The sequence below is a fragment of the Flavivirga algicola genome (assembly GCF_012910715.1).
GTDB lineage: Bacteria > Bacteroidota > Bacteroidia > Flavobacteriales > Flavobacteriaceae > Flavivirga > Flavivirga algicola.
Window position 1 is genome coordinate 1 of sequence record NZ_JABBHF010000012.1, and the last position, 57,671, is coordinate 57,671.

The following is a 57,671-nucleotide window of genomic DNA, read 5'->3' on the forward strand; positions in this document are numbered from 1 at the left end:
CCTTCCAGTTTTGAGGTCACTTCCTGCTCGATAACTTTGGCAGAAGCATCTCTCCAACTGTAATTTACATGTATTGACGGCAAGGTTTTAGTTGGAGCCAATTGTACACTAATTAGGGGAATAAGACAGGCTCCAACAATGGATAGACATATGAACGCAATAAGCGTAGAGAATGTAGAAAGCTTAAAGTTCATATAACCATTTGTATAAAATTATTATTTACTATGCTTTTTATAACGTTAATTTAATCAATTGACACTTTTAAATAAACGGTCCCACCTAAACCTGTCTTGATAATTTGAAAATAAAACACATTGTACCTTGCCTATAATATTTGACTCTGGTACAAAACCCCACCTGCGGGAATCTTCGCTACTTTTTCTGTTGTCTCCCATCATAAAATAATAATCCTGGTTAAAGGTATAACTCGTTGATTTTTTATTATTTATATAATACACCCCGTTAATCTCCTTAATTTTGGAATTTTCGGAACTATTTATTGCCCGTTCGTATAATGAAAACGTTTCTGGACTTAATTCTATTTTCATCCCTTTTTCGGGTACAACAAAAGGCCCCATATTATCAAATGTCCATTTTTTATCAGGTAATTTTGCAAATAGTTTTTTTTTAATATTAAAGGTGTCAATTTGTATTTCAACTGAGTCTATATAATTCTTTTTGACAAGATGTTCCAGATCCATTTTTGATAAATTAGCTTCTCCTCTTCCTTTTTTTAGTTTAAAATTCTTAATGGTTAAAGAATCCATTACTTTATACAATGCATTTTTATTTTTAATTGTGAATTCATAATTATTCTTAATACTGTTAGACTCCTTAGCTAACATCCTATTTGTATAAATTTCTGCTTCTCTTATTCTAAACGTATCTCCAGGTAAGGCCATACAGCGTTTAACTAAAATATATTCTTTTCGCCATGTAGAATTAAAAACACAAATATCATTTTGTTTAATCGTTGTTATACCTGAAAATCTTTTGTATGACCACCAATAATCATTTAAGCGCTTTTTCGCATTATTATTAAAGTAAAAAATAATATTCAATAAAGGAATATCAAAAGGAGAACGAGGCAATCTAGGCCCATATTTTAGTTTGTTTACAATAATGACATCATTAGTATAAAGAGCGTCTTTCATCGAGTCGCTTGGAATCTTATAAATACCAAGCACTAAAAGTTTAATACCAACAACTATTGAAAGCAAAAATAATATCTGAAATGATTTTTTGAGAATTTTTCTTAATCCCTTGTTTTTAATCAAAGCTATTATAATATGCGAAAGTAAATTGTATAATAATAAAAATAGAATTACACTTATACTTATCCATATTAACTTGAAAACCATAAATAAGAGCAGCAGCAGTATAATTAAAAATATTTTAACATGCTTCTTTGTTTTATTCCCTATTATCCCACTCATTTTTATCTCTATTTTTTACAAGGGTTGTGATCTATTTCCTTTTTCCAACAAAAAACTCAAAAGATCCTGTTCCCAAAAGACCTTCGGCACTTAGTCCCACTCCCTCAACAATACCGATGAATTTCGTATTTATATCGGAGCAATAAAAAATGATATCCGCCTCACCCTTTTCATTGGTTATAATGTCCGGTTTCCATAACAAGGTATTTCTATAATCTGGGAAACCATTGATTTGATCTTCCTTATCATAAACGGGTTCATAAAACTCCCGTTTTCCATAAAAGCCCTTTAGCATTTTTAAATTGAATTTTTTTAACAAATAGGACTCTGTTAACTCAGGATATTGGTATTTCAAATAACCAGATCCAGTAATAGTATATGCATTTCTTTTATCATTCCACTTAAAACCTTCCATGTAATAATACACTTTTCCTTCTATAGGTTTTTTACTTTTATCATTCGAGTGGGCTTGACAATTTAATGTTCCACAAGGTATTCCAACATAATCGCTATTCATTTCTAATTTAGCCAAACTGTCCAGTCTTCCTAAATACTTGTCCCTGAATACCTGTTTTTTATTTGTAGATAAAACAATCTCTTCCAGCTGGTTAAGTTCGTTTGATACGATAAAAGGCTCTGTTTCTTGTTCTCGGGCTTTATCTTTTAACTTTGATAGCGGATAACTTATGGGTGCTTTTTTTCTATTCGAACTTATAATATCGAACGAGGGATCCTTGATATCAATAACATATTTAGGCTTTTCTGGGGTCATGGGTTTTACGTATACATAGCCTTTTTCGCCCATTTTTAGATGTTTGTGGTTTATAATGAAAAAGCCTTTGGGATCTGTCATCATAATGTCCTTGTCCCTTAAAGAGTCCGAGGCAAATACCATTACAACTTGCTGTCCAGATATTTTGGGCCTTTTAGTCTTTTTTTCCAAGTGAATCACACCCGTAATGGAATCGGAAAGTAAGGGCTTAATTTGCTTGCTGCCCTCTTTTAAACTAGGTTCGCCCCTTATGTACCGTCTCCATCCCTGAGTGAGCAATAGCAGGTTCAAAGCGTCCTCCCTATTTTTGTTCGCTTCATTAAAGTAATATGTGGGGTTGTTAATATTTCCTTTTAGCTGGGCGGACAGATAATAGTGCGTCATTATATTCTTTGGATCCAGCTCGTTTTGGTATAGTTTATCGAAAACACCCAGCCCCAAATGGGCAATTACGGGCTTGTTGTTCTGGTCGGTTACTCTTAGTTTTAAAACGGCCTTGTCCCTGGCCTGGTATTCGCTTTTGTCCAATACTGCCCTAATGGTTAATTTCCTATGGGAATTCACATACATTAAACGTTCGGCCTGTGGTTTTATATTTTCATCAAAAAGTGTTACCCTGGCTATACCGCTCGGGATATCCTTTAGTGGAATTTTAATGATAAGATCTCTCTTTAATCTCCCAATGGCGACATTGTAAATAACCCCTCTGGTCTCTACTTTTAAATATATGGTTTCCTCTTTTAAATTGGCTGTTTGGCTGACCTTGAATACCGCCTGGTCTTTTGTCTTTTTTAACAACCGTAGTGTTTTTCCGCCAGGTAGAACCTGAGGCAAATCATAGGTCTTGTTACTTAGGGGATCGGTAAGCTGGATATGGTATCTGCTAAGCGAATTTGGGAGAAACAGAAAACTTCCCATACCATCGTGAGCGCTTTTAAACTTGACCAGGGGTACGTTATTCTCGTACAATACTCCCGAAACATCCACTGGCACCCCTTTTGAGTTCTCTGCTTTAAAGGCCAGTCTGCTTTGGATGCCAGAAACCAAATCTCCTCCTTCTGGAAATGTATTAAAGTTTAAGGTACTGTCATTTTTTACAGGCTCCCGTTTTTGTTTATGCTTTATGTTTTTAAGAATTTCCAATTTGCGTACCCCGTGGAACACATTTGTGCCTTCATAGAGTGAATGTGTACTGTATGCTGCCAGAGTATAGGAACCTGCTCTTAAGGAATCGTTTAGATACAGGTGGCCGTCTACAAAGCCTGCTTCTATCTCATATTTTTCTTCCCAAACAGACTTATCGGTCTTATCTTCTATTAATTGGACAAACAATGTCTTGCTCATTAAGGACGGAACGAGCAACTGTGAGTCCAAAACATAGCCCTTAAACCATACTGCTTCCTCGGTTTCATAGATTCCCTTGCTCGTTTGCAGATAGACTATTTCTTTCTGATGGTTAGCAGCATATTGTTCCAGATTTGACAGTACATGATCTGAAACACCAGTATCGTCTTGAGCATTGGCTTTAACCGAAAATAATACAAGTAGAAAATAAATGTAATTAGCCTTCATTTAGTATATATTATAAATTTTAGGTTTCGGATAAAGTAATTTATTAAACGTCTTATTTTGATACAAATACTTATCTAAATCAATCACTTATGCTTAGGTTTATATAATAATATTTTAAATATCTTCTACAGGATCGTATATTTATAAAAAGTCCTACATTCATCTAAATCTTCCAAACAACCATACTCCAAGTGAGGCTTTTTATTTAAATACAAATAGCCATCATCCAAAAATGAATTATAACCACTAATCTTAGATGAAACCTCATATTCCTTTAGTAAGTTTAATTCCTTATCGAAAACCAATAAAGATAAATCTAAAAAGTTGATTAAATATTTCTCTTCTTTGTCTATATGTTTGGGTAAGTGTTGGGCTAATCTATAGAAAACTTCATTATTCTCATCGTAGTGTATATAAGAATAAAAACCATTGGATAGATAATTATAATGCGCTTTATAGGAATTATTTGACTCTCCGCTTTTTAATGGTAGTGGATTAATTTTTGAACTCTTCGCAAATACTTTTTTAACAAGTTTCCCATCTAAATTATATACATATAAATAATCGGAACTACCAAAACTTACTATTATCCTCTTATCTAACAAAATAAATTTTGGTATTAAATATTCCCTCTTCCAAACTTTGTCTTTAAATTCATCTGGGTATTTAATTATTTTCTCTTGTTTTCCTGTAATTAAATCAATTTTTAAAAAAGCGTATGCATTATTAACCCCTGATGGCTTATCAAATCTAACAAAATCAACGCCTGGCAAATAAAAAACATAGTTTCTGAGAGCTGGTTTAAAATAAGAATGAAGATTAACTGAAAAATTTCCTCCTTGTATTTTAAATTTTTTATTAATTTCAAGTTTATTATTAAATAAATAAAACTCCTTTTCATGTCCATTAAAAACAAAAATGGAGTCTTCTGACACATAATGGAACCCATTGGCATTACCTATTCCATGTGGTCCATCTTCTTCAAATTTCAAGATGTCCCAATCATCGTTTTTTAGGTTATATTTTGATATTCTTTCAATTGGAAAATCTGAATTTAAAAAAAATGGTTCCTCCACTTTAGTCTTTGAAAAATTCCAATAAATATCTGATATATAAACGCCCTCTGGCACTTTAAACACTAGAGAATCTTTTAATTCTATGTCAATATTATTTCCTAAACGAGAAACATTAACATTTTTTTTACATGAAAAATTCAACATTAGTAAACATATTAATAACTGAAAAATGCGCATCATAGAAAATTTAGATTCTTTTATATTAAATTACTATTTAAGATTTAAATTGTTAAAATCCTATATTCACTTCGACTAAGCTCAGTGACCACTTAGGGATAAAATTTTCCCTCTGGGTATTTATTTGGGGTATTTCATAGGCTCATTTTTAATTAAACAATATTTTTAATATTAAATGCTCAGAGGTCTTTTTACATAAATTCATAAGTTTCATACTATATTACAAATCACATACATGACAGGGACAGATTTTGTCACTTTGCTATTCTTTTAAAATATATTTTTTTCCCTTTCTGCAATACTTAATAACATAGCCTTCGTCTCGTAAATTCGACAACATACGTTTTACTGTTCTTATGCTACAATTATAATCGTTCGCTACCTTTTTTAATGAAAAAAGTCTTTCTTGCTCTATTAGATATAATAGATGGTTTTCTTTTTGCTTTTTTTCTGTGTAGGTCATGATTAATCTTTTAATATGGTTTCAAAATCTTGTACTAAATGAGTGCCATCAATAAAATTATAAAGCGTTAATTGCTGCACTTTATAATACAATGTCCAATAATCCTGCAATGTCCGTATATAGTTTTCATTAGCAAGCTGCCATGCTTTTCTAGAAGATGTTAGGTTTAAATAGTCTACACGTCCCGATAAAAAACGTTTTTCTGTTAAATTGTACGACTCTTTTGAGATCTCACGGGTTTTTAAAGCTCCGAACACCAGCTCTTTTTGAAGGTTAAAATCTAAAACCTTTAATGTAATGTCCTGTTTGTAAGTGTCTTCATTTTGTTGTAATTCGATATCGATAACATCCTTATTCATCCTTGCGGTTTTTATTTTGCCTTTCCTTTCTCCCCAATCCAATATAGGTACATTAAGCTGTATGGCTACCATCTGTTGATCTAAAAACCTCCCATAGGCATCTACAAAGGTATTGGCTTGTTGATTTAAACCGTAACTGGCCGTTAAAGACAAGTCGAACCTATTATCTTTTATGGCCCGATCTAAGTCTCTTAAAGCTTCTACTTTTCTTATTTTTAAATCGAGTATATCTGGATTGTTTTGATAGGCAAATGCTATAGCTTTATTCAAATCTATGGTTAAATCAGATATCAGTTCTGGTAATTCGGGAATGGACTGCTGCGGTAATTCATCCCTTAAAAATAATTGCAGTTCGGCTTCTGTCTTTTGTAAGGCTTGCATGTTTTGTGTTAGATTGGTATTTGCATTATATACATCTAATTCTAGGTTTAAAAGATCATCACGTTCAATAGCAATTAAATCGTAACGTTTTTTACCAATATTGAACAGTTTTTCGGCCGAAGCCTTATTTTCCCTTGCGATTTCTACTTTTTTACTTGCCAAAGCCCATTTAAAAAACAAATCGACCGATTTTAGATTAATAGTTTGCAATGCATACAAAAAATCCTGTTTTGCTTTCTGAAATTCCAAGGGCGCCGTTTTTTGCTGCCATTTAAAAGTATTAAATGCCATGATAGGCTGCGACAGACCAATTCTAACCGGCGTTGCGCTGTAGGTTTCTATTTCTAAGTCCCCAAAATTTTCAAGCCTGTTAAAACTGGAATTAACAAACAACCGTGTTCCTGTGGCCCTAATATTTTGACTTATAGAAAGGTTTCCAAAACTATTGATGGTTTGCTGCTGTCTAAATACATCTATGTTTTGTTCGGAGTCGTAGCGCTCTATTAAAGCCCTGTTAAAAGTAAATGGTCGTGCTTCGAAATTTATTTTTGGGAGTAAACTGGATTTAAACGATCTAAACTGCCAGTAATTAACACCATATTTTCGTTTGGCCTTAAAAACATCTAGAGACTTTTTACTGGCAAGTTTCAGCACATCATCAAGGGTTATATTTCGCTGTATACTTCCAGACGACACGTTACTTTGTTGTGCGGTAGCTTTGGTACAGTTTAACACCACACCTATTACAATACATATTAGTTTTATCTGAATATATCTCATTTTATTTTCTTGGTAAATTGGTAATAACAAAGGGGTATAAAATAGAGACTAACCAAGGTTCCCAAAAGCATCCCTCCTATTAATGCTACTGCCAGAGGCGCCTGTAATTCTGCTCCAAGACCACTTGAAAACAGCAACGGGACTAAGGCTAGAATGGTTGTCAAGCTGGTCATAAGTATCGGTTTTAAACGCCGTTGCCCTGCAATTAATAAGGCTTTTATTAAAGAATATCCCTGACGTTGCAGTTGAATAATAGTATCTATCTTTAAAATGGAATCGTTTATTATAATGCCTCCCATAACCACAATGCCTATCATGGACATTAAATTAATACTCATACCAAAAAGCTTTAAAAACAAAAAAGCACCCGCCAAATCTATAGGGACTTCCAACAAAATAATAAGAGGCAACAAGAAAGACTCAAACTGAGAAGCCAAAATAAAATAGAGCAACACCAAAGAAATCAACAGCACAATTTTTAATTCGCCCATGAGTTCTTGATTAGAAAAAAAGCTTCCTGAAAAATTAACATCATACCATTTATTATTGCTTATCACTTGCTTTATATCGGTTATGGTACTCTCCATATCGCCTTCCTCAATATTAAACACCAAAGGATAGTATGCGCCCTCTTTCCCACCAGTAATACTCTTTAAATCTTCGGCCTTTACAACTTTAACGAAATCCTTGACCTGAAAAGTGGTATTCTCATTAGATTTCACTGTTGTTTTTGTAAGTATGTCATTTATATCTCCTGCATGAGCCCCTAAAACTATTGGAACAAAGTTTTGGTTATCGGCAATAGATAAAATATCCCGTTCATTAAAAGCACTTTTAAGTGTACTAAACAAATGGTTAGGCGTTATATTATATGTGATCAGTTTTTCTTGATCTGCAACGAGCGTCAGATGTTCCTGCCAGGCTATGGGCTTTAACGCAACATCCTTTAAGTTTTTCTGTATTTGATACCAGACATGTTTTAATTGGGTATTTTGATTGCTTCCCAAGTTTTCAACATGTCGTAACCTCGCAACTAATGGGGTTTCATTATTCGAAAAAATTAGGCTAAAAATGTTATCCACTTCTTTGTACTTGTAAATAATTCCAGCATATTTATTTGCTAAAAAATCATTTAATTGTGATTTTACATTTGATAAGGTTTTTTCACTTTTAGTTTGTAAATAGATAGTCGTTTCTGATGTTTTTGCTTCTGTATCTTTATCCAATAAAAACTGTTGCGTGCCAACTAAAGCCGTTTGGTTTATTAAGTTTTCCTGTATTGGTTTGAGTAGTTCTAATACACGACGTTTATTTTCTTCAACGTTTATTTGTTCATTCCAATCTATTTTTAACAAAGTTTCTGTGCTTGTTAAGGCTGGCATTTGCGACTTTGGTAAAACACTAAATAGGCCTATGGCAATAATTAAAAGCAAGACACTAATGCCCCAGGATACCCTTTGTTTTTTCATGACCCATTTAAAACCTTTTTCGTAAATAGCTGCGTAATCCAAAGTATTGGTTTTAGCCAAAAAATTACTTATCCAACTAATACGGGAATTATCTTTTAAGTGAAATAAGCGATATAGGACAGGTAATAATGTAATAGAAACCAATAACGAAACAAACAAACCGATACTAATTGCCATGGCCTGATCGTAAAATAAAGCCCCACTTATGCCACTTAAAAAAACCAAGGGCAAAAACACTGCACATGTTGTTAAAGCCGAGCTTAACAAGGGTTTTAAAACTTCGTTAGTTCCCAATACACAAGCTTTTGAAAGCTTATACCCTCTTTGTCTGTATTGTGTGATATTATCGATAACAATAATGGAGTTATCTATCATAAGTCCGATACCCAAAACCAATCCAGATAATGAAATAATGTTTATTGAAATATGTAGCAGGTGAAAAAACAGTAAACAAACGACTAGAGAAGTCGGGATAGTTATTCCTATCAATAAAGGTGATTTTACATTCTTCAAAAATAAAAACATAACCACAAAAGCAAGTAGCATACCCCATAACAAGCTCTGAAATAAATTAGAGATAGCATAATCCAATAATTTAGTTTGGTCTCTAGTTATTGAAAAATTAATATGAGAATAATCGTTTCTAAGGTTATGTAGCAAATTATTTAAGGCCTTTTTTAAATCACCCATTCTGGCATCACTTTGTTTTATAATAGCCATGGTGACCGCTTCATCATTATCAGAAAGTACCAAACCTGTTCTGTTCTGGGGATGTTCGACAACTTCTGCTAGCTCTTTTAACTGAAAAATACGGTGATTTTTATTTATGTAGATCGCTTCAATATCCTTTATATTATTAAGTGAAGTCCCTAAGCGCACATCATATTGATATTGGTTGTCTTTAATCAATAAGCTTCCAATATCTAAGTCGTTATTCTTTATGGCCAATTCCAAATCATTTAACCCTATACCAAGGGCATCTAATTTATTTTGGTCGGGTATAATCAAAATCTCTGAAGCCACCAAACCACTTACATCTACCATGGCCACTTCACTAACCTGTTCAATACGCCTACGAATTACTTGATCTGTAAAACGATTAAAATCAACAAATTCTTGAGATACGGGATAAAGCCTCTTGTTTTGAGATATAGGCTTTTTATGGGTTTTATCTATTTCTTTAAGCGTCATGCTTAAATAAAATACAGGAATATCTGTGGCACTGGCTTTTATAACTTTAGGTCGCTTAATAGTTTTGGGCAAACTTCCAATAATACGATCAATCTTCTCATTCACTTCAATAAAGGCATAATCTATATTACTGCCATGCGTAAAACTCAATCTAATAACTCCCGACTCGTTACTGGATTCACTTTTAATATCCTTTAAATGGCTCACTTGCAGTAAACGAGAACGTAACGGTTTTAAAACGGCGTCTTCCAATTGTCTTGCAGACATATTATCGGCCTGTACTTGCACGGTAATTTCTGGAATATCAATATCGGGCATTAATGACACAGGAATAAAACCAAAAGCATACACTCCTAAAATAAGAACACCCAATGTGGTCATTAAAACGGCTATGGGTTTATGTATTAAAAATTTCACCATGTTACATGAGTATAACCGTTAATTTTCGGGCTTTATTGATATCTCACTATCATGAGCCAAATTCAAATTATCTGAAACAATAATAGTATCCCCGGGTTTTAAAGATGCACTGCTTTTATCTGGGTCTGGAACAACCACATATTCCTTACTATTCTCAAGTGTTGTTTTTATATAATTCCAATAAGCTTTGCCTTGATTTACTTTAAACAAAACTTCTTGGTTATCTCTCAGCACTACAGCAGATTTAGGTACTATAAACTGATCGGGGATATCTTTTTTAATAAACACTTTTACATTCATCCCTTCTAATAAATCACCATCGTTTTTAACCTGTGCCCTTATTAAAATAGTACCGTCTTCTTCTACCTGGGGGTTTATGTTAGCAATATAACCTTCATAACTTCTATTAATAGCAAAAGGCTCTATGGTTATTTTATCCTTGGTCTTTATATCTTTTAATTCGGATTCTATGACGTAAAACTCTACTTCAAAAATAGCATCGTTAATAAGCGTTATAAATGCTTTTCCAGAGTTTACCTGTTCGTATTGTTTACTATTTATATTGGCTATTTTTCCACTAAAAGGGGCTACTAGCCTAGTAGACTTTAAATCGAAACGCGCATTTTCTAGCTGGTGCAGGGCATTTTTATAGCCCGATTTAATAGCCATCATATCGTATTCCTTTTGGGCAAGGCTATCTTTAGCATTAGCGCTAAAACCACGACGCACTTGTAAATCGTTAAACTCTAAAGTGGCTTCTTTTAAATCTATTTCGGCTTTATTTACTTTTTGTCTATATGTAAAGGCATCTAAGGTTGCTAATAATTGCCCTTTTTTTACATAGTCACCATTCTTTACATAGATCTTATGTAGTTTTTCACTAACATTAAATTTAAGTTCGCTTTTTTCTAAAGCTACGAGGCGTCCATTACTAACCAATTCTTTTTTAAAGGTATCTTTCTTCAATATGATGATATTCACCTCATTTTTGTTTGGGAGGTATTCCTTTTTGTTTATAACCTCACCCTCTTTATTTTGTTTTTCTTTATTACAATTAGACAAAGTAATAATGCTAATTATTAAAAAAATCCATTTTACTATTTTTTGGTACCTCATAGTTGTTTTTTAATTATAGCCCTTTTATTATATTTTTCATTTCTTCTTTCATTTCTTTTATAGCAGTAGACGGTATTTTTACCTCTTTATTCAAAATAATTTTTGCCATCGTAATCGCTTTCTCTTTTTCTCCGCTCGATTCATATAATTTTGCCAATAAATAAAGTGGGTAGAACCTGGCAGGAATCATATCAGCAGCATGTTTATAAGCTTTTTCTGATTTTTTATATTGTTCTAAACTTTTATACGCATCCCCTAAAGCTGTCTCAATAATAGTTGTGTTGAGGTGTTTTTTAGCCTCTTTTAAAACTTGAACCGCTTTTTTATCCTGTTTATAAATAGATAAAGCTTTACCATAATTCATTAAAAATTCACCATTATTTTTAAATTTCGGGTAAGCTGTCTCGTATACTTTTAGAGCACCCTCATAATCTCCATACTGGTAACTATTTAAGGCCAATTCCCACGATTTAAAACTTTTATCTAAACTATTTATGTACTTAATACTTATTGTTATAACTATTAAGATTCCTGCGGTCAAAAAAGTTTTTAACGCAAGTAGCCTACTTTTTTTTTGTACCTGTAAAATATTTACTTTATGGCTATCAAGTGTTGCCATAATAGCTAATAAAATAACCAGAATAAGCTTGGTTGGTAAGATTTCCATAGGGTATGAAAAGCATGAAAATACACCAATTGCAAGCAAGCCTATTTTTATAATAAAACTTAAATTTTTATATTTTTTTATTGAAGCTATTTTAAATATAAAATACAGAGTAACAATCAGTAATACAAAACCTACAACGCCGTTCTCAACTATAAATTGTACAAACTCATTAAAGGCATAATAGCTATTGTCGGCAACCAAAGCATCTTGGGTTTCCTCACGTTCGACAAAATGGTTGGCTTGATAATTCATGTAATGTGCCTTGAAACGGTCGAAACCAACTCCAAAAGCAGGCTTATCTTCTATAATTTCTGTTGATACTTTCCAAATAAACAAACGCCCATCAGAAGACCCTTTTTTAAAATGGTAAATACCGAATAAACTTACACTTATAATTATTAAAGTACAAATAACTATAATCGTCTTTTTAATAATATTCAACTTAAGGAACAATCTTTTTATAATACCGTACTTTAATTCCAATAAAACCATACTACTCAATAATACCGCTAACCAGGATGCTCTGGATTGCGCAGCAGGTAACACTAGAACTATACTTATAATCCCTGATAATGGAACATATTCAAAAACATATTTGGTTATGTAATTAAAAAGAAAATGTTCCCCCTCTGTATTATTTGTAATATACTCGACTATGCTTTCCTTGAATAGATAAACACCTAAGGCTATTGGAAAAACAGCAGCAAGAAACCCAGCATAAGGTCCTGGATTAAAAAAACTTCCTGTTAATTTAAACCCCGAATGATTGGACGGGCAATACCCCAATAATTGTAAATTGCCATATACAGCTTGAATAATTCCTGAGATAATAACCAGCAACAATAGCCAATAGATATTTTTTTTATTAAAACTTCTAATTAAAATATATAGCACACTTAAACCTAACAACTCCATATAACGAATAGAAAAACCATAGGTTGTTTGCAGTAAGTATCTATTTATTGTTATGTAAACAACCAGTATAAATAAAGCCATATCTAATTTAGATAATGATATATTAGATTGCTTAGAAGTAATAAGTGATGCAGCAGAAAGACCTAAAAGCACTATACAGGCATAGGAAAAAACAATAAATTTACTTGTTACGGTCGGTTGCGGGTAACCATTAATATCAATATGAGGCAAAACAACTATGACTAGACATACCAAAAATGTAAGTAAAAATGAATAGCTCTTATTATTTCTAATAAAAATAGTATAAAAATAAGAATACATTCTGCTCATTAATATTCGATTAATTCGTAAAAAAAGTTATAGTCAATTCGCTATTTTCCATGATTCATTAAAATATCCTTGTCCAAGAACTCTATTATTATAAGCAACATCCTCAACTTCATAATCATAATAACCATCTACTGCCATATTTCCTTTTCGCTTATATACACAATGGTTGTTATTACCACCCAATAAAACGATATACTTATCGGGGTTTAATGGGTTTGGATACACTATGCAATAGCCTAGTTTATTTCCTTTATAACTTTGGCTATCTAACTTTAATCCATTTGTATTAATCTTTAGAGGTAACTCCTTGTATATTTTTTTGAACCATAAATTGGTATGCTGATTGCCTATTATTATTAAATTACTATGAACTAAATCTGCTTTGTCAACATCTTTATCATACTTCACTGGTGGATAAGCATAATACGCCTTATGCCAAGAATCTATGAATGAATTTGCTATTGAGTCATTATAAACTTTATCCAATCGGCTTCCTAAACTACCCTTTACAACTATAAAATGACCACCAAATACATCTACAAGTGGTCCCTCTGTAAATTCGTTTTTGGATAGTCCTACTTCCTTGCTATTTTTATTAAAATTAAATGTGATCGCTTTGTCATAGGGATAACTATATGTATAATTCTCATTATTTATATGTATTAACAAATCATTTTTACTTTCTATAGGCACCTGATTAGGATGTATAATCAGTTTTTTTGCATTTTTAACAACCACATTTATTTTGTTTCCAGTTACGCTAGCTTTAACATTTGCTTTTTCACCAGATTTCATTGGAAATAATTGCAACCAATACGCTTTATTGTATCGATGACGGTATGTAGAAAAATCTACCTCTTTCTTTGCTTTTTGGGCTTTGCCATTAAAAAAATCAAACATTTTATTATGGTAAAATAACTCAGGGTTTCCTTTATTAAATGTTTTAGCTAATTTTTCAAATTGCACACCAGCTTCCAATTGGTTAGCTTCATCTATAAAGTGTGCCATATATTTAATATCTGTATGGAAATTGTATTCGTTATGAAAGGCATAAATAGGGTTATTCTTTAAATTCTCCATTATGGCATATGGTCCATCTGTTTGAGAATAGCTATTAGTGGGCGTACTAACTGTCCCGCCTCCTATGCTTAATGCAGCAATTTTATCTGGATAGCGTTCGGTTAAACAAAGGCTTAAACCAGTAGCACCACATTTTGAATACAAATAAATACGACTTGTATCTATGGGATGGTTTTTTGAAACCTCCTCTATTAAGGAAAAGAAATCCGATTCAGCTATTGGTGAAATTAGCGAATTTGTATGTGTTCTTAAACCTGGAGCAGCAACATAACAATTATACCTTTCTGCTAATATTTTATAAAATTCTATATTGGTATTATTAGCAACTCTGGTACTTTTTAAATAATTCAAATGATTTGCCTCTGTTACTGGCATTACAACTACTAAAGGTTTTTTTATAGGCTTTTTTTCTTCAATCGGTTTATGGAAAGTATAATATTGAGGTACACTATCAACTTTTGAAACAAAAGAATTTATTATAATTTCTTCACTTCTAAAAGGCTTCTTTAGCTTGGTTAGATCATATAATTCTCTGTACAACAAAATTTTACTTTTTTCAAAGTTTACAGACCAGTTACTTTGATTAGTCGATATAGCCATATAATTAGGTCGCTCTTTATCAAATTCAAAAAAAACAGGTGTATTTTCCAAACTAGGTCTCCAAAATTCTTTTAAGTTCCCATCTGACATAATTTTAGATACTGCACTATCACTTACACGTACAGGCCTAATCTCAGAATGTGTATTGTCTTGTTTGTAAAATCTAATTTCTGATATCGGGCGGTTTTGTTTTTGGGACAAAGAAAACTTTATCTTTTTTGGAGCTTTTAAATTGACCCATCTAGAAGGAAAATTCAAAAAATTAAAAATTGTATCCGCGGTATTTGCTTTACTAAACTGCTCTAATATTATTCCATTTCTTTTATAAAAATGGTCATTTATTAGACTATCTCTCTTAATTAAAGCTTTTAGTGTATTTTTTAATTTAAAAGATTGGCATGTATCAATAATCTTTTGGGCTGCTGATACTTTTTTAGATAATTCATTATCTATATCTCCATAAAAAAAAGATTGATGAAACAAATTTGAATCTGAAATTAAATCGGCTTCATATAGCCCAATCTTAAAATCATTAGGTAATTTAATTTCTGATACTCCTTGTTTATCCTCTTTTGTATAAACTAACTTCTCATTTATATCATAAATATTTACCTTGTTTATTAATCGAGATTTATGGAATATATCCTTCAATTCCAAAGGAAAAAATTTAGGCAAAACACAAGATTTGAAGTAATTGGTTTGATTTTTAAGATAAAAACTATAATACCTATCTAAGGACGCCAAATTACAGGAAAAACGCCATTCTTGTTGTTTCCCCACCTTGGTTGGTTTAATACATACATTACCTAATTTGATGAGCAAAAAATTGTTTCCTTTTTTCAAATGTCCAAAAACTCTAGTTTTTGGACCTGAATAGTTTCTTGTATCTGCAAACTCATGAATTACCTTCCCATTAAGGGAAATGATGCAGCTATCATCGCTCCCAAAGAGGATGCATACATCTTTTTCCTTATCACTAAAAATGTTACAGGATAAGTAAATGACACTTGTCTTTTCTATATCGAAGTAATTCTTAAAATTGATATACCCTTGACTTTGAGAATATTTAGAATTCGTGAATTCATTTACGTAAAAAAGGGTATCTGAGTAATTATTTTTTTCTACTGAATTCAATATTTTGGGAGTAACTCTTGATGCATTAATTGCATTATAATGTTGTAGAACAGGATAATTTATTAAATCCTTAGCCTGAAACAAGCTATCCGCATAAAAAGGCCCCGTAATTTTCCAGTTTTCTAAAAAGATATCATTATTACCTTCCTTGTTAGCAATAAAATTTGTTTCAGATTTTGAAATGTAGTTGCACGAACCAAATAATGGCAAAACCACAATTAATAAAATTAAAACTTTATGCTTTATCACAGTGTATTTTGGTTCAGAAAATAAACAAAAACTCATTCTTGATAAAGGTATTTTCTTACCACCACACCAGTGGTTCCATATTGTTCAAAAGCGTAGACAAATTGTTCTAATGATAAGAAAATTGCATACACGTTTTAAGTTATAACAATTTTAGCATAATCAGCTTAAATTGTAACTAAATTATAAGAAAATGAATATCGATTTTTTAAGCTAAACCTTAATTACTAAGACAACTCCCTAATATTCCGAATCATCCCTTCCAACCCATTTATTTTTATTTCATAAACCTGAGCTAGCATGTCTCCTAATTTTCCTTTTGGAAAGCCTTTATTGTGATACCATGTGAGGTAATATTCTGGTAAATCGATTAAATAGCGGTCTTTATATTTACCAAATGGCATTTTGGTATGGGCTAAATCTATAAGAAATTGTTTATCTGGAAGCATATTTAATCTACCGATTTGTATTTGGAAAGTTTCTTAAGCTCATTCGCTATATATATGTCCCATTTAGCTTGCGCTTCAACATTTCTGGAATAATTAGTTTCAGAGTCATATCTGCTTTGCATCTGCGAAAGTTCTTTATTAATGATATTATGAAGTGTTTTTAATTCATTCCGAACACTATTGGATACCTTAACCTGACTGATTCGCTGCCTAAATTTACGGGCATGCAACTCGGTGATATCAAAATGTAACTGCTCATGACCTAAAACATGAATATCGGCCTGTTCTTTTTTATACCATGATTTTTCTGGGTAAAAATGTGCATACACTTCCGAGGTAAAGCTTACTACGCAATTATCTGAAGTTCTTACCGAAAAACCAAATGTAATGCCCGATGCTGTAATAGCAACAGCACTTGTGCTTTTATCAGGCGTATCTTTAAAATCACTCCAGGAAAGTTTATAAGATGCGTTCCAGGACATAGCGGGTTCGTCTTGTTGAACACAAAGAAAACAGGAAAGAACAAGGAAAGCTTTAATCATAGCGTTTAGTAAAGTTTAACTAGTTAAAAAGATATTCTTTTCAAGCAACTAACAGATTGCCACGTCGCTCAAATAGCTCCTCGCAATGATAATAAATACATCATTACAGGTTGCCACAGTCGTTTGTCTTCGACTAACGCTCAGACTGACACCTCTTTGCAATGAACTAATCTGATATGAAAACGTAGCCTATCTATATTTATTTTACCTCAACAATGGCTAAATCATCATACTTTACCAAATACACTGTATTGTTATAATAACCACCAAAAAGTTTCTTTTTGTAAGCAAATTTATTTTCTACATACTCAGTAAGTGGTGCTTTATTAACAGATGTGTATAGGTTTTCTGAGGACACTAAACGTAATATTACGTCCATCGTTAAATCAAAACCTTTAACGGCTCTGTTATTGGGCGTAACATTATAAATTCGACTGTATTCTTTTACAAAAGCATTGTCATCGTTTTCATTATATGATCTTGACATGGTAGCAAAGTGAAATTGTAATTCTGATAAATGGGTGTTATCTACCTCATCATCTTTAAAAGCATTATTAACATTAGTGGTTACCAATACAATCTCAATCCCTTGTTTTCTTTCTTGTATATTTTCTTCTTGAATTAAAGCAGCCAAAATACTGGTTACATTCGAAACGAATCCAGCATCCTGAGTTTCTAAAAACACAATGTTTTTCCCTACTTTTAATACTCCTTGGATATCTCCTTTACTCACAAAGTATTTATCTTCTCCTTTTTTATCCTTTCTGGAAAGAATTTGCTTGGCACGATTAAACTCGCGCTTAATATCATCTGAAACTTCTTTGTTTTTAGTATCTGAAATAACCACAATATTACTGGTTAAAGTATCTGATTTTACGAAATTTACAATCTTCTTCTTCAACAGATCATTTGAAGGTCTGGATTGAAATACATTATCGTATAATTTTAAATTTGTTCCAATTGGAGATATAATAGGGGTATTATATTTTCTTAATTCTGAAGCCGCTGCTTCAAAATTGCTAGGTGTTAACGGACCAATAACAGCATCAACATTTTCAAAGTCGTTGTCATCAATAATACGTTTTACTTCTCCCAATTCATATTTAGTATCATATACGTCTACTTTAAGAGAAACTCCTAGTTTTTTTAAGGAATCTAAAGCCATGAGGACACCTGAATGAAAATCTAACGATGCATCTAGATAAGGATCTTTAGTAATACTTTTTTTGATATCCGATTCAGAATCAAAATCCACTCGATTAAGTCTAAAAGGCAACATAATGGCAATATGCTTTGTATTAAAATCGGTAATACTATCTGCCAAATTAACTCTATTATCTAACTCCACGATACCATCAGATAAATTGGAATAAGGTATCTTTAAAATCATACCTGCTTTTAACCCTCCTAGTTTTAAGACTGGATTTAAAGCTTCTAATTCTGCTTGTTCTAGACCTAATTTAAGTTTGAGTCTGTAAAACCCTTCTTTTGGCAGTACTTTATAATAACTATACTGTTCGTCTACTTCCTTTTCTTCATCATTACCGATGTTGGGTACGTTTAAAATCTGACCTTCTTGCAAAACCGCTCCTATATCTGGATTAAGCTCTTCAAGTTCTTTTACTGTGATTCCAAATTTATATGCAATACGCCATTTACCTTCCTTAGGGAGTACTGTATACTTTTTAGTAAGTTCATTCACTTCTTCAACCTCAATGACTTTAAATATCGGTATTTGAAGTTTATCCCCTTTTCGCAAGGGCTCAGCATATAAAAACTTATTGTGCTTTTTAATTTCCTCTATAGAGACATTATACTTTTGCGATAAATTATAAAGTGTTTCTCTTTTTTTAGTTCTATGCTTTTTAAAACCGTCTAATTCTCTAACCGTTACTACTTTAGGAATATTTGATTCTTTCGCCTTAGGAATAATTAAAACAGAATTAACTCTTAATTCCTTTTTAGCATCAGGGTTTAGACTATAGATATCTGAAGGTGTTACAAAATATTTTTTTGCAATACTTTCAATAGTTTCTCCTTGCTTAACTTTATGAGTACTATAATTTTGAGCTTGAGCAGTACTAAAACTAAATAATAGTACCAAGCATAAAACGAAAAAGAATTTATTCATGTAATCTGTTTTTAAATTGCGCTAAAGGGGCTATTCCCGCGATTTTACTCAAGATAAGCGACCCTTTCTTTTTAATAATACATATAATATGCCAAAAAATGAAAGAAGAAAAGGCTTAACCTGATCATATTTTTGAATTCACCTAAGTATATACGCTTATTTATAATAATTAAGATGATTTCAAAAAATAAATATAGTTTATAAATACTATAACGTCCAACTTAATCATAGTATTTTGACTCATTTATTCTATACTAAATATTGACATAAACAACCTAAGTATGTATTACTCCCACTCTATAGTGGCTGGTGGCTTCGAGCTAATATCATAAACTACTCTATTAACGCCTTTTACCTTGTTTATTATATCGTTTGATGTTTTTTGTAAAAATTCGTAAGGTAAATTTACCCAATCTGCCGTCATACCATCTGTACTTTCTACAGCTCTAAGCGCCACACACTTTTCATATGTACGCTCATCTCCCATTACTCCAACACTATTAACGGGAAGTAGCATAGCACCTGCTTGCCAAACTTTATCATACAGCCCCCATTCCTTTAAACCGTTTATAAAAATAGCATCAACTTCTTGTAAAATTCTTACTTTCTCTGCTGTGATATCTCCTAAAATACGAATTCCCAGACCTGGACCAGGAAATGGGTGACGCCCCAATAATTCTGGATCAATTCCCAGAGTGGCTCCTACCCTCCTAACCTCATCTTTAAAAATAGCTCTTAACGGCTCTACTATTTTAAGTTTCATAAAGTCTGGCAAACCGCCAACATTATGATGGCTTTTTATAGTTGCCGAAGGTCCCCCTGTAGCAGAAACACTTTCTATAACATCTGGGTAAATAGTCCCTTGTGCCAGCCATTTAACATCTTCAAGTTTATGAGCTTCATCATCAAAAACCTCAATGAATGCATTTCCTATGGCTTTACGTTTTTTCTCTGGGTCTTCAATGCCAGCCAAGGCATCTAAAAAACGTTGTGAAGCGTCAACACCTTTCACATTAAGCCCCATACCCTTGTATTGATTTAAAACACTTTGGAATTCATTCTTACGAAGCAAACCATTGTTAACAAATATGCAATACAAATTCTCTCCAATAGCTTTGTTAAGCAAAACTGCCGCTACTGTAGAATCTACACCACCTGAAAGACCAAGAACCACCTTATCGTTACCTACTTTTTCCTGAATGGCTTCAACTGTTTCCTCTACAAAAGAATCTGGAGTCCAATCTTGATGAAGCCCTGAAATATTCACCAAAAAGTTTTCTAATATTTGCTTCCCATCTGTTGAATGATATACTTCTGGATGAAATTGAATCGCATAGGTTAGCTCTCCCTCAATTTTATATGCAGCATTTTTAACATCATGCGTACTTGCTATTAAAACACTCCCTGTTGGCAACTCCTTAATCGTATCACTATGGCTCATCCAAACCTGACTTCCCTGACCAACATTTTCAAAAAATGGCTCGTCATCTTTTATAAACGATAAATTAGCTCGACCATATTCTCTGGTATTTGAAGGTGCTACTTCGCCTCCTGAGAAATGCGCTAAATACTGTGCGCCATAGCATACTCCTAAAAGCGGTTTTTTTGCACGTATTTGAGATAAATCTGGATGTAAAGCTTCTTCGCCCCTAACAGAATAAGGACTACCAGAAAGTATCACGGCTTTATAGTCTTCTAAATTTGCTGGAATTTTATTAAATGGATGTATTTCGGAGTATATGTTGAGTTCCCTAACTCGACGGGCAATAAGCTGTGTGTATTGCGATCCGAAGTCTAAAATTAGTACCTTATCATGTTGCATGCGCAAAAGTAATAATTGATTTTAGAATGACGAATTAGGAACCATAGTTTTTTAAACAAATTGTTGTGAATAACTGTATGAAGATTTCAAATCTTTCTTTTATTTTTTGTAATAAAAACACTTCATTTAATAACAAGGAGACTCAATCACCAGTATTTATTTGAATTTCAGATATTTAATATATATTTTTATCCAAACAACACAATCTGACCTAACAAATGAAACGCCTCTCACTTTACCTGTACCTTGTACTTATTCCCTGTTTTTTATCCTCTCAGAACGATAAGAAAATTGATAGTCTTTTAAAGACTCTTAATAACCTACCTGATGGTATTGAAAAAGTAAATACCATAAGTGCACTTTATAATGCTTATCTATATAAAGATATTAATGTGGCTAAAAAGTATGCTAATGATGAATTAGCCTTATCAAAAAGAATAAATTTTGAAAAAGGAACAGCTACTAGTTTATATCATCTGGGTGTTTATTATAATAATATTGATGAAGTAGATTCTTCCAAAGCTTACTATACTAAATCCTTAAAAATATTTGAAAAAATAAATGACAATGCAGCAAAAGCAAATGTAAATCACGGTTTTGCAATTTTAGAATATTCACAGGGAAACTTTAAACAAGCTCTTGAAATACTTAAAGAAAATATAGCTCTTTACTCTAAAACACCTGTAGACTCATCGGGATTAGCTGTCACCTATGTATTACGCTCTGGTATTTATAGACAACAAGGTAAATACAATATAGCTTTAAAAGAATCGCTTTCTGCTGTAAGAATATATGAAGGTTTAGATGAGGCCATAAGAAAAGCTGATGCTTTAGGGGCTCTTGCAGCTATTGAATTTAATCTGGAAAACTTTTCTGAAAGTATAAAATATAACCGTCGGGCTCTTGATATTTACCAAGAACATAACGATCAAATGTACTCTGCACAAGCCATGAACGATATTGGGAATACTTATTATTATCTTGAACAATATGATGATGCTTTAAAGTATCTTGAAATGAGTTTATCCCTATCAAAAAAAGTAAACTCAAAAGATCTGACAGCCACTGCATTGGGAAATATGGGAAAGGTATATACCAAACTAGATAAACCAGAGCAGGCGATATTCAACTTCAATAATAGTATAGATTTAACTAAAAAAAGTGGCAATCAATATAAAACGATCGAGAGTCTTAATGATTTGGGAATCGTATATAATAAAATAAACAAACCCAAAAAGGCCATTCCATTATTTGATGAAGCCATAACATTAGGAAAAAACATTGAGGCAAATCAAAATTTGAGAATCAGTCATTTTAATAAATCTAAATCGTACTCTAAACTTAATAAATATAAACTAGCATTTGATGAATACAAAAAATTCGCTGCAGTTAGTGATTCTATTTTTAATACATCTAAATCTAAACAAATTGAAGAATTACGAACTATTTACGAAACCGAAAAAAAAGAGCAGCAAATTTTACTTCAACAAAATGAAATCAGTCTTTTAAAACAAAAAGGTGAAATTAATAATCTTTACAAAATTCTATTTGGGATTGGTTTCCTATTATCGTTAATCGGGTTTTATGCTGTTCGGCAAAAACTAAAACATAGCAGAGTTGAAAAAGAGAAATTAGATCTTGAATTAGACTTTAAAAAGAAAGAATTAACCACCCACGCTTTACACCTTGCCAAAAAGAATGAAGTCTTAGAAGGCTTAAAACAACAGGCCAAATCGTTTAAAGCTTCGGAAAGTGGACTAAAAGGTTACAATCAATTAATTAGAACCATAAATTTTGATTTGAAAGATGATAATAACTGGGAAAATTTTAGCAGATATTTTCAAGAGGTACATAAAGATTTTAATGCTACTGTAAAGCAAAAATTCCCTGAGCTTACGCCAAATGAACTCCGCTTAATGTCTTTATTGAAAATGAATTTATCCTCTAAAGAAATTGCCAATATTCTTAATATTTCCCAAGAAGGCATTAAAAAAGCACGTTACAGACTTAGAAAAAAATTAAATATTTCCACGGAAGAATCTTTGCATGATTTGATCTTAAAGATTTAGTTAATAACAGTTTACGGCAACAAATTTCTTTAAAATTTTCTAAATCATAGAATCCAAAATCATCTTTATATCCTTCTCTGTAGTGTCAGGATTAATAAAGCAGAATCGGGAAACGGTCTCGAATGTATTTCCTATTTTCCATTTTGTGGGAGTTACCAATGCAAATCCTTTTCTATGGTTTTCGTAAGTCCAATTAGTATAATCTTCTGGTTTCCATCCTATCCTTCTATATAATACACAAGACAAACTTGGTTCTCTAACGAGTTCTACATGAGAGCTATCAGTAATCATCTTACCTGCTATTTGAGCTAATTCTATCCCGCGTTCTACGGCTTTTTTGTATAGATCTGTTCCATGTGTAGCCAACGAAAACCATAGAGGTAAACCTCTCACACGACGTGTTAGTTGAATCTGGTAATCGGTCGGATTAAAACCATGTGCACCTTCATCCTTAAAAATATCGAGATACGACCCTTGCTGCGCATGTGCCTGTTTTGCTAATTCGGGATTTTTATAAATAACCGCTCCACAGTCATAGGGAGAGAACATCCATTTATGTGGATCGATAGTAATGCTATCTGCTTTTTCTATACCATGAAACAAATGCCTCACAGAATCTGCCGCTAAGGCACCACCTCCATAGGCAGCGTCCACATGAAACCACAGGCTTTCTTTTTCACAAATATTGGTAATACCTTCTAAATCATCAATAATGCCTGCATTGGTTGTTCCTCCTGTCGCTACCACAGAAAATAATCGCTTACGTTGGTCCTTTGTTAAGCCATCAATAGTATGTTGTAACTCTTCACCATGCAATTTATCTTCGCTTTCTACCAACAAGACATCCACATCTATAACTTTTGCCATGGCCTTAATTGAAGAATGAGCTCCTATTGAAGTAATAATAAGTCCCTTTTCATTTTTAAAAGTATCATTTTCTCTCCAATGTTCGCGAGCCGTTACCATGGCCGAAAGGTTTGCTGCCGTACCACCACTTGTAAATACACCAAATGCGCCTTCTGGTAAACCCGTTAATGAGACAATCCATTTCATGGCTTCATTTTCACAAAAAATACCTCCGGCACCTTCCATCCAATAGGCGCCATGAATACTAGAAGCAGAGGTCACTAAATCAAATAGAATGGATGCTCTAGTTGGAGAGGCTGGAACAAAAGCCAAATGCCTTGGATGGTCTATAGGCACGGTCGCCTTTGTTAAATATTTCTTCCATAAATTAAAAGCATACTCGCCCCCAATCCCCTTATCTGTAATAGTTTCACCAACTAGCTCCTTAAGCTTCGCTTCGCTCTGGGGTTTGCCTATTTTACTTTGTGTTACAGAAAGCCTGTCTATGGCATACTTCATAACATCCATAGTCATTTCAACCAATTCAATATCAATCTTGTGCATGTATCAAAGATTTAGTATTATGAACGCTCCTTTTAAAGGTTCAAGATGTTCAACAAGCTTAGGAACGAGCTGGTCTCCATACTCTAAATAAAACTCAGAAAAATTGGTGTTTCGCTCTTGTAAACTTCGACCAGGAAACAGTTGTTCTTGTAACTCGGTGATTCTGGAAACCTGATCTGCCAAGGTTTTCTTTTGAGCTTTAAGCAATCGTTTTTCTAGATTTTCTAAGCCTTTTAATTGTTTTGCTTCTTGTGCTTTTACTGCTCCCAAAAACGACTTGTCTGTTTGCTCCGCCAGTTTAAACAATGTCTCAAATTGTGTTTTTAAATGCACCTTTTGAGGCGAAAAGTTAATGTCTATATTCGATATTTCCCTTACTTTTTTATTGATAAAGGTATCTCGTTTTAAAAAAATATCTTCATCAGAAATATTTAATTTTTTTAATTTGCCTGCTTGTTGTTTTGTCTTAATCAAAACAGAGTTTCGTAATAACAATATTGGAAATGGTACATTAACAGTATTAAAAAACTGTTTTAATTGAAACCAATAAGCTAATTCGCCTCCGCCTCCAATATAACAGAGATTAGGCAATATGACTTCTTGGTACAATGGACGCATAATCACATTTGGAGAAAACCTTTCTGGGTGCTCTAAAAGTTCCTTTTGTATACCTTCTTTTCTCCAACTAATTTCGGTATTTAATACTTTGTATACATCATTTTCAAAAACAATGCGTTCTCTCAGGTTTTCTTTTAAATAGAACAAATTGATCTCGCGCGGATTTACCTGAATATTATATGTTTTAGAAAGTGTTTGGTTTGTTTCTAAAACAGATTTAAAAGCATTTTGATTTAGCAATTCATCTTCTATAAAAGGCGCAAACTGCTTTTTTAAATCAGCATCATTGGCATCGATAATTACTAAAGCGTAATCTTTAAACAACTCATTGGCCAGATAGCGTGTGGCATCTGCCAAATTATCATGATTTAAATAGGCATTACTGAATAAATTTCTTAAATAATCCGCATTTTTACTAACCCCTAATTCTTTAGTGTATAAGTTAAACACGTCTTCTAATCCTTCTAGAGGCAATTCTCCAACAGCTCCTCGAGACTCTCTATTCCAGTGTACCTTCTTACCTTTAAAATTAAAATAATTGATTTCATCAAAATCATGATCTTCTGTAGCCATCCAATAAACGGGTACAAAATCGTATTCTGGGTAAGTTTCTTTTAGCTTCTTTGACAGATTAATTGCTGAAACAATTTTATATAAAAAGTACAAAGGCCCTGTAAATAAATTAAGTTGATGGCCCGTTGTAATGGTAAATGTATTTTTAGATTGTAAGCTCTCTATATTTTGAAGTGTCCCCCCAGAAGCTTCTATATTTCGATATTGTTTTTTTAATGTTGAAACTAATGTATGACGATGCAACTCGGAATTAAGTCCTGAAGCTTTTCGCTCTTCAATTTGGACCTTAAAACTTTCTAAAGTTGGAAAGTGATTGTAAAACTGTTTTAAATTGGGCTTTTCATCTAGGTAATCACATATTAAAGAAGAAAAATAGCCTGTACTCTGAAACGGTAAATAACTCTGCTGCATAGTTTAGTTGAAAAATCACGTAAATATACAGCTATTACATTTTTAAAATCTAAAAATTAAGTTAATACCCTCTTCTATTTTAATAAAGTTTCAACTACAATACCTTAAATTGAAATACATCGGAATCTGAAGTATTACCAACAGCATCCTTCGTAACAACTTTCCAATAATAAATGGTTCCAGAGGTTACAGATACGCTTAGCTCATTTGTAGTAACATCACTAGTATGTATATCTGGGTTATTATTTGTTCCTAAATATATGTCATACCCAACAATATCATTATCAACATCGCTCCCTGTCCACTGCAAGGTTACATTGCCTCCATTTATCGATGCTGCCATCGCTGGAGCATTAATAGTCGCAGGAAAAGGGGCATATGTTTGCACACCTGGACCTGCATTAAAAAATTTCCAGGTGGCACTTTTCTCAGACTTAGTCCCGTCGCTTGATTCTACATACCATGAATAGGGCGTTGCTCGATTTATAACCACAGGAACCTTATCATTAGTTGTTTGTCTTTGAATAACATCTCCTGTTAGTATGTTTTTAATGTAAACCACATAGTTTTCTGCCTTATCACTAGCTTGCCATTCAAAAAATACCGTGCTTTCCGTTGGGGTTAAATCAGTCCCCTCATTACATAAAGAATCTTCATGTGGAAATACCAATGTAACAGCTAATGGAGAATCTGGATTTGGATTTTCATCTGGATTTTCGATATCTTCTCCACCATCACCATTATCAACAGAAGATCTGCTACATCCAAAAACTAAAAAAGCTAAACAGATAATATATATTAGTTTTCTCATTTTTTTACAATTTTAAAGGTAGACAACGAGGTATTCGATTCTACAAACAAAGTATAAAGCCCAGAAGCAAAAGTATTGGTATCAATATTCAAATTAGTCCTGTTGTCTTTGTCTGTTACGGTTTTAGAATATATCAACTGCCCCAAATATGAATAAACATTGATATTAATGCTTCCAGCCCTTTCATTGCCTAAATAAACATTAACATGGTTCTGAAAAGGATTTGGAGATACAAATGGTTCATCAATATTAAGAATAGTTTCTTCATACACGCCTTGACACTCTAAATCTGTTGTTATTTTAACGGTATTAGCTCCTTTTTCTAAACTTAATGTAAGTTCTGAATCGTTAGTCGTAAAACTAAATCCATTAAATTCGATATGATAATTGGAACTTCCCGACATGGCAAAAGACACTTTTTTACTGTTGGTTTGTTTTCCCGTGATAACTTCTAAATGATCTGGATGATTAATTACAACATCATAACATCTTAAATAATCAGGCCATTCGTCAAGAGTGATACATAAACGATACGTCCCTGCTAATAAATTCAGTATATCTATTTCGTTTGTAAAATTATAGTCTTTATTAAAATCATCGTTAGATAAATTAGCCTTATAATTATGTAGTTCTTTTGTGGTGATATTTATTTTCCCATTATTATTATTTAAACAGGTTTCATCAGTAATTAAAACAGTGAAATTATCATCTGGTAAACTTAAAAATGGGCATCCAAACAAATCCACAGGTGCTCCAAATGGTGTGTTAGGACACATATCATCTGTATTAGTAACACCATCATTATCTGCATCTTCGCATATACTTTGGTAGCTCGCAGAAATATCTTTAAACCAATTATCGTAAGTACCATTAGTATTTGTAACCACTTCAAAAGGATTATCAACCAAAATACATCTTAAATCAGGGTTATCGGTAGCATTAAAGGTTCCCAAATTTTCATTCGCCCCATTTTGAATATTCAATCTATCCTGAATAAACAAATTTGAAGCACATAATAGTTCTATTAAATTAGGATTCGCAGTAACGCTTAAAGCATCTAATTCATTTGATGAACAATTCAATCTTTCTATATCAGTCAATGCATCAACATCTAAAGTCGTTAGCATATTACTTGAAATGTTCAATTCTACTAACCTTGAATTGGTATTTAGATTTATTTGGGTCAATGCATTATTAGAGACATTTAATTGTATTAAATTAGAATGAAATGATACATCTAATGAAGTCAACGTATTATTTGATGCATTCAAATTTTGTAAAAGAACATTTTTGCTTAAATCTACATTAGCAACAGTATTATCTTTAAAATTTAATATGCTAAGGTTGATAAAATCTTCAATTCCTGTTAAGTCTGCAATACCAAGCCCGCTAACATCCAAAAATGATATACCATTTATACTTGATGTCGGTACATAATCATCTAAAGCACCAGAATCATAACCAAAATTTATTAATGCGGTTTCAAAAGCATCATCTGGCACATAGGTTTCTCCATAATGACAATCGATTGCGTACTCGGTTGTAGCATCTTTAACCCAGGTAACTCCAGCAGGTACGGTACCTGTATCGGTTTCTATACAGGTTAAATCTAAATTATTCTGTGTATTTAAACTTGCAAGATTTGGGTTCTGACCATTTTTAATATTTAAGCGTTCTAAAAGATTAGAAGCACAGTTCAAACTAGTTAAAGCTATATTCATACTTAAATCTAAATCAACTAACTGGTTGCCATCACAATTTAAAAGTTGTAATGATGCTATGCTACTTGGGGTAAATTCTGAAAAATTATTATTGGCAATGTTTAAATTTGTAACATTCGTATTTGCCGTTAAATTTAACTCTGTTAATGTATTACCAGAACCATTTATAGTTATTAAAGCTGTATTGTTGCTAACATCTAAATCTGATAAACCGTTATTGGAAACATCCAAATCGGTTAAAGCTGTATTCTTGCTTAAGTCTAAAGTTGTTAATGCGTTGCTTGATATGTTTAAATTTTGAAGAGCCTTAAAATCTTCTATGCCTGTTAAATCGGAAATATTGTCTCCACTAAGGTCCAAAACAGTTCGTGCTTCTATATTTACCGTTGGCACATAATCGTTTAAAGGTCCCGAATCATAGCCAAGTAAAATCAAAGCTTGTTCGAAATTATCATCAGGCACATACGTTTCCCCAAATCGGCAATCTATACTATATTGTGATGCTGTATCTTTCTGCCAATTAGCAGGGATATTATTTACATCGTCTACTTGTATACAGCTTAAATCAGAATTAATATTAGCATTAAAATTTAAAATGTCGTTATTAGCACCATTTTGAACATTTAAAAACTCCAACAGGTTATTTGATACATTAATGGTTATAGTAGACGGACAGACCTCTTCAGGTTTATTGGGATCTATTGGTGGACATGCACCCGTACCCATGGTACTTAAATCTAAACCTCCTATTAATACATTGTTACTACAATTAAATGTTTTAAGCTGATTTAAGTCGTTAGATAATGTTAAATCTGACAGGTTATTTGAACTGACATTCAACTCAATTAAATTTAAATTATTACTGAGGTCCAAACTTGTTAGCTGGTTATTAGTACAACTTAAATATATAAGAAATGCTGCCGTATTAACCGTAATCTGGTTTATTTGATTGTTATCACAATTTATATGTTCTATCGGGGAACTTGCTGGTACAGTTAATTGAGTCAACTGGTTTTGTGCACCAAATAGTTTGATTAAACTCGCATTAAGACTAATGTCAATACCAGCAATTTGATTATTGGTAAAATCTAAAACCTCCAATAAGGTATTGCTAGTCGTATTGAGCTGTTGTAATGCATTCGATCCACAATTTAAATCCACTAAGCTTACATAATCATCTATTAGTAACGTCACTAATTGGTTGTTAGAGCAACTCAAGTGAGTTAGCGTGGTATTGTTTACATTCGACGTCACCAAATTACTAATAGAATTACTATTACAGTTGACATCTTCTATAGCCAAATTGCTACTAATATCTAAATCCACCAGATTGTTATTAGAACAATTAAGTTCTTTAAGCAGTGTGTTTCCTGTAATAAGCAGATTGGTAATTTTGTTATCAGCACAATCCAATTCTTCTAAATTTAGGTTTAGAGAGGTATCTAAATCTGCTAAATTATTACCCGAACAAAATAATATTTTTAAGTTGGTTGTTCCTGTTGTATTAAGCAGACCATTGGTATTTGAAATATTATTGGTCAGAAAATAATTTGAGCTACAATACAGTTCTTCTAGATATGTCATGTCACTAACATCTAAACTATCTAAGTAATTATTACTGCAATCTAATTCCCTTAATAACGAAAATCCTTTTATGCCCTCTAAATTTTGAATTTGTCTATCGGTAACGTTTAATGTCAGCACATGTTCAATATTGGCCGTTAAAACACGATTATCCAATGGCCCCGAATCTAGTCCCAAGTCAATTAAAGCTTGCTCAAAAAAAACATCGGGAATATCCGTAAAACGACTGCCATCACAATCAGCACTATAATCTGCTGTTAAATCTTTTTCCCAGTTTCCAGGAATATTTCCAATCATGTTATCATCAACATTAATACAAAATAAACTTGGGTTATTTAAAGCCTCGAAAACGTTTTGATTACTATTATTTCCATTTTTAATATCTAAAGTAAATAACGCATTGTTATTACAAAGCAAGGAATTTAAGACCGTATTTAAACTAAGATCCAGATTCTCGATCTGGTTAGACGAACAATCTAGTATCTGCAATAAAGTATTTGCTGTAACATTTAAACTAGTCAACGCATTATTAGCACAATTGAGTTCCTGTAAAGCATCAAAATCTTCAAGCCCTGTAAGGTCGGTAATATTTAACCTCTGAACTTCAAGTCTTAAAACAGCATTTATTTTATTGCTCGGCACAAAATTATTCATAACACCATCTCCCATACTATTTGGGTCTCCTAAAGGCACTACTGTTAAGTCTACTTGGTGTGTTTCCAGGTAATTCTCAAAATTATTATCAGGTACATATGTTCCACAACCTAAACTGTATGATGCCGTCCCATCTTTATACCAATCTAATTCTGTATCAGAATAAGTAATATTATCAACTTCAATACACACTAAATCCGCATTGTTTGTTGCATTAAAGGAACTAAGATTTGTTGTGTTGGTAGTGTTCTTGACATTCAGGGACAATAATCTATTATCATTACATAGTATCGACAATAAATTTGCATTGGTTGTGGCATCTAAATTTTCAATTTGATTGAACGAGCAATCCACATCGGTCAACAAAGTATTCGTACTTATATCTAAAGCACTTAATACATTGTTGGAGCAATTCAGGCTTAGCAATGCTACGTTTGCAGTTATATTTAAAACATCAAACGAATGGTTATTACTAGCATCTTGAAGGTCTACATAAGGTGTTTGAGAGGAACAATCCAGCGTTGTTAATAGCAAATTATTACTTAAATCGATAGGTGGTAAAATATTATCAGAACAATTAAGAGTCGTTAAGTTTGTATTAGCCGTTAAGTTCAAATGCGTTATTTGGTTGCTGCTACAGTCTAAAGTTCGTAGTGCCATAAAATCTTCAACACCTGTTAAATCTTCTATGCTGCTATTTTGAATATTAAGAGACAAAACGGTCTCAATCCTTTCAGTAAGCACAAAATTATTTCCTGCCACACCATCTCCCATACTATTGGGATCTCCAACAGCAACATTACCCCCAACAGCATCATGGGTTTCCAGATAATTCTCAAAATTATCGTCTGGAACAAAAGTAAATATATCGGTACAGACCATTTCTCCATAATAGGTCCAGTCATCTTTTGTCCAAGCCATTGGTAGTGGCGGTGTAAAACCATTATCTATTTGTATGCAGTATAAATCTTGGTTGTCTTCTGAATTAAACGTAGAAATAAGACCATTAAACCCATTCCCTATATTTAAAGAAGTTAACCGATTATTAGAAACGTTAATTGAAGCTGTCCCTTGGCAAACCGTTGGTGGATCGGATTGCGGATTAGGGCAAGCAACCGTATTTATGGAACTTAAATCCAAGCTTGTTATTAAGTTGTTAGATACATCAATCGTTTTTAATAAGGTATTGGATGTCAGGTTTAAAAGATCTATTTGATTAGAAGTACAGAATAAACTCTCTAAATTTGTATTGCTACCCACATTTAATTCGCCACTTAATTGATTCTCTGAAACGGCAAGAAAGGTTAATGCGTTATTTTGGCTTACATCCAAATTACTTAATCTATTGTTCGAGCAAGTAAGCCTTCTCAATAAGGGGTTATTAGCCGTATTTCCTTGTTGTAATATTAATTGGGTTAATTGATTGCTAGAACAATCCAAAACCTCAAGTGCATTATTGGATTGCACATCTAAATCGGTTAATTGGTTTAAACCACACAATAATGATTTTAAATTGGTAAGGGCAGAAACATTAAGAGTTGTTAAATCATTATTACTACAAATTAGTGTTTCTAAATTTGTAAAACCAGCTATTCCTGTTAGGTCTGAAATATTTTGATAGCTTACATTTAGAGATGTAACATCTTGAATATTCGCATTCAAAACAAACTCATTATTGGCTATGCCATCCCCCATACTTGAAGGGTCTCCAATGTTAACTAGATTTCCTGAAGCATCATGGGTTTCCAAATAATTTTCAAAATTAGAATCGGGAACCCTTGTTGTTTGCGCCACTAAAAACGAGGTGAAAAAACATGAAATCAAACAAACTAGAAAATACTCTCTTAAATAGCTCATAATAAAATGTTTGTTTACTTAAATAATTACGTACTTATTTATCAATGCTATTTTTTAATGCTTCGCTTTTTTACTAACTTCTTTATGGTAATGTAATTGCTTATGGAACTTTGTTTGTAATTTTCCCCTTAGCTTCTCTTTAAACATAGGGTCGTTGTTTATACGTTTCCAAAGGATATGATTTTCTAAATCTACACCTTCAGAAAGCAGCTGTTCCTGTGCCATTTGAAGTCCATGTTCAAAATCTTCGTTTCTCATTTCAAAGTAAATGATTTCTCCTTCTGGACTATCTAAAATTTCATACTTTCTTTCGTCATGGGTATCTTTTTTACCAGATGCAGTTTGGTTGATTGAAGCTGGTGAAATACCTTGCTCTATGTTTGATAACTTCTCTAATATTTTAGTCATTTGCGTCTTTAAAACATTTATTTCTGCCGACTGCTCCAAAACTTTTTTCTCTAGTTTTTCGATAATAGGATTATTATCATTTCTATTCAGTCCTACCGCAACATTAACCATGCTAAAGCCTGTATTGCCACCTTTTTCTTCCCACGCAATACCTACAATATTTTTAACATTCTCAAGGCTAATATCAGAAGGATTTACAGCGACGCCGACGCCATCGTTTTTACCACTGGCTATGATATAATCCCCCATATTTACCTTACCAAAAACCTTAACAGGCACTTGCCCCATAAAGGCTACTTTTTCATAGGCCTCTTCTTTATGAGCTTCTGGCATATTACCCAATACAATTGGTTTTAAAGAAACCACCATTAGGCGTTCTGCCCCATGCGTATGCTTTGATACTTTTCCACCCTTTACACCAACAATATCTCCAAAGGTTATTTTTTCGCTTCTATGCTCCCTCAATAAGTATTCGGCATAGTCACCAGCACCAGAAGCATAAGTAACCCCTTGGTATGTTATTTTATTGGCATCATAATTATCTCTATTAGTATCGGCCCTAATTTTAGCTGCAATGGCAAAACCTTCTTTTGTAAGCACTAAAGCAACAGACGCTACAGATGCTGCTATATCTGCAAAACCAGGACTTGTTGTACAGGCTCCAAAACCTAAGCAGGGTCTAAAATCTGTGTACGCAGCAGCTAAATCAAAACCTTCAATAACAATATCAATCGTTGCCCAAGCCAAGTCAAGATCGGCATCAAATATGTCATAACTCAAAGAAGCCTGGTCGAATAAATAATCTGCATTATTGTCAAACTCGCTAGGGGTCTCCCCTTCTATGCGTCCCCACATGGTTGAGGGCCTTGCGTTTCCTACCATTTGTCCATTAGGATCTGTATCCCAAAAAGAAACAAAATTATTTGCGTTTGTTCTATTGCCTTCAATTTTAATCGCTAGTCCTTGGTTTCCGCCTTGAATAATCATTGGGTAGTTACCAATACCTTCATCGTCACCAGATACTGTAGATGTGATGTTGATTTGTTTATCGGAACTTATAGAAAGACCACCCGTCATGTTTATAACATCATTGTTACTGTTACCAATATTAACGATACTATCTAAAAGAGTATATTCCTTTACTTCCAATGTATTAGCTATTAATTCGTTAAAAGTAGATTGACCAGTAGCTTCAAAATCAGTAACCGTGGTTTTCCCTACAACATTTAAAGTCCCATTAAGCACTGTTGGCGCATCAACATCTTCTACTCCAGTTGCTTCTCCTACATTTAATGCTCCCGATAAATTGGTTGTGCTTTTATTATTTACATCTAAAGTCCCATTAAGATTGGTAGCACCATCAACCGTTAAGTCTCCTGTAAGGCTTGTTTCATTGCCATCATTTACAGATAACGTACTATTTAAATTGGTAGGTCCATTAACCGTTAATTCACGATTTAAAAAGGTATCGTCATCAACATCCAGAGTACCTGTCGCCGTAATATTTCTATGATAGGCATAAGGTACAAAAGTAAGCACCTCTCTACTCATATCAACAAAATTACTGCCCCCCTCAAAATCGATTTCAACCGCAAGATCTTTGGCCGTACCATCCCAACTAATTTTTTCAAAATCATCATGCTCGACAGCCCCTATAATGAGATTAATTCTACCAAATTCATCCGTAGTTGTTACTTGGACTTCTTGAAATTCAACCTCGTTACCAGAATCAAAAATTGTAAAACGAATAGCCACCGTAGTGGTTGGCAAATAATTCCCTTCAGAATCTACTCCTGGCAATTCTAACACATCTGGCCCAATAATAACGGCTTGATAAGTTATACCATCGGTCTGTGCCGATATTTTCAAGCATAAAAAAAGAAATAATAATAGAGTAAAAATACGTTTCATAATGAGGTTGGTTTTGATGCGAAATATTTTTATTTGTGATTATATTTTGATAAGTTTTGCATTTAATAATTTCCCATTGGAAATAGCTTTTAAAAGATAGGATCCATTAGAAATATGTTTCAGATCCAAATCAATGCGCTTAGATGGTTGAAATTCTCTTGAATAAATAAGTTTCCCTCTTATATCATAAACTAAAACAGCAATTGCTTTGGTCATGTTTTCGGTAAAAGCTATGGAAACTGTTTGCTCAAAAGGATTTGGATATACCGTTGCTAATAAATTATTAGTGTTAGATTGTTTTACAATTTTAATGTTATGGGGCGGCTGTTGATAGCCCTGCCTTAAATAATAACCATTGTTGGTATACGTACCAATAATACTGGATTGCCCAATACTTTGGCTTACTGTGTATTGTCCTTTTGAAGTAAATAACATTCTGGAAGATCCTCCCGCGCCTAAGTTAGATCTCATAATTTTATATGAGTCACCATCACCTTTTTGCTGTGCTTGAGTTGAAAACACAAAACAAATGGCTAACAAGAAAAACACGTACACTTTGGGTAATTTTCTATTCATACTTTAATGCTTCCGTTTCTTTTTATCTAAACTATAATAAATATCAATACCTAAATAAGGTGTCCACCATTTGTCCATAACACAAAATATCTAATCCCAGAATAGACATCTATATTAAAAATCACAATAACAGGTTGGTAGATTTATAATAAAACCTATTCCAAATTGGTGTGCATTCAATTTTAATTTTTCTTCACTTTCACCACTATTAATCAATACAGATTTTCCAATGGAATACCCCGCGTAAATTGCTGTACTACTAGAAATAGGATATTGCATAATTAGGCCACCTCTAAAAAAAAGAATATTATTATTAAATTCATCTTCTCCTACTAGGTTAAATACATCATTGTTTATGGTTTGGTTTCCCCGCACTAAAAACTCAGAAGCCACAGAACCATTTAAGAAAAAAGTAAGATCTCTTAGTTGAAATAATTTCACATCAACCCCTGCTTTTATTCCCAGATAACTAACATCCCAAGCAAAAAAGTTATCTACACTAGATTCGCTGCCAATAGCTCCGTAACTATTATAAGTGGCTCCAGCTTTTAAAAACAAAGTTTTTGCATCATTAAGGGTATGCCTATAGCCCATACCGAAATAGGATTTGGATGTCGATAATAAATTGTTGAGTGGCCGACCTTGGGAGTTTTTATAATCGAACGAAGAGATTGTAGAACCATACTCCATGTATAGCTGCTGACAGTATCCTGATAGACTGGTTAAAACAATAAGAAAGGTTAGTAGTTTTTTCTTCATACAAAAAATAGGGTTAGCAAATTTTAGAAAGGATATAATTTCTAATTAGATTTCTGTATAACCAGCGGCGCATAAGATAATTTAGCTATATCAAAATCTCCAAAAACGACTCTAGGCTTTCTTAAAATTAGAATATGGCTTAAAATAAATGATAGAACTATTGTAAAGGCTAGTAAAAGGTTGGTTAGCATGATTAATTAAATTGGTTAAAACGAATGTATTGGTATAGTGCTTATAAAAAAAATAAATCCGATAATGTCCCACTTTTGTCCACCATAAAACATCCTACCCATCAACCCCTAATAGAAATGTAAGAATAAAAACACCTCATTAGGTCTTCTTAACGTTGCGATAACAGTTTTAATAAATGGATAACTTTATTAACATTACTATAACCCTAAATTGATACAACAACATTAATGACTTAACAAGTTTCAAATAGTCTGAATATAAATTTGCCATAAAATTAATTAACCCAAAATATGTATTTAGATTATGAAAAAATTACTCAAATTTCTTTTATTATTTGTTGCTCTTACCGTAACTAGTGTATCTGTTACAAGCTGTGATGTTGAAGACGGAAAAGATGGAAAAGACGGTATTAATGGCGTAGATGGACAGAATGGGCAAGATGGCAAAGATGGTGATGATTTAACATTGGAGCCAACCATGTTTGAAAATAAATCAAATTTAAAACCATTAATAGCCATGTCCCCCCAATTTAATTTTGTGGAAACCTATTCTCTTGTTAGTTCTAGTGATGTATTCCAATTTAACGGTGCTGATTTTAGAATTGGTGGTGGTGCCGATGGTGCTGGATTCCTAAAAAATGGAGACGGTTATGAATATGTAGTAAATTTTGAAGATCATTTTGCTGTAGCCAGATTGTCTTTAGATGAACATTTTAATATTACTAATGCTACATATCTGTTAAATTCGAGCGTTGCCGATTTTGCACGTCAATGTTCAGGCACCATGTGGGAAAAAGAGATACATGGTGGTGATAAAGATTTATTTTTATCGGCTTCTGAAGCATTTAGTTACGACGTAAAAGGTATTGATCCTTTAGTAGAGACACCGACACCTACTGCCGATTTTGGATTGGATGCCTTAGGTGAATTTTCTTGGGAAAATGCAACGCCGCTTCCTAAAGGAACATACGCTGGTAAAACCGTAATTATTGGTGGTGATGATGATTCCAGTGATTCTGAAGGTCAAGTAACTATGTATTATTCTGATGCTGGTGATGCGGATTTAACTGGTGGTAAAATTTATGTTTTAAAATTTAAACAAATCTCTGATGGTGCTGATGGTATTCAAGATGTGGCAGCAAACACCCAGTATGATGAGAGCAATTTAGATTTCCAAAAAGAATACGATGTAGAGTTTGTTGAAATAGTAGATGGCAAGAACTTATCTAAATCTGAAATGGAAACGGCTTGTAATGACGTTTTTGCTTCACAATTTATGCGTGTTGAGGATGTCGATTACCAAAAAGGTAGTGATGCTAACGCAGTAAATGTATTTTTTGCTGTTACTGGTCGTGGTCCAGGGAGAGGAACTTATAACGATTGGGGAACGATTTACAAATTAGTATTAGACGCCTCTAATCCTTTAAGAGGAAAATTAACTCAGGTTATAAGTGGGAATACAGATACCAATAACATGGATGGAAATCTAGCCGATTTACAAAGTCCTGATAATATTTGTGTAACCGAACATTACATCTACACGCAAGAAGATCCTAATTCATTCTCAAGAGGTCACTCTGCCTATATCTACCAATCAGACTTAAACGGTGATAACTCTAGAGTTGTTATGGAATTAGTTGTTAGAAATGATTTAGCTAAAGATAAGTCTACTGGTTTGAGCGGTGAATATGGTTCTTTAATTGACATTTCAGATAAAGTAGGGGAACCAGATACATTTATGTTGGCTTTGCAACCTCACTACTGGAAAAATGATGATTTTGCTGGTGTTGATGGCGGTACAAATTCCCTAACACATCCTTGGTTGAGTAACGGTCCATATTTAGAAGGATCTCAAATTGTTATTTTAAAAGGACTACCTAGATAGTTTTAAAATCAAACTAAATGATATAAAAGTCCCCTATAGCATAATTTTGTTATAGGGTCTTTTGCATATTAAATGTTAAGCTCATGAACCAAAATATATATAAGGTTATTGTTTTTTCTGTATTAGTCTTATTGTCTTGCAATAAGACAAAAAAATCAGAACACATTCCTTTAAAAGCAAACAAAGTACATTGGAAAAATGCCCAAGACTACTATATCAAAAATATGGATTCTGTAATTAATCTATTGGATTCTTTGAGAAAGCAAGGCGTTAAAAATCCAAAAGCCAAGCAATTATTTTTTGATATCAGAAAAGTTTTTAAAAAGGCCGAACCTTATGCTGGAGTTTTGAATCCAGAAGTAACCCATAGAGCGAATGGTCCAGCACTACCAGTTTATAAAGACGATAGTGGTAGAGTTATAGAACCCGTAGGCTTACAAAAACTTGAAGAAACTATATTTGACGATGATACCAATATCAATCTAAAAGAATTTAATAGAGATATTTATTTTCTTGAAGGTTTTTTTAAAAATTTAAAAGAAAACATTTCAAAACGAGCAGTAAATCCCAAACGTTTTTTTCTAGCCACCCACCAGCAGTTAATGCGTATCGTTAGCTTGTCCTTGGCAGGTTTTGACACACCTGTAAGCGGACATAGTATTTCCGAAATTGCTATTTCACTTCAAAGCCTTTACGAGGTATATAACCTTACCATTCAACCTATCATAAAAGAAAAAGATTTAAAACTAGATAGAGCATTTAAAGTTAATATTCAAAAAGCTATTCATTTTATTGATCAAGAATCTAATTTTGAAACATTTGATAGATTTTATTTCATAAAAAATCATTTTAATCTCATTACAAAAAACTGGGTAGAGATCAGACAAACTAGTGATTTGTGGGATGCTGACGACACACCTTTCCCATTTAATTTTAATGCCCCCACCTTCTTTGAAGAAGACAGTTTTAATGTGAATTTTTTCTTGGATGTTAACGATAGAAACCCGTCCAAGGAAAAAATAATGCTAGGTAAGAAATTATTTTTTGATGAAAGTTTATCTCAAAAAGGAAATATGTCCTGTGCTACTTGTCATTTGCCCGAAAAAGCTTATGCAGACGGCTTAAAATTAAGTAAAGGTAATGATGGTAGTTTGCTACAAAGAAACACCCCTACTTTATTAAATAGTATATACCAAAAAGCCTTTTTTTGGGATGGTAGAGCAAATACTATTGAAAATCAAATTAACTCTGTTTTTAATAATGATAAAGAATTTAACACAGGTGTTCATCGGTTCTCAGGAAATATTCTAAAAGACACGACTTACATTCGTCTTTTTAAAGAGGCTTATGGTATTGTACCAAAAAGTAATAAAGAAACTGTAAGGGCTATTTCCGTATTTGTATCAACATTACATGGTTTAAATTCTAAATTTGATAGAAACATAAGGAACGAGGAAGACAGTTTTACCGAACAAGAAAAAAGAGGCTTCAACTTATATATGGGGAAGGCACTATGCGCCACCTGTCATTTTATTCCGCTTACCAATGGTACGGTGCCTCCGTTTTTTAGTGAAACTGAAAAAGAAGTCATTGGTGTACCAGCAACTAAAGAAAACAAAAGTATAGATACAGATAAAGGGTTTTATTGGGTATTTGAAGAAAAAATTCATGAAAACATGTTTAAAACACCCACACTCAGAAATGTAGAAGCAACGGGACCTTATATGCATAACGGTGTTTATGAAACTCTAGAAGAGGTTATGGATTTTTATAACAAAGGTGGTGGTTCTGGGTTGGGTTTCGATGTGCCACATCAAACATTACCTTTTGATAACTTAAATCTTTCTGAAGAAGAAACACAAGCTATTATTGCTTTTATGAAAACACTTACCGATAGCGATATTTCCGAGACATATTAAATGCTATAATTGGATAATTGGATAATTGGATAATTGGAACTATATAATTTTCTGAAAATATAAAAAAATAATCTCTTATAAAGCTTTCTAGCACAAGGTGTGAAATAATCTCGACACTGTAATTAACTACGATTAGAATGTTAAAAATCCTTTAATTATCAAGTATTTATACTTTTTTTTTGTATATTAATTCGATAAACCTATTAAACATTATGAAAAGTCTTACACCCCTAACATTAAGAGCTTTTATTCTTCTTTTAATTTTTAGCTTTTCTACCATAACTGCACAAGATGCCGACAAGCTATTCGTAAAGGAAATTAAGGGCAAAGTTATTAACCAAAAAACTAAAAAAGTTTTAGTTTTTTCAGATGTAGCCATTGCTGATTCCAATATTAGTACTGTGACTAACACCGACGGTGAATTTCTTTTAAAAGTACCTCAGGATTTATTAAATGGTACTTTAGTTATTTCCCATTTGGGTTATGAAAAAAAAGAAATTGAAATTTCTACCTTAGAAAACAAGGTAAAAATAGCTCTAGAGCCTGCTATTACAGAATTAAATGCTGTTGAAATTGATACGTATAAAGATGCAAAAACACTCTTAGAAGCAACACTTAAAAAGAAAAGTGAATTATACAATAACAGTAATACGTTAATGACTGCTTTCTATAGAGAAACTATTAAGAAAAGAAGGCGCAATGCCTCATTATCTGAAGCCGTAGTACAAATACATAAACGTCCTTACGCCAGCTATAAAAGAGATGCTATCGAGCTTGTTAAATCAAGGAAAAAAACAGATTATACAAGACTAGATACGCTTGCCGTAAAATTACAAGGTGGCCCCTTTAGTAACCTGTACACTGATATTATAAAATATCCTGAATATATTTTTAATGATGAAGGTATTGATCTTTATGATTTTAGCTTTGATCAATCGACTCGAATAAACGAAAATTTAGTTTATGTTATTAATTTCAAACAAAAACAAAACGTTTCAACACCTTTATACTACGGTAAACTTTATATCGATTCCAAAACTTTAGCACTTACTAATGCTGTTTATAGTTTAAACGTTGAAAACAAAAGATTGACCAGCGAGATGTATGTACGTAAAAAGCCTGGCTCCGCTACGGTTTACCCAACCGAAGCGACCTATAGAGTGAATTACAGAACTAAAAATGGTAAATGGCATTATGCCTACAGCAACATTTCTTTGACTTTTAAAGTGAACTGGAAAAGGAAATTGTTTAACAATGTATATACACTAAATAGTGAAATGGCTGTTACCGATTGGCGAATTAAAGATGCTAATATTGAGAAGCCTAGAAATAAAATGATGCGTCCAACAACTATTTTAGCTGATGCGACCTCTGGTTTTGCAGATCCTAAATTTTGGGGCTTATACAATATTATAGAGCCAGAAAAATCGATTGAATCTGCTATAAAGAAAATACAAAAACAATTAAAAAAAGCTGAAGAAAATAGGGCAAAAACAAATAAAGTATAATATTTATATTAGTATTTCTTTTAGCGACTACATAGATTAATGATTAAAAAGCCTGTTATTTAAACAATAACAGGCTTTCTTTATTATGCCTTTACATTTCTGCTTTAAAGAGAAAAAATATAATCCAAAAGTATCATTATAAGCGTATATATGTTTTTAACATATAAATATTAGATGAAAAACTTAACCTACACCATCATCAAGAGTATATGGATTATAGCTCTTGTCTTCACTTTTACGAATTGTTCTAAAGAGAATGATAATACCGTACCTTCTATCCACAATCCACTAGAAAACCCTGAAAATGGGCCAGCAGCTGGAAATCCTGAAGGAAACTCTGCAATTCCTGCTGAAGCAGATTTAGAAGATGTTTCTAATCCTGATGTTGTTGTTGGTGACGGGACACCAGAAAGTTGTACTTGTGAAGCTGTTATAGATGCTGTAGCCCAAGGTGGGAAAATAGTGTTCAATTGTGGACCAACCCCACACACAATTGTTATGGACAAACCAGCTAAAGTAGTTAATAATGCTAACCCCGATGTTATTATAGACGGTGGTGGATTAATTACTTTAAGCGGTGGTGGAAACACACGTATTTTATATATGAACACCTGTGACCCCGATCAAGTATGGACAACAGATCATTGCCAGAATCAAGACCACCCAAAACTCACAGTACAGAACATCACGTTTGCGGATGGTAATTCTACTTCAGAGACCGAGTATACTGGAGGCGGTGCCATATGGGTTCGTGGAGGACGATTTAAGATTATAAATTCACGTTTTTTTAATAATGTATGTCAAAGTACGGGACCTGATGTAGGTGGTGCCGTGCGAGTTTTTAGTCAATATAATGATCAGCCTGTTTATGTTGTAAACACAACCTTTGGAGGTGCCGATGGCTATGGTAATGTAGGATCTAATGGTGGTGGTATAAGTAGCATAGGTGTATCCTGGACCATTATAAACAGTCTTTTTTCTTATAATAGAGCCATTGGTAATGGCGGTAACCCAGCACAAGCGGGTACACCTGGAGGCGGTAGCGGGGGTGCAATATATAATGATGGAAACACCATGACTTTAACCATACTAGGTACGCGTATTGAAGAGAACGAAGTAAACGCTTTTGGTTCTTCTATCATCTTTGTTAGTAATGATCATACAGGCAACATCGTAATAGATAATTCTATAATACAAAATAATATTGGAGGCTCCTGGTATCCCGTTTATCCGAGTATTTCTATGCATTCGGATACTCCTATAGCGGTAACAAATTCAACTATTGAATAAACTTCCTTGCGAAATGGGTAATAGACTTCTATTAAAATAAAGTCGCCTGTCCCTTGTCATCAGAATTATTATCTCCCTCAGATAATTTTGTATCATTTTTAGAAGCTTCAGCTGTAACTTCTGTTTCATCAATAACTTCTATGTCATCTGCATGCACTTCTTCTGGAGCTTCGAAAGGTAATGGATCTAGCAAATTAACTTGATTGACTTTATCTCTGGTCAACTGATTTCCTAAAGCTGTTAGACCTTTGATAGAAATAAATTCCTCAAGGTTTATTTCCAAATTAGCTTTTCTGTCCTTCCCTCGCTCTTTAGCAAATACAACTTCTGCAACAGGAATCCAATCTGTAGATACAATTTCCAATTGCGAATTAGGATGCTCTGAAATAAATGATTCCTCACGTCCTTCATTTTCAATTAAAAAACGCTTAACGTAATAGAGCTCTTTTTCACCATTGTAATAAATGGCAGATATTGGTTTTTTAGGCACCCATTTTTCCATAACGATCATATCGTCATCAAAATGCATAGTAACTTCTGGTGTAACAGTTTTAACGATTCCAGATTGATTGATAATAAGCAACTTATCTTCCCCTCTAAATTCTCCAATTAACTCACCTCTACCATCAACATTTAAACGTCGCACAGCATCATCAAACCATATTTTACGTGGTTTTAATGTAGAAACGCCTTTTTCTTTTAATTCAACACGTTTCACAGAGTATTTAGTCACTAAATTTCCTTTAGAGACTCTTCCTTTTATAAGGATATCGGCAAAGTCTATATCCCATTTTAATTTCTTAATGCTTCCTGCTTGTCTTAAAAATACTGTAATAACTTCAGCTTCTCCATTTGGATTGGCAGAAAAATAAAGCACTGTAGAGCCTTTATTTCCGTTTGTTAAATCGTAATCCTTATCTCTTGTTACTCCAGTAACCGCAAATCTTTTAATGTATGACGGTCCACTTTTTCCATCGCGATAAATCATATTATAAATGGTACGTTTATCCTTCTTTTTAAAGACAGCAACATGAATAATATCTTTTCCTATAAACGTTTTTGTACCTACCTTTGTAATCATCATTTTTCCTTCCTTGGTAAATACTATAATATCATCTATATCACTACAATCGCCTACATACTCATCACGACGAAGCGATGTGCCTATAAAACCTTCTGCTCTATTAACATAAAGTTTTGTGTTTCTTATCACAACTTTGGTAGCATCAACATCATCAAAAACACGAATCTCTGTTTTACGCTCCCTACCTTCCCCATAATCTTTCTTTAGTCTTGTAAAATAGGCTATGGCATAATCAATAAGATGTTCTAAATGATGCTTTATCTCTGCTATTTGATCCTCAAGAGCTTCAATTTTTTGCTGGGCTTTATCGATGTCGAATTTTGAGATACGTTTAATTCTAATTTCGGTCAACCTCGTAATATCATCTTCAGTAACAGCTCGTTTTAAATGTTTTATATGCGGTTGCAACCCTTTATCAATAGCACCTATAACACCTTCCCAAGTTTCTTCTTCTTCAATATCCCGATAAATTCTATTTTCAATAAAAATGCGCTCTAAACTTGCAAAGTGCCATTGTTCTTCAAACTCGCCTAGTTTAATTTCCAGCTCACTTTTTAGGAGCTGAACGGTATTATCTGTAGAACGGCGCAACATTTCCGAAACACCTATAAATAAAGGCTTATTGTCTTCGATAACACAACCTAATGGAGAAATAGACGATTCACAGCTTGTAAATGCATACAGTGCATCAATGGTTTTATCTGGTGATAAGCCTGAAGGCAAATGCACTAAAATTTCAACTTCAGCTGCTGTATTGTCTTCTATTTTTTTAACCTTTATTTTTCCTTTATCATTCGCTTTTAAAATAGAATCTATAAGTGATGATGTGGTCGTACCATATGGAATCTCCGAGATAACCAATGTATTTTTATCTAACTGCGAAATTTTAGCACGCACCCTTACCTTACCACCTCGTAAACCATCATTATAATTAGAAAAATCTGCAATTCCAGCTGTTGGAAAATCTGGTAATATGGTAAATCGTTTTCCCTGCAAATGCTTAATGGAAGCGTCAATAAGTTCAATAAAATTATGAGGTAATATTTTTGTTGATAGTCCCACCGCAATACCTTCACCACCTTGTGCCAATAATAAAGGAAACATTACAGGCAGGTTAACAGGCTCTTTACGCCTACCATCGTAACTGGCTTGCCATTCGGTTATTTTTGGATTATACACTACATCCAATCCAAATTTAGAAATACGAGCTTCAATATAACGCGATGCTGCAGCACGGTCTCCTGTTAATATATTTCCCCAGTTTCCTTGGGTATCTATCAATAAATCTTTCTGACCAATTTGTACCATGGCATCTGCGATACTGGCATCACCATGCGGGTGATACTGCATCGTATGACCAACAATATTCGCTACCTTGTTATAGCGGCCATCATCTAAATCTTTCATAGAATGCATGATACGTCGTTGTACAGGCTTAAAACCATCTTCAATGGCTGGTACAGCACGCTCTAAAATAACATAGGAGGCATAATCCAGAAACCAATCTTGATACATCCCTGTAACTCGGGTAATGGTTTCCTGAGGCTCGTCTTGTTGGTTAATTAAATCGTCGTTTGGTTCTTCGTCTTCAGTCATGCTTTATATTCGGTTCTTAGTAGGAGAATCTTATTTCTTATCTTTCATTAGTTGCCTTATGCCAAAAATAATTAATAGCACCATTATCAAAATCCCTAGATAAGCAGTACTATTATTATTATAACTTAAATCGTTGTAATCAACTTTAAAGAGCCATGCAATCAATAAAATAACAGATATTATAGTAATTCCCAGTCGTGCTTTTTTCATAGTTAATTTGTTTCTTCTATTAAATCCATTTCAACTTTTAGGTTATCAATAATAAACTCCTGACGTGATGGGGTGTTCTTGCCCATGTAGAAGGATAATAACTCTTCAATAGACATATTATCATCTAACATAATAGGATCTAATCGGATATCATCACCTATAAAATGTTTAAATTCATCTGGTGATATTTCTCCCAATCCTTTAAATCGTGTTATTTCTGGTTTTGGCTTTAACTTTTCAATAGCATTGATGCGTTCTTCTTCTGTATAGCAATAAATAGTTTCTTTTTTATTTCTTACTCGAAACAAAGGTGTCTGTAATATATACAAATGTCCTTCTTTAATGACTTCGGGAAAAAATTGAAGAAAAAATGTAATGAGCAGCAAACGAATATGCATCCCATCCACATCGGCATCTGTGGCAATAACCACATTATTATATCTTAAATCCTCTAAGGACTCCTCTATATTTAAAGCAGCCTGTAATAGATTAAATTCTTCATTTTCATAAACAATCTTTTTGGTCAACCCATAGCAGTTTAAAGGTTTTCCTTTTAAGCTAAAAACGGCTTGGGTATTAACGTCACGAGATTTTGTAATACTTCCAGAAGCAGAATCTCCCTCAGTAATAAAAAGGGTAGTTTCTAAATTACGTTCATTTTTGGTATCTCCAAAATGGACTCTACAATCTCGTAATTTTTTATTGTGAAGACTTGCCTTTTTAGCACGATCTTTTGCCAATTTTCTAATACCAGAAAGTTCCTTACGCTCTCGCTCTGCTTGCAATATTTTACGCTGAATAGCTTCTGCTGTGTCTTGATTTTTATGTAGAAAATTGTCTAATTGCGTTTTTACAAAATCATTTATATAGGTTCTCACGGTTGGTAAATCACCTCCCATATCCGTTGAACCGAGTTTTGTTTTAGTCTGACTTTCAAAAACGGGTTCCATAACCTTAATAGCTATGGCTGCCGCTACAGATTTCCTAACATCGGAAGCATCATAATTTTTACCATAAAACTCACGCACGGTTTTTACTAATGCTTCTCTAAATGCATTTAGGTGGGTTCCTCCCTGGGTTGTATTTTGTCCGTTTACAAAGGAATGGTACTCTTCACTATATTGTGTTTTACTATGTGTTAACGCTACTTCTATATCATCGCCCCTTAAATGAACAATAGGATATAGCCTATCTGATTCATTAATATTCTCACTTAATAAATCTTTCAGTCCATTTTCACTAAAATATTTCTCGCCATTAAAAACAATGGTCAATCCCGGGTTAAGATATACATAGTTTTTCAACATCTTAACGATGTACTCATTTCTAAATTTATAGTTCTTAAAAATGAGGTCATCTGGAATAAAAGATACCTTGGTTCCTTTTCTTCTCGTTGTAGTATCTAACGTTTCTTTATTAGTTAGGTTTCCTTTTTCAAATTCCGCAGAAGCTGATTTATTATCACGTGTAGATTCTACTCTAAAATATGATGACAATGCATTTACTGCTTTGGTCCCCACTCCATTTAACCCTACAGATTTTTTAAAAGCTTTAGAATCATACTTTCCTCCTGTGTTCATTTTAGAAACGACATCGACCACCTTGCCTAGAGGAATACCACGTCCATAATCCCGAACAGTTACTTTAGTGCCTTGAATGGATATTTCAATGGTTTTTCCAGCCCCCATAACAAACTCATCAATAGAGTTATCCAAGACCTCTTTCAATAGGATATAAATACCATCATCTGGAGACGACCCATCACCCAGTTTACCAATATACATTCCAGGACGCATACGGATATGTTCCTTCCAGTCAAGTGATCGTATATTATCTTCGGTATAATTGGATTGTGCAGCCATAGAAACGAGCTATATTTTATGATAGAATGCTAATATAATACAACGCTCTAAAAAATAAAACCTCCGATACACAAAGTAATTAACAATATAAAATTGTTTTTGTTGAGAACCCTATACTGTAGTTTTTGTCTTATTTATTGACACCAAAAAAATACCGATTATAACTGCCAGAGCACCAAAAAGTTGTAATAGTGTTAGTGTTTCATTTAAGAAAATCGCAGCCAAAACAATGGTAGAAATAGGTCCAATGCCAGCAACAATTGCGAAATTCGACGAGCTAATCATCTTTATAGATGCCGATACCAAAAACGAAGGAATTACGGTCGCAAAAACAGCAATTAAAAACCCTAAAAAATAGACTTCCCATGAAAAACTAAATATATCAACTTCACTTATAACACTATAATGGACAAATACGCAGATACATGAAACAATCATAGCGTATGCGGTAAACTTCATCACTCCAAATTTCGGAATTAACCAGCCACTACCAACCAAATACGAAGCATAGGTTATGGCACTAAGTAAAATAAAAACACCTCCAAGGTAAGTATCTTGCCCAGAGATAGCGACTTCATCCCAAAAAGCAATAACGATTCCCAAATAGGTTAAAGCAATCGCTCCAGCTTGCACTTTAGTTATTGGCTTCTTTAAAAAAATTTTATTTAAAAGAAGTACAATTGTAGGGTACAAAAACAAAATAATACGTTCTAAGCTTGCTTTTATGTAAGTTAGCCCTACAAAGTCGAAATAACTGGCCAAATAATAACCAATAAACCCAAAGAAAACAACCCAGACATAATCTTTATTTTTTATGGCAACTTCACTATTCTGATGCCTATACAAATAGGCTATAACAATATAAAAAGGAAAAGAAAAGAGCATTCTGATAAGTAGAATACTTATAGCATCTACATCATATTGGTAAGCAAGTTTTACCATAACTGCCTTTGAGGAAAATAGTACAATACCAAAAATTCCTAAAAATATACCGTAAACAAATGTCCTTGTTGTTTGCATGGGTGCGAAAGTAGCACGGTGTTTTAGAGTAATATTTTAGAAAGTTAGTTAATTACGATGTTCAAGGTTTAACAGTGCTATCTTTATAAGTGAATTATTCATTTTTTGCTAGTCCAAAAACAAATCAAAAAAACCTTCAAAACAAGGCATTTATTCAGTTTTAAAACAAAGAAACCGATTTTAAAAGCTCTGAACTAGACTTCGCCCTCCTGTTTCCGAAACTTTCTCCCATCTATTCTTTGCCCTGAATTCCAACACTATACATTGATTTCGAGCGACATGAATATTAAACGATCTATAATTATATTTTGAATAAACAGAAAATTATCAATTCGTCAAACGCTCTGCTTTTTCTTTTAAAAACCGATTTCTTGTTATTAAAAGTTTTTTCATATAACGTTTAAGAAATAATACATTGGCTAACCGACCAAAAATTCCGAAAGGCGATTCAAAATAAAAGATATCGATCATAATTGTTTCTTTTTCTTTTTCATGAAAAATATGCTCATGTTTAAAAGATTTAAATGCTCCAGAAACCATTTCATCTACAAAATAGTCTGGAGGTTCAAATTCAGTAAGTTTTGAAGTAAGTTTTTGTTTAATTCCAAAATGAACAGCTTCCCAAGTAACCCATTCTCCTAGTTCTATTAAACCAGATGTTTTTCCGGCTATTGCTTTTTCTTTTGAATGCTTGAGTGATTCTTTATGAAAGTCGATATTACGAGATAGATCAAAACAGACTTTAATGTCTGCTCTAATTTCTGTTTGTAATTTTATTAGTGGCATTATAGATATAGATTAGGTTAATTATAAACAAATACTCCAACGAGCAGTGTCCACCAAGCAGTAAACCAGTCTACAATCTATAGTCCATGACCAAAAATAGCTTCTAGCCCCAAAACTACACGTTAAACAAGAAATGCATCACATCCCCATCTTTAACAACATAGTTTTTACCTTCCACACGCATTTTACCTGCTTCTTTTACTTTAGGTTCACTACCGTATGTTACATAATCATCGTATCCTATAACCTCTGCTCGAATAAAGCCTTTCTCAAAATCGGTGTGTATCACACCTGCTGCCTGTGGTGCACTAGCCCCTATGTCAATGGTCCACGCTCGGACTTCTTTAACACCTGCCGTAAAATAAGTTTGTTGATTTAATAATTTGTAAGCAGCACGAATTAATTTAGCTGAACCTGGTTCTTCTAATCCAATATCTTGTAAAAACATTTGACGCTCTTCATAATCGTCCAATTCGTTAATATCCGCTTCTGTCCCAACAGCTAGTACCAAAACCTCTGCTTTTTCATCTTTAACAGCATCTCTTACTTTCTCAACATAGGCATTCCCTGAAACAGCCGCACCTTCATCTACATTACAGACATACATAACTGGTTTATCGGTGATAAACTGAGACGGTTTTACAAAATCGGCATAATCTTCATCACCAAACTCTAAAGCACGAACTGACTTTCCTGCTTCTAAGCCTGCTTTTATAGCCAACATGACTGCCTCTTCTTTTTGAGCATCTTTGTTTCCTGTTTTTGCTGCACGCTTTACTTTATCCAGTTTTTTATCGACAGTCTCTAAATCTTTGAGTTGCAATTCCATATCGATGGTTTCCTTATCCCTAATGGGGTCTACGCTACCATCTACATGAACAATATTATCATTATCGAAACAACGCAATACGTGCAAGATCGCATCGGTTTCTCTAATGTTTGCTAAAAACTGATTTCCCAAACCTTCTCCTTTGCTAGCTCCCTTAACCAAGCCAGCAATATCTACAATCTCAACAGTTGCAGGCTGCACGCGTTCTGGACTAACCAATTCCTCTAATTTTTCCAATCTTGGATCTGGCACATTAACCACGCCAATATTAGGTTCTATTGTACAAAACGGAAAGTTGGCACTTTGTGCTTTGGCATTAGATAAACAATTAAATAACGTTGACTTTCCTACATTAGGCAATCCTACAATTCCTGCTTTCATTGAAAATTTATTTTTTATGCCCGTAAACGGGAATCTATTTTTAGCGAGTGCAAAGATATATTATATTACTAGTATTTTATAATTTTTATGGAATTCAATATTTATAAGGTTTAAAGGCAGCAAAAACTTATTTTTATAAACTAATAAATAGATGTGCTCATATCATTTTGTACATTTTTATGTAACAATATTTTAATTAATTCGTCAAGCTTATAAATCATCAATTATAAAAAAATAGTCTTGAAAAAATCAATCCTACTTACAGTATTCTTATATATTGGCATGTCTCTTAATTCGCAAAATATTACAGCCAAACTCATCGATAAAAATAATGGAACCCCAATACCTTATGCTACCATTAAAACCGGTAAATTTAGTGGCGTTATTTCTAACGAAGAAGGTTATTTTAGTTTAAACCTGGAAGATATCGAGGCTAAAATCGTTACTATTTCTTGTATGGGATATCAAAGCAAAACACTTCAAATAGAAGCTATTAAAGCTTTAGATTTTTTAATCCCCCTAGAAACTGCGATTAACCAACTTAATGAGGTTTATATTAGCAACAAAAGGCCAAACGTAGATTCTATCATAACCAGAGCGAGAGCCAAACTTAGTGAGAACTACGACATTAATCTAAATAAATACAATATATTTTATAGAGGCACCGAATATGCCGATTTTAAAAATTTAGATTTTGAAATTGAAAAAGCTTCACATGTTAAATCAAAAAATTTAAAAAAGGCTAACAAGAGTCTTGACTCTCTTTCAAAATTTGTTGTATCCAGCAACATTATCCATTTTTTAGATTTTAAGGGAGAATTGTTAAGCCTGGATGAGGATAGTAGCAAACTAGTTGTTAATAAAGCCACCAAACTGATTGACCACAAGAACGATTTCTCTATTGATGCTGTTCAGGAAAAAGCACAAACATTGCTTTTAAAATATCTGGACACAACCAAAACCTATAAATTAAAAACTGGGCTGTTTAAAATTGAAGATTCGTTGTCTTTAAAAAGCGAAGGCTTCAATGACGATGAAAAAAACGGCAATGAAATGGATCATTTAAAAGGCACAACAAGTTCTCTATTACGTAAATCCATGTTTGTAGATAACACCTTATTAAAAAATATATTAAATCCTAAGCTATATGATTATACACTTGAAAACATAGGCTATAACAATGATGACCTCATTTATACTGTAAGTTATAAACCAAGAAAAGGGAAAGCTAAATATTCTGGCAAATTATTTATATCAGACGAAAATTATGCTATTCTCAAAGTAGATTATAAATATTACAGATCACGTCATGGAGAAAAAGTCAACCTAAAATTCATTTTAGGTATCAAGTTTGTAGAAAATGTTAGTGAAGGTACATATATGTATGAAAAAGACAGTGCAAACAAGTACCACCCAAAATATATTAAAAAAGTAGAAGGTTCCTATTTTTATATCAATAGAGATTTAAAGCTTATTGAGAATAGTCAAGAAAAAAACAAAATTGGTTTTAGCTTTAAAATTGAAGGTGACAACCGCAATAAAGAAGAACTCCTTTTCACAGCTATTAACGATATTAATTTAGAAGATTTTGCCTCTACTAAACAAGAAAAAGAGGTGTCATTTACCATGCTAAACTCTTTTGAAAAAACCATTTGGCAAAATGAAGAAACTATAGAGCCCCTGGAAGAAATGAAACAATTTGGTAGTGAATGATTTTATTCCCTGTAAGCATCCATTCTTTCCATGGCCTTACCTTCATATTTCCTTAGTAATTGCCACTTGGGACGATCTAGAGTCAATTCCCATTCAAATAGTTTTTTATACATCATCTTTACTTTATCTGGGTATTTAGTAGCCAAATTATTGGCCTCCGAAATGTCTTCTGCAATGTTATAAAGTTCTGCAGGTCGATCTGGAAAACGGAGTAATTTCCAATCATTCTTACGAATGGCACCTCGGTTTTCCTTTTTCCAATATAAAGTCTCATGCGGCCTGTTTTTATTTTCTCCCAAAACGTATGGTATCAGATTAACACCATCGATATCAGACATCTTATCCATAGTTCCTCCTGCTGCTTTAAAAAATGTAGGTAATAAATCGAGCATGCTAATGGGAAAATCGTATTCTGTATTTTCAGGAATGACACCCGTCCACCTCATTAAAAACGGTACACGAATACCTCCCTCCAAATGATTCGCTTTAGTTCCGCTCAAAGGGCTATTTATAGAGGCATTAGTATCTGAAGGCCCTCCATTATCGTTTGTAAAAATCACTAGGGTATTTTTATCCAAACCTAAATCCTTTAGTTTTTGCAAAACACGCCCACAGGCACGATCCATAGACAACGTCATAGCTGCCAGTTTTTGGCGTTTTCCCGTAAGATTAGAAAACTCGGCTAAATCTTTATCATCAGGCTGCATGGGTGTATGCACAGCATTGAAAGATAAAAAGACGAAAAATGGTCGGTCTTTGTTTTTTTCAATAAAGGCTATGGTCTGGTCTGCAAATGCATCGGTTAAATATTTTTCAGTCTCATAATAGTTACCAAATCCGTGCTCTAGCCAATCTTCTTGTTTTGTATTTGGATTTCCCTCTTTAAATTCATAATAACTCCTGGCACCGCCTCTAAATCCATAAAACTCATCAAATCCCCTCTTTAAAGGATGAAACCTATCGGCGTTACCCTGATGCCATTTACCAATAATGGCTGTTTTGTATCCTAATGGTTTTAAATAATCCCCAATGGTTTTCTGGTCTAAAGGCAAGCCCATATCATCTCCCAATGTCCCCGACTCACTCATATAACCTGGCACATTATTTTCCTCAAAGCCAAAACGCTGTTGATATTTACCCGTTAAAATGCCTGCTCTCGACGGACCACAAACAGCCGCAGATACATAAGCTTGCTTAAACTTCACACCTTGAGATGCTAATTTATCTAAATGAGGTGTTTTCATCACATTGCTTCCATGAAATCCAAAATCGGCATAACCCGCATCATCTGAAAGAATTAATACTATATTGGGCTTTTGTTGCGCAAATACTGAAGACTGTACAAAAAATACAAGAACAAAAAAATGTGTAGTTGAAATTAAATAATTTTTCATCTAGCTTATAAACTTAGTTGGCACGTAAATTTAGCAGATATATTTAAAAAGAAAAATAAAAAATCCCAAGTAACAAACTCAGGATTCTATTTTAAGACCGATTATATAGCACTCTTTTCGATATGGTAAAAAATATAACAAGCTCTATAAATACTGCATGATGAAGATATGGTTCGAATTAAGTTGAAACAGTTCCAATTTTCATAATACTTTAGTATGATAGCCCTGGTGTTTTATGAAGATAATAGGTGTCTGTAACTTGTTTTAAAATGAAATCGGCCACATCTGCTCTTGAAATCTTAAGTTTTAATGATTTTGTTTTAGAGCTAAATCCATGCTTATACCTTTCTGTTTTTTCTCCATTAGTAAAAGCCCCTGGTCTTACAATAGTCCAATCTAAATGACTGTTCTTTACATAATGTTCTTGCAATTCGTGATCTATAAAAACTTGTTTTAAAAACCATCCGAACATAATATATTTCCAAAAGAAATTAAGGTTCTCTTCACTTTCATAAGTACCTAAAGTACTTTGACAAATTAATCGGTTCACGCCATTATTATTCATGGCAGTAATGATGTTTTTTGTGCCTTGAGACCTCACAATACTTTTTTTGCTTCCCGACCCTAGAGTAATAATAACAACTTCTTGCCCCTTTATCGCCGAGGAAACATCATCAAGATTAAATACATCCCCCTCCTTTATTTTTAAATTTGGATTTGAAAATGCATTAAGTTTCTCCGCATTTCTGCAAAAAGCCAATACCTGATGCCCTTTTTCTAAAGATTGCTCAATAAGATGCTTGCCTATAGTTCCTGTAGAACCAAATATGACTACTTTCATAATTTTTAAATTTTAAGATTATGAAGCAAAAGTATTCAGTAGGCTCTTCTAAAAATTGAATAAAACCGACAAAATCACCTATTGGATAAATGATTAAGATAATAAGATGGTGTTTGTCCTGTGTAGCTTTTAAAAGTTCTTATAAAATGAGATTGATCAGAAAAACCACTGTCATATCCAATATCCAACAAAGAGTTATAAGTAGATTGTGTTAATTTGTTTATTGAACTTTGAAACTGAATTATTTTAGAAAACTGTTTAGGTGTTAAGCCTATATATGCCATAAAATTCCGTTCTAACGTACGTTCTGTCATATATATTTTATCCAATAATTCCTTTATTTTTATTTGTCCATTATTCTGAATTATTATCGAAATTGCCTTTTCTATTTTATCGTTTTCAGAAATTTTATGAGTCCTTATTAACGCTCTCATTAAATCTGAAATAATTTTTACTTGTGTGTCTAGGTTATTCGTTTGTATTAATGACTGTCTGTATTTTTCAACATTTATATAGTTTATTTCTAATAAATCATAACAATCGTCATTTAAAACTTTAGGATCTATACCCAATAAATATTTAGAAGCAAAAGGGTACAACTGAATAACGACAAATTTATACGCGCCTTTTATGTCCAAGGAAACTGGTTCCAACGTTTGACCAAAAAGAAAGAGTTGTGATAGTTTTTTATTTTTAGGAAGAAGAAAGAAACCATTTTCTGTTTGCTGAAACATAATTCCAGGATATCCATCAGCATACAAAGGAATATTAGTATGCCCGTTAACATCGAAATTCTCGTCCGTATATATACAATTAACATAAGGGGCTAAATCTCGATCTATTATAAATGCCGTTTCTTTCAAGATAATATTACATTTCTAATTTTTAAAGTTAAAATAACTTTTTATTATTTCAATAAAAAAATCCCAAGCAAAAGCTCAGGATTCATTATTATTTTTTAATTATAACTTCTTAATTATCCTTCTGGATGCATAAAGCGTTGTTTAGCTAACAACTCTTCTTCTGTTTCTACAACATCTTCATCAGGCACACAACAGTCAACAGGACAAACAGCAGCACATTGAGGCTCATCATGAAACCCTTTACACTCTGTACATTTATCTGGAACAATGTAGTAGATCTCATCACTTACGGGCTCTTGAGCTTCGTCAGCATCCACTTCGTTTCCATTAGTTAAAACAACAGTACCTTCTAAACTTGTACCGTCTTTATAACGCCAATCATCAGCGCCTTCGTATATTGCTGTATTTGGACACTCTGGTTCGCAAGCCCCACAATTTATACATTCATCTGTTATTATAATAGCCATACCTTTTTTTCTCTTGAGTTTGCTTAAATTTGCAGATGCAAAAATAACGCCAAAACCATTCATAACCAAATACAGAATGAATTTACAACAAAGAATTAACGCTTTTGTAAAATTAGGAGATTTTTTAAGTCAATTTTCCAATGAAGTTATTGTAAAAAAAGATAATGTTGAACATAACGATTTATTCTTTGATGGTTTTAAACACCAGATAAGGTTAGCTGAAGAAAACAATGGCTGGTTTACACAAGAAAACATTCGATTTTCACTCGAGGGTTGGGTAGCATCCTTAACAGCAACCAATTTGAATAAATGGGTAGCCCCTTATCCAATTAATAATGTCACTTCAAAGCAAGTTGCCATTATTATGGCAGGAAATATACCTCTTGTAGGTTTTCACGATTTTTTATCGGTACTCATATCTGGACACCATGTTTTGGTAAAACAATCATCAAACGATAAACACCTACTCCCCTATTTGTCTAAATATTTAGAATTTGTAGAACCAGAATTTAAAGACATTATAACATTTACTGAAGACAAAATTGAAGGTTTTGATGCCGTTATAGCTACTGGTAGCGATAATACAGCACGCTATTTTGAGTACTATTTTAAAGACAAACCTTCAATTATAAGAAACAATAGGAATTCCGTAGCAATTTTAGATGGTAAAGAATCCAAAGAAGAACTGAAAGCACTTTCTGAAGATATTTTTAGATATTATGGTTTGGGTTGCAGGAATGTCTCTAAATTGTTTGTTCCAAAAAATTACAATTTTGATGCCTTTTTTGAATCTATATACCATTGGCATCCTATTATTGATAAAGCTAAATATGCCAATAATTACGATTATAACAAGGCCGTATATTTAATGAGTGAATTTGATATGTTAGAAAATGGTTTTTTAATGATAAAGGAAGATAAAAGTTACGCATCTCCTATTGCCACCGTTTTTTATGAATATTATGATTCTACCGAACAATTGAAAGAAAAATTAGATATTGAAAGGCAACAAATTCAATGTATTGTCTCTAATGGATTTACAAAAAATGAAATCGCTTTTGGAGCCACTCAAAAACCTCAACTTTGGGATTATGCGGATAGTGTTGATTCTATTGAATTTTTGTTAGCAATTTAATTAAAAAATTATTGAATTTTTAACGTTAAATACCCAATTAATTAGCAACTTTGCATCTTAAATTTTACTACAAAAAATGAAGAAACATAACTTTAGTGCAGGCCCGTGTATTTTACCCCCAGAAGTGTTGATTAAAGCTTCGGAGGCAGTCGTTGATTTAGATAACAGTGGTTTATCCTTAATTGAAATCTCACACAGAAGCAAAGC

General features: G+C 33.1%; 38 protein-coding genes (1 of these 38 running past the window's edge). 8 read left to right on the forward strand and 30 right to left on the reverse strand.

Annotated elements, in window-relative coordinates; all coding sequences use genetic code 11:
* The 14 genes from HHX25_RS17825 to guaA all read right to left on the reverse strand — a co-directional run.
* The coding region (locus HHX25_RS17825; protein ID WP_169676306.1) for a hypothetical protein at nt 1-194 on the reverse strand (194 nt) is incomplete at its 3' end.
* Between the two features lie 54 nt (nt 195-248).
* Nucleotides 249-1,436, reverse strand: a complete 1,188-nt coding sequence (gene lepB / locus HHX25_RS17830) for a signal peptidase I (RefSeq protein ID WP_317169109.1) — start codon at nt 1,434-1,436, stop codon at nt 249-251.
* A 31-nt stretch (nt 1,437-1,467) separates the two neighbouring features.
* Nucleotides 1,468-3,780: a hypothetical protein gene (locus HHX25_RS17835; protein WP_169676310.1), complete on the reverse strand. Its 2,313-nt coding sequence runs from the start codon at nt 3,778-3,780 to the stop codon at nt 1,468-1,470.
* 125 nt (nt 3,781-3,905) lie between these two features.
* Complete coding sequence (locus tag HHX25_RS17840) at nt 3,906-5,000, reverse strand: DUF4221 family protein (protein WP_169676312.1); 1,095 nt, start codon at nt 4,998-5,000, stop codon at nt 3,906-3,908.
* A 295-nt stretch (nt 5,001-5,295) separates the two neighbouring features.
* Nucleotides 5,296-5,496, reverse strand: a complete 201-nt coding sequence (locus tag HHX25_RS17845; RefSeq protein WP_169676314.1) for a helix-turn-helix domain-containing protein — start codon at nt 5,494-5,496, stop codon at nt 5,296-5,298.
* Between the two features lie 2 nt (nt 5,497-5,498).
* Entirely contained in the window at nt 5,499-7,016 is a 1,518-nt protein-coding gene (locus tag HHX25_RS17850) for a TolC family protein (RefSeq protein ID WP_169676316.1), read from the reverse strand.
* The gene (locus HHX25_RS17855) at nt 7,013-10,096 is read right to left on the reverse strand and encodes an efflux RND transporter permease subunit (protein ID WP_169676318.1); all 3,084 of its coding nucleotides are present in this window, start codon (nt 10,094-10,096) and stop codon (nt 7,013-7,015) included. Before HHX25_RS17855 ends, HHX25_RS17850 begins: the two co-directional genes overlap by 4 nt.
* Nucleotides 10,097-10,114: 18 nt before the next feature.
* Nucleotides 10,115-11,212, reverse strand: coding sequence for an efflux RND transporter periplasmic adaptor subunit (locus HHX25_RS17860; protein WP_169676320.1), 1,098 nt, complete (start codon nt 11,210-11,212; stop codon nt 10,115-10,117).
* 13 nt (nt 11,213-11,225) lie between these two features.
* Nucleotides 11,226-13,124, reverse strand: a complete 1,899-nt coding sequence (locus HHX25_RS17865) for an O-antigen ligase family protein (protein ID WP_169676322.1) — start codon at nt 13,122-13,124, stop codon at nt 11,226-11,228.
* 33 nt (nt 13,125-13,157) lie between these two features.
* A complete protein-coding gene (locus HHX25_RS17870; RefSeq protein WP_169676324.1) occupies nt 13,158-16,187 on the reverse strand; it encodes a hypothetical protein in 3,030 nt (1,009 codons plus the stop codon).
* 224 nt (nt 16,188-16,411) lie between these two features.
* The gene (locus HHX25_RS17875; RefSeq protein WP_169676326.1) at nt 16,412-16,633 is read right to left on the reverse strand and encodes a DUF3820 family protein; all 222 of its coding nucleotides are present in this window, start codon (nt 16,631-16,633) and stop codon (nt 16,412-16,414) included.
* A 2-nt stretch (nt 16,634-16,635) separates the two neighbouring features.
* Nucleotides 16,636-17,175, reverse strand: a complete 540-nt coding sequence (locus HHX25_RS17880; protein ID WP_169676328.1) for a DUF922 domain-containing protein — start codon at nt 17,173-17,175, stop codon at nt 16,636-16,638.
* A 199-nt stretch (nt 17,176-17,374) separates the two neighbouring features.
* Nucleotides 17,375-19,306 (reverse strand): PBP1 and LysM peptidoglycan-binding domain-containing protein, encoded by a 1,932-nt coding sequence (locus HHX25_RS17885; protein ID WP_169676330.1) that lies wholly within the window; start codon nt 19,304-19,306, stop codon nt 17,375-17,377.
* A gap of 286 nt (nt 19,307-19,592) precedes the next feature.
* A complete protein-coding gene (gene guaA, locus HHX25_RS17890; RefSeq protein WP_169676332.1) occupies nt 19,593-21,128 on the reverse strand; it encodes a glutamine-hydrolyzing GMP synthase in 1,536 nt (511 codons plus the stop codon).
* 218 nt (nt 21,129-21,346) lie between these two features.
* Between guaA and HHX25_RS17895 the strand changes: the two genes are divergently transcribed.
* On the forward strand, nt 21,347-23,197 hold the full coding sequence (locus HHX25_RS17895) for a tetratricopeptide repeat protein (RefSeq protein WP_169676334.1): 1,851 nt from the start codon (nt 21,347-21,349) through the stop codon (nt 23,195-23,197).
* A gap of 39 nt (nt 23,198-23,236) precedes the next feature.
* On the opposite strand, the gene HHX25_RS17900 is transcribed toward HHX25_RS17895, so the two are convergent.
* The 7 genes from HHX25_RS17900 to HHX25_RS17930 form a co-directional block, all read right to left on the reverse strand.
* Nucleotides 23,237-24,607: a pyridoxal phosphate-dependent decarboxylase family protein gene (locus HHX25_RS17900; protein WP_169676336.1), complete on the reverse strand. Its 1,371-nt coding sequence runs from the start codon at nt 24,605-24,607 to the stop codon at nt 23,237-23,239.
* A 3-nt stretch (nt 24,608-24,610) separates the two neighbouring features.
* Nucleotides 24,611-26,209 carry a bacillithiol biosynthesis cysteine-adding enzyme BshC gene (gene bshC / locus HHX25_RS17905; protein ID WP_169676338.1) on the reverse strand — a complete coding sequence of 533 codons (1,599 nt, stop codon included), beginning with the start codon at nt 26,207-26,209 and terminating at the stop codon, nt 24,611-24,613.
* Between the two features lie 94 nt (nt 26,210-26,303).
* A complete protein-coding gene (locus HHX25_RS17910) occupies nt 26,304-27,020 on the reverse strand; it encodes a hypothetical protein (protein WP_169676340.1) in 717 nt (238 codons plus the stop codon).
* Complete coding sequence (locus tag HHX25_RS17915) at nt 27,017-32,836, reverse strand: T9SS type A sorting domain-containing protein (RefSeq protein ID WP_169676342.1); 5,820 nt, start codon at nt 32,834-32,836, stop codon at nt 27,017-27,019. The genes HHX25_RS17910 and HHX25_RS17915 overlap by 4 nt, the downstream gene beginning before the upstream one ends.
* A gap of 54 nt (nt 32,837-32,890) precedes the next feature.
* Entirely contained in the window at nt 32,891-35,155 is a 2,265-nt protein-coding gene (locus tag HHX25_RS17920; protein WP_169676344.1) for a hypothetical protein, read from the reverse strand.
* 39 nt (nt 35,156-35,194) lie between these two features.
* Entirely contained in the window at nt 35,195-35,731 is a 537-nt protein-coding gene (locus tag HHX25_RS17925) for a T9SS type A sorting domain-containing protein (RefSeq protein WP_169676346.1), read from the reverse strand.
* A 114-nt stretch (nt 35,732-35,845) separates the two neighbouring features.
* Nucleotides 35,846-36,490: a hypothetical protein gene (locus HHX25_RS17930; protein ID WP_169676348.1), complete on the reverse strand. Its 645-nt coding sequence runs from the start codon at nt 36,488-36,490 to the stop codon at nt 35,846-35,848.
* 495 nt (nt 36,491-36,985) lie between these two features.
* On the opposite strand from HHX25_RS17930, the gene HHX25_RS17935 reads away from it, so the two are divergent.
* The 4 genes from HHX25_RS17935 (at nt 36,986) to HHX25_RS17950 (ending at nt 43,283) form a co-directional block, all read left to right on the forward strand.
* A complete protein-coding gene (locus HHX25_RS17935) occupies nt 36,986-38,566 on the forward strand; it encodes a PhoX family protein (protein WP_169676350.1) in 1,581 nt (526 codons plus the stop codon).
* 83 nt (nt 38,567-38,649) lie between these two features.
* Nucleotides 38,650-40,485, forward strand: a complete 1,836-nt coding sequence (locus HHX25_RS17940) for a cytochrome-c peroxidase (protein ID WP_169676352.1) — start codon at nt 38,650-38,652, stop codon at nt 40,483-40,485.
* Between the two features lie 212 nt (nt 40,486-40,697).
* Complete coding sequence (locus HHX25_RS17945; RefSeq protein WP_169676354.1) at nt 40,698-41,993, forward strand: carboxypeptidase-like regulatory domain-containing protein; 1,296 nt, start codon at nt 40,698-40,700, stop codon at nt 41,991-41,993.
* Between the two features lie 174 nt (nt 41,994-42,167).
* The gene (locus HHX25_RS17950; RefSeq protein ID WP_169676356.1) at nt 42,168-43,283 is read left to right on the forward strand and encodes a hypothetical protein; all 1,116 of its coding nucleotides are present in this window, start codon (nt 42,168-42,170) and stop codon (nt 43,281-43,283) included.
* 31 nt (nt 43,284-43,314) lie between these two features.
* Here HHX25_RS17950 and HHX25_RS17955 read toward each other — a convergent pair whose 3' ends face one another.
* The 5 genes from HHX25_RS17955 to ychF all read right to left on the reverse strand — a co-directional run bounded on the left by HHX25_RS17955 (nt 43,315) and on the right by ychF (nt 51,051).
* Nucleotides 43,315-45,963 carry a DNA gyrase/topoisomerase IV subunit A gene (locus HHX25_RS17955; protein ID WP_169676358.1) on the reverse strand — a complete coding sequence of 883 codons (2,649 nt, stop codon included), beginning with the start codon at nt 45,961-45,963 and terminating at the stop codon, nt 43,315-43,317.
* Nucleotides 45,964-46,175: 212 nt separating this feature from the next.
* The gene (locus tag HHX25_RS17960) at nt 46,176-48,035 is read right to left on the reverse strand and encodes a DNA topoisomerase IV subunit B (protein WP_169676361.1); all 1,860 of its coding nucleotides are present in this window, start codon (nt 48,033-48,035) and stop codon (nt 46,176-46,178) included.
* 111 nt (nt 48,036-48,146) lie between these two features.
* The gene (locus HHX25_RS17965; RefSeq protein WP_169676363.1) at nt 48,147-49,055 is read right to left on the reverse strand and encodes a DMT family transporter; all 909 of its coding nucleotides are present in this window, start codon (nt 49,053-49,055) and stop codon (nt 48,147-48,149) included.
* A gap of 327 nt (nt 49,056-49,382) precedes the next feature.
* On the reverse strand, nt 49,383-49,841 hold the full coding sequence (locus tag HHX25_RS17970; protein ID WP_169676365.1) for an SRPBCC family protein: 459 nt from the start codon (nt 49,839-49,841) through the stop codon (nt 49,383-49,385).
* A gap of 115 nt (nt 49,842-49,956) precedes the next feature.
* Complete coding sequence (gene ychF / locus HHX25_RS17975) at nt 49,957-51,051, reverse strand: redox-regulated ATPase YchF (protein WP_169676367.1); 1,095 nt, start codon at nt 51,049-51,051, stop codon at nt 49,957-49,959.
* A gap of 240 nt (nt 51,052-51,291) precedes the next feature.
* On the opposite strand from ychF, the gene HHX25_RS17980 reads away from it, so the two are divergent.
* Complete coding sequence (locus HHX25_RS17980) at nt 51,292-52,764, forward strand: carboxypeptidase-like regulatory domain-containing protein (RefSeq protein ID WP_169676368.1); 1,473 nt, start codon at nt 51,292-51,294, stop codon at nt 52,762-52,764.
* A gap of 2 nt (nt 52,765-52,766) precedes the next feature.
* On the opposite strand, the gene HHX25_RS17985 is transcribed toward HHX25_RS17980, so the two are convergent.
* From HHX25_RS17985 to HHX25_RS18000, 4 genes are all read right to left on the reverse strand, one after another.
* The gene (locus tag HHX25_RS17985; protein ID WP_169676370.1) at nt 52,767-54,158 is read right to left on the reverse strand and encodes a sulfatase; all 1,392 of its coding nucleotides are present in this window, start codon (nt 54,156-54,158) and stop codon (nt 52,767-52,769) included.
* A 211-nt stretch (nt 54,159-54,369) separates the two neighbouring features.
* Nucleotides 54,370-54,999 (reverse strand): NAD(P)-dependent oxidoreductase, encoded by a 630-nt coding sequence (locus tag HHX25_RS17990; RefSeq protein WP_169676372.1) that lies wholly within the window; start codon nt 54,997-54,999, stop codon nt 54,370-54,372.
* 74 nt (nt 55,000-55,073) lie between these two features.
* Complete coding sequence (locus tag HHX25_RS17995; RefSeq protein ID WP_169676374.1) at nt 55,074-55,862, reverse strand: helix-turn-helix domain-containing protein; 789 nt, start codon at nt 55,860-55,862, stop codon at nt 55,074-55,076.
* A gap of 113 nt (nt 55,863-55,975) precedes the next feature.
* Complete coding sequence (locus tag HHX25_RS18000) at nt 55,976-56,329, reverse strand: 4Fe-4S dicluster domain-containing protein (RefSeq protein ID WP_169676376.1); 354 nt, start codon at nt 56,327-56,329, stop codon at nt 55,976-55,978.
* 76 nt (nt 56,330-56,405) lie between these two features.
* Between HHX25_RS18000 and HHX25_RS18005 the strand changes: the two genes are divergently transcribed.
* Nucleotides 56,406-57,464 (forward strand): acyl-CoA reductase, encoded by a 1,059-nt coding sequence (locus HHX25_RS18005; RefSeq protein ID WP_169676378.1) that lies wholly within the window; start codon nt 56,406-56,408, stop codon nt 57,462-57,464.
* 76 nt (nt 57,465-57,540) lie between these two features.
* Nucleotides 57,541-57,671 carry the 5' end (the start) of a 3-phosphoserine/phosphohydroxythreonine transaminase gene (serC, locus tag HHX25_RS18010; protein WP_169676380.1) on the forward strand. The gene runs 934 nt beyond the window's last position, so only the first 131 of its 1,065 coding nucleotides appear in the window; the start codon lies at nt 57,541-57,543; the stop codon falls past the right edge of the window.

Bases quoted from the DNA above. Each gene is read 5' to 3' on its own strand.
- HHX25_RS17925 (WP_169676346.1), bottom strand. From the start codon at position 35,731: ATGAATAGAAAATTACCCAAAGTGTACGTGTTTTTCTTGTTAGCCATT.
- HHX25_RS18005 (WP_169676378.1), top strand. From the start codon at position 56,406: ATGAATTTACAACAAAGAATTAACGCTTTTGTAAAATTAGGAGATTTT.
- HHX25_RS17955 (WP_169676358.1), bottom strand. From the start codon at position 45,963: ATGACTGAAGACGAAGAACCAAACGACGATTTAATTAACCAACAAGAC.
- ychF (WP_169676367.1), bottom strand. From the start codon at position 51,051: ATGAAAGCAGGAATTGTAGGATTGCCTAATGTAGGAAAGTCAACGTTA.
- HHX25_RS17875 (WP_169676326.1), bottom strand. From the start codon at position 16,633: ATGCTTCCAGATAAACAATTTCTTATAGATTTAGCCCATACCAAAATG.
- HHX25_RS17840 (WP_169676312.1), bottom strand. From the start codon at position 5,000: ATGTTGAATTTTTCATGTAAAAAAAATGTTAATGTTTCTCGTTTAGGA.
- HHX25_RS17960 (WP_169676361.1), bottom strand. From the start codon at position 48,035: ATGGCTGCACAATCCAATTATACCGAAGATAATATACGATCACTTGAC.
- HHX25_RS17935 (WP_169676350.1), top strand. From the start codon at position 36,986: ATGAAAAAATTACTCAAATTTCTTTTATTATTTGTTGCTCTTACCGTA.
- HHX25_RS17855 (WP_169676318.1), bottom strand. From the start codon at position 10,096: ATGGTGAAATTTTTAATACATAAACCCATAGCCGTTTTAATGACCACA.
- HHX25_RS17915 (WP_169676342.1), bottom strand. From the start codon at position 32,836: ATGAGCTATTTAAGAGAGTATTTTCTAGTTTGTTTGATTTCATGTTTT.
- HHX25_RS17990 (WP_169676372.1), bottom strand. From the start codon at position 54,999: ATGAAAGTAGTCATATTTGGTTCTACAGGAACTATAGGCAAGCATCTT.
- HHX25_RS17865 (WP_169676322.1), bottom strand. From the start codon at position 13,124: ATGAGCAGAATGTATTCTTATTTTTATACTATTTTTATTAGAAATAAT.
- guaA (WP_169676332.1), bottom strand. From the start codon at position 21,128: ATGCAACATGATAAGGTACTAATTTTAGACTTCGGATCGCAATACACA.
- HHX25_RS17845 (WP_169676314.1), bottom strand. From the start codon at position 5,496: ATGACCTACACAGAAAAAAAGCAAAAAGAAAACCATCTATTATATCTA.
- HHX25_RS17880 (WP_169676328.1), bottom strand. From the start codon at position 17,175: ATGATTAAAGCTTTCCTTGTTCTTTCCTGTTTTCTTTGTGTTCAACAA.
- HHX25_RS17930 (WP_169676348.1), bottom strand. From the start codon at position 36,490: ATGAAGAAAAAACTACTAACCTTTCTTATTGTTTTAACCAGTCTATCA.
- HHX25_RS17850 (WP_169676316.1), bottom strand. From the start codon at position 7,016: ATGAGATATATTCAGATAAAACTAATATGTATTGTAATAGGTGTGGTG.
- HHX25_RS17985 (WP_169676370.1), bottom strand. From the start codon at position 54,158: ATGAAAAATTATTTAATTTCAACTACACATTTTTTTGTTCTTGTATTT.
- HHX25_RS17945 (WP_169676354.1), top strand. From the start codon at position 40,698: ATGAAAAGTCTTACACCCCTAACATTAAGAGCTTTTATTCTTCTTTTA.
- HHX25_RS17895 (WP_169676334.1), top strand. From the start codon at position 21,347: ATGAAACGCCTCTCACTTTACCTGTACCTTGTACTTATTCCCTGTTTT.
- HHX25_RS17970 (WP_169676365.1), bottom strand. From the start codon at position 49,841: ATGCCACTAATAAAATTACAAACAGAAATTAGAGCAGACATTAAAGTC.
- HHX25_RS18000 (WP_169676376.1), bottom strand. From the start codon at position 56,329: ATGGCTATTATAATAACAGATGAATGTATAAATTGTGGGGCTTGCGAA.
- HHX25_RS17835 (WP_169676310.1), bottom strand. From the start codon at position 3,780: ATGAAGGCTAATTACATTTATTTTCTACTTGTATTATTTTCGGTTAAA.
- HHX25_RS17900 (WP_169676336.1), bottom strand. From the start codon at position 24,607: ATGCACAAGATTGATATTGAATTGGTTGAAATGACTATGGATGTTATG.
- bshC (WP_169676338.1), bottom strand. From the start codon at position 26,209: ATGCAGCAGAGTTATTTACCGTTTCAGAGTACAGGCTATTTTTCTTCT.
- HHX25_RS17965 (WP_169676363.1), bottom strand. From the start codon at position 49,055: ATGCAAACAACAAGGACATTTGTTTACGGTATATTTTTAGGAATTTTT.
- HHX25_RS17860 (WP_169676320.1), bottom strand. From the start codon at position 11,212: ATGAGGTACCAAAAAATAGTAAAATGGATTTTTTTAATAATTAGCATT.
- HHX25_RS17885 (WP_169676330.1), bottom strand. From the start codon at position 19,306: ATGAATAAATTCTTTTTCGTTTTATGCTTGGTACTATTATTTAGTTTT.
- lepB (WP_317169109.1), bottom strand. From the start codon at position 1,436: ATGAGTGGGATAATAGGGAATAAAACAAAGAAGCATGTTAAAATATTT.
- HHX25_RS17940 (WP_169676352.1), top strand. From the start codon at position 38,650: ATGAACCAAAATATATATAAGGTTATTGTTTTTTCTGTATTAGTCTTA.
- HHX25_RS17920 (WP_169676344.1), bottom strand. From the start codon at position 35,155: ATGAAACGTATTTTTACTCTATTATTATTTCTTTTTTTATGCTTGAAA.
- HHX25_RS17910 (WP_169676340.1), bottom strand. From the start codon at position 27,020: ATGAGAAAACTAATATATATTATCTGTTTAGCTTTTTTAGTTTTTGGA.
- HHX25_RS17950 (WP_169676356.1), top strand. From the start codon at position 42,168: ATGAAAAACTTAACCTACACCATCATCAAGAGTATATGGATTATAGCT.